This window comes from Legionella sp., assembly GCF_965140895.1.
Classification (GTDB): domain Bacteria; phylum Pseudomonadota; class Gammaproteobacteria; order Legionellales; family Legionellaceae; genus Legionella.
This window is the reverse complement of record NZ_CBCSKT010000095.1, coordinates 1-57,671: the sequence shown is the minus strand read 5'-3', so window position 1 is coordinate 57,671 and position 57,671 is coordinate 1. Positions and strand designations below refer to the sequence as shown.

Here is a 57,671-nt window from a genome sequence, read left to right as displayed (position 1 = left end):
TTGACCAATGGTATACAGTCTCTTTTCCGGGTAAATTAACTTTGTTTTGTCATGATGACTGATTTTAAATTGCGCCTGTGTTCCTTTATAGTTAGGGCCATCTAAAGGCTTTTGGTTTACAAATTCAATAGAGTAACCAACCAAATCAATTTTTTCCCCAGGTTGCATTTGTACGTCATCTTGCACACCGTAAGCAGTGGAAATCGCAATACCAATCACTGAGGCAGCAACGCCAAAATGCGCCAATACCATGCCCCAATAAGCTTGGCCAACATGAGTTAAACCACCACGCTCTTTAATGCGTTTAAGTACAGCTTTACTGGTACTTAACACAATCCAAGTTGCTAAAACCAATCCCAAAAAGGCTGAAGCATCAAACTCATGATGAGTCAGTAACAATAAAGAGCAAGGTAGGAGAATACTCAGTACCGCCACACTCCATAATTTCTTGAAGACACCTCCCCAGCTATCGGAGTGCCATTTTAAGTGAATGCCCAAACCCATCAGCAACAACATGGGAATCATTAAGGGAACAAACACAGCATTGAAATATGGCGCCCCTACCGATAATTTACCTAGGCCCAAACCTTCAACCAATAAGGGATAGACGGTCCCCATGAGCACGGTGAGCATAATCACTACTAAAAACACATTATTTAAAAGTAAGGCGCTTTCACGAGATAGAGGGCTAGGGTTATTCGTTGCATGCAATGTTTGCGCACGAAACAGGAACAGCAACAAAGAGCCACCAATAACTAATAATAAAAAGCCTAAAATGAATAAACCTCGTTGCGGATCCACAGCAAAGGCATGCACTGAAGTAAGCACCCCTGAGCGCACTAAAAACGTACCGATTAGGCTTAAAGAAAAAGCCGCAATTGCCAAGAGCATAGTCCATGCTTTAAATTGCTGGCGCTGTTCGGTCACTGCCAAAGAATGCAGTAAAGCAGTCCCTATTAACCAAGGCATAAATGAAGCATTTTCAACAGGGTCCCAGAACCACCAGCCTCCCCAGCCTAGCTCGCGGTATGCCCACCAACTACCCAAAGTAATTCCAGCAGTCAAGCAACACCAAGCAGCTAAAGTCCAAGGTCTGGTCCATTTAGACCAACTGCTTTCAACTTTTCCAGCCCATAACGCGGCAAGAGCAAAAGCAAAAGCGACCGAAAAACCTACATAGCCCATGTACAACATGGGGGGATGGAATAAAAATCCAGGGTCTTGTAATAAAGGATTTAAATCACGCCCTTGAGTATTTAATACTTGGAATTGGCGTAAAAAAGGATTTGAGGTCGTTAATAAAAAAAGAATAAAACCGATGCTTAACCACCCTAAAACAACGAGTACACGCGTGCGCATTTCTTTATCTAAGCCTGAGCTAAAACAGGCTACCATCAAGGTCCAAAAACTCAGAATCGCAACCCAAAGCAGCATCGAACCTTCATGCCCCCCCCAAACCGCGCACAACTTATAAAACCAGGGTAATGCAACACTGGAATTACTCATCACATAAATAACAGAGAAGTCATCTTTTAAAAAACAAATCGTAAGCAAAATGTAGGTCAGTGCAATAAATAAAAACTGAGCCACAACATAAGATTTTGCGGCATCCATCCATTCAGGCCGTTTTAATTGCAAGCCGATTAATGGGATTACGGCTAAAGCCAGAGAGGCCATTAATGCCAGAATAAGAGAAAAAAGTCCTAGCTCTGCAATCATGAGTTCTCCTTTGGCGCTAATGCCGCTTTTACTTCAGGAGGCATGTACTTTTCATCATGTTTTGCCAGTATGCGAGTTGCCTGCACATGCTGGTTATCAATCAGATGTCCTTCCACAACAACCCCCTGCCCTTCACGGAATAAATCAGGCAAAATACCGGTATGAACTACAGTCACGGTTTTCCTCAAATCAGTGACCCTAAATTCAACCCTTAAGCCTTCTTTAGCTCGTACCAATGAGCCTTTTTCAACCATTCCCCCCACGCGAATGGCTTGTTTTGCTGGCGCTTGGCCCTCTGCAATTTGTGTCGGAGTATAAAATAAACTGATATTTTGTCTTAAGGCATATAAAACCAAACCCGAAGCTATAGATAAGACAATAAAAGCAGACAATAAAATCAAAAGCTTACGTTTACGAGCTGGATTCATAATTAGCGTTTAAACCATTGTTGTAATTTTTGACGTGTTTGTTTCTTTTTCCATTTCATCCCTAAAAGGTTCATCACTAAGACTACCGAAACTAAACTATAAGCAGGCCAAACATAGATGGAATAGCCACCCATTGTTAACCATTCAAAAAACTGACTCACTTAACTTCCCCTTCAAATTGAACCTTAACCCACGCTTGTCTTTTTTCCCTAAGCAACAGCTCTTGACGTGCTTTTTCCAAAATAATCCACAATGCATATAAGAAAAATCCGATAATGCTTAACAGAAGTGGATACAACATGCTGCCGTCAATTTTGGGTTTTGCAAACACCGATAAAGTAGAACCTTGATGAAGTGTGTTCCACCAATAGACTGAGTAATGGATAATAGGCAAATCAATCAAACCAACTAAAGTTAAAATAGCAATGATGCGATCAGAGTCTTCTTTGTTTTTTACCGATTGATGGGTCGCTAAAATCGCAGCATAGAGTAATAAAAGAATCAGTTCAGAGGTTAGTCGAGCATCCCAAACCCACCAGGCACCCCACATCGGTTTACCCCAAATGCTGCCAGTAACCAAAGCGAGAAAAGCCATGCATGCGCCAAATTGAGCCACTTGATTAATCAGCAAACCGGCGATTTTAATCCGCCAAACCAAGAGTAAAACAGCCAAAAAACCCATCCATCCGTAAAGTGCCATAGATAAAAAAGCACTGGGAACATGAACGTAAATAATACGAAATGCATCACCCTGTTGGTAGTCAGGAGGAGTAAAAGCCAGCCCCCAAACAATTCCTACGATTAAGGTCAGTACTGCACTGAAAGAAAGCCAGGGAAGCAAGCGCCCTGTATATTCATAGAATGATTTTGGCGAAGCCAATTGATATAATATTTTCCACATAGGAATAAAGGAAACCAAAAAAAGACAGATTTTATCATGTAACTGTACTTTCGCAAAATAGGCAATATGTAATCACTCTGCATGACTGATTCGGATCACCCCAGTAATGGCATAAGGCAGAAAGCCTACCGCAATCACCGACATCGCCAGTAATAAGGCTAAATAACCATTTACCGGTAAAGATTGCATAGCAACATGCAAAGTACCACTACCAAAAATAAGCAAGGGTAAGGTTAGAGGTAATAGTATTAATGCCATCAATACCCCCCGCTGATTACTCCCAGCACCGAACGCTGCGACCAAAGCACATAAAAATAATAAAGCTGGCGTACCACATAGAATGGTCAGGGCCAAAATCCAGGTTTCCCAGGTGGTTAGCGAAAATAATAGTGCGACTAAAGGACATAAAATTAACAAAGGCAGTAAGAGAAACAACCAATGAGCAATCACCTTAGCACAAACCATTAAGGGTAATGATTGCCCTGAAACCAACCATTGTTCAATCACCCCCTGCTCATAGTCTTGCTGAAATAAGCGCTCCGCAGACAATAACATGGATAAGAGGATTGCCATCCACACTAAGCCTGGGGCAATAGTTCTTAATAACTCCACTTCCGGTTTTAGGGTTAAAGGAAACATAAATAAGAAAATCAGTAGAAAAAGGCAGGAGTTAACCAAAAAACGAATCTGCCTTACTTGAATTAATAATTCGCGTTTACATTGATTTTTGAATAAGGCAATAGCGGAGCTCATAATCTATGCTCCTGGTAAGTAGCTGGATTCATGGGTAATTTTTGATGGGAGGTCAATAGAATAGCCCCCCCTTCTTTTCGATGCTCTTCCACTTTAGTGATAATAATTTCTAAAGCTGTATCATCTAAGGCAACCAGCGGTTCATCGAGCAGCCACAATTTAGCATTGGTCATCCACAAGCGTAATAAACCGACCTGTCTGCGCTGTCCAGCAGATAATAATGCACATGGGTAATCTAAATGAGCTTGTAACTTGAATATTGTGGCTAATTCATCAATCGGCTGTTTTTTATAGTGCAAGTCAAACAAACAGTTTTCCCTTAAAGTTAAACTAGGATTTATCCCTGTTTTATGTCCCACAAAACATATTTTCCGTTGATATTCTCCCAGATCCTGATGAATGTCTTTCTGAGCAAAACGTATTTCTCCCTCAGCAGGACGGTATAAACCAGCGATTAATTTAAGTAAGGTGGTCTTTCCCGCACCGTTTGCCCCTTGAAGATGGAGTAATCCTCCTGCGGGCAAATGAAAAGCAACATTATTAAGTAAAGGTTGCTCTTGATAATCAAAGCCGAGATTAATTACATCAAGCATGAACATATGAGCCATTATGAGAAAGCATGCATGGTACTAAAACCATTGTCTGTTGACAATTCGCAACGTGAATCATCAATCGCTGCGTAACAAAAATGGCTCCTGTGAAAATAAGGAAAAAGCCCTAAATATCAGCACTATTGCGATTCCGCTGGTTTTTTTAGGATTCAAGCTGTTTGCACTTGCACATATCCCCATTGCCCGCCATAATCCGGCTTTATTTATTTGAAAGGACTGCAATGGAATTCTTGAGTCAATATGGTTTATTCCTTTTAAAATCCATCACTGTGGTTGTTGCCTTTTTGGTGGTTTTTGCCGGCTTTTTCTCAATGAGCAGAAAACCCAAAGCTAAATTAGAAGTCACCTCCTTAAATGAGCATTATGAGCATTTGCATTCACTGATGAGCAAGGAAATTCTGGGAAAGAAATTACCCAGACAGAAAGGTAAAAAGAAAAAAGACCCCAAACGTCCTTCACTTTATGTGATTGACTTTCAAGGGGATATAAAAGCATCACAAGTGGATCAGCTCCGCGATGAAATCACCGCTGTTATCTCAATTGCTACCGCGGAAGATGAAGTCTTAATCCGCTTGGATAGCCCTGGAGGGGTAGTTAATAGCTATGGTTTAGCAGCGTCTCAATTGCAACGTATTCGCGACAGAAAAATCCCGCTTACCGTGAGTATTGATAAAATTGCTGCAAGTGGTGGTTATTTAATGGCCTGTGTTGCTAATCACATCATTGCCGCGCCTTTTGCAATTATTGGCTCTATTGGTGTTGTGGCACAAATACCTAATTTCCATCGTTGGCTTAAAAACCATGATGTTGATGTAGAACTGTTAACTGCTGGAGAATATAAGCGCACATTAACCATGTTTGGGGAAAATACCGAAAAAGGCCGCAAGAAATTCCAGGAAGATTTGGAAAAAATACATGCTGCATTTAGAAAGTATGTTGCTGCTAATCGCGAACAGTTGAATATGGATGAAATTGCTACCGGGGAACATTGGTTAGCTACGGATGCTTTAGACTTAAAACTTGTTGATAAATTAGCTACGAGTGATGATTACCTTATCGACAAGCTAGCAAGCTATAAGGTATTCAAATTATCCATTCCACCGAAAACTTCTTTAGTAAATAAATTGCTTAAACCGGCCATGAGATTTATGCATCCTTGGGCCTAATCCTAATGCGGAACTATCCGTGCATCAACTTCCCGTATTACGAATTCGTCTAATACGGGCTACACCTTTTTTATGTAATTTAAAACTCATTTAACGCAGCGTCATACCACTATTTATGCCCCAACTTCTTTTACTGGAATTATTGACTCACCAGCAAATTTGTATTTATTAGTATATACTTAAATCACATTACCTAAACCGATGTTAGCAAATGGAGTGACAAGCGATGAGCGAGCCAAAATCAAAAATGCCTGATCTCAAAGAGCTGGCTTCAATGACAAGTAAATTGTTCGGGGATATTAAAACGAGTGTTACCCAGATTATCCACGATTATAAAGAACAGCGTGCACAATCTGATTCAAACGAAGAAGCTAAACCCACAGAAACGAAAGCCGCTGACCAATCAAAGTCTGAAGAAGAAAAAAAATAGTTAAGCCACTACTAAGAATTAAAAAACACCTGGTTGCTTGCAACCAGGACTTCTGTGTTAGTAATTGGACAGTGGAGCTTCAAAAACTACGTACTAATCTATGAGTTAGTTTACGAATATCGACAAACCACCAGCAGAATCCCCACGGTGTCGTAAGATCGATGGCATCCACGGTCAAACTGCGGGAATTCTAGAAATTTCGAGGAGTATCAAGGATCTCGAGAATGAAGGCTGGGCTGAAAAATCCAGCCTACTCGTTACAATCGGTACTTAACATTATCAAGAATAACTCACCGATAACAAACAATCAGCTTAAACGCCTCACATTGATTACCAAAACACAGTTCTTGGCTACCTATAGTCTTCGTTGCCGCAACTTGCGTTTCTTTAGCAAAATGCTTCGCCTGCATATATCCCATACGTCGGCAAAAAGAATTAGCGGCACGTGAACCACATTCTTTTTTCGTATCGTAACACCAATCTACACGATAATGATCAAAACGTGGGACAACATAACGCTTCTCACGGTAATGGTAGGATTTAGATGATGTATGTGACATATGAGTGACACAGCCGATGGTCATAAAACCATTACAACGCCAGCCTTTGCATTGTGCCTTGCTGGATATAAAATTAGTTAAGCCAATATTATATGCAATAACGCTTTGATTGGCCGATTCGTAGCCCATCATTTTACAATAGCGATTAGCTACTGCTTTACCGCACTCTTTCCCATCAACTGTGCAATAGTTTAAACGCTCGCCTTGGTATGTAGGATGCCAGAAACTGCGAAAAGCTTTATTCTGTGCTTCTGCGCCTGCATGCGTCAGGAAGGAACAAAATAAAAAAACAGAAAGTATTATGTACCGGAAATTGCTCATTAAAACAGCCCATTAGCGATTATGAGCACATGGTAGCTTATGCGGCTAAGTGGTACAAGTGTAGAATGAGAAAAGGTAGGGTTAATGAGATTCTTGGATAATTCGAGATGAATTAAAATAGTTCAGACCGGATTCGCGCTATCAAAAAACACATATTCTAAATCAAAATAAGAACTTAAATAGTCACCTAAAGCCTGGATGCCATAACGTTCCGTAGCATGATGCCCACAAGCATAGTAATTAATACCTAATTCTTGCGCCTCATAATAGGTACGTTCCGATACTTCCCCACTCAAATAAGCATCCACACCTAAACGACTTACCTCTGCAATATAATCTTGAGCCGCGCCACTACACCAAGCAATGCGGCTGACCTTGCGGTTATGGCCTTCAATCATCAAAGGCTGTCGCCCTAATTTAACCGCTAAAAATTTGCTAAGCTCGTTACTAGTCATCGTTGTTGCTAATTGGCCTGACCATAGCAAATTATCAGTACCGCCGATGCGATGCATTTGTATTGAATTCACTTCAAATAATTTTGCCAAACAGGCATTGTTGCCTAATTCAAGATGGCAATCAAGCGGTAAATGGTAAGCCATGAGATTAATCTCATGGCTTAATAATTTTTGCAGTCGTTGACGCTTCATGCCCGTAATGACGGGGGATTCGCCACGCCAAAAATAACCATGATGAACTAATAAAGCATCTGCATTCCAATCAATTGCTTGAGAAATTACATCCTCAGAAGCAGTTACTGCAGTACAGATGCGTTTAATCTGTTCTTTACCCTCTACCTGCATGCCATTAGGCGCATAATCATTAAAACGATCACAGCTTAATAACTGTTGCAGGTGTGAGGTTAATTCTTTTTGGGTTATCACCGATCAGAAACTCTCTTGATGTCCGCACCTAATAGAGAGAGCTTTTCTTCGATACGCTCATAGCCTCTATCCACATGATAAATGCGTTCTACAGTAGTTTCCCCATCAGCAACAAGACCGGCTAGAATCAAACTGGCAGACGCACGTAAATCTGTTGCCATTACTGGTGCACCAGTTAGTTTTTCAACTCCGTTAATGATCGCCGTATTTCCATTTAACTGGATTTGAGCACCCATACGTTGTAATTCTTGAACATGCATAAAACGGTTTTCAAAAATTGTTTCCACAATTGTTGAAGAACCTTCAGCTACGGAGTTCATAGCCATAAACTGAGCTTGCATGTCTGTTGCAAAAGCAGGATAAGGTGCTGTAGAAATATTCACCGCTTGAGGACGCAAATTGTTCATATTGAGGCTAACCCAATCTTCGCCAATCGTTAATTCCGCGCCTGCTTCTTCAAATTTGCATAATTGTGATAATAAGGTATCAGGACGTACACGTTTTACAGTCACATGCCCGCGAGTCAAGGCAGCAGCAGCTAAATAAGTACCGGCCTCAATACGATCTGACATTACAGAGTAAGTACCACCTGACAGTGCCTCAACCCCTTCAATTTCAATAATTGAAGTTCCAGCACCGGAAATTTTAGCACCCATTTGGATTAGGAAATTCGCTAAATCAACTACCTCTGGCTCACGAGCAGCATTTTTAATTACCGTAGTACCTTCAGCAAGAGCCGCAGCCATAAGAATGTTTTCAGTACCCGTTACGGTTACGGTATCAAACATAATACGCTTACCTTGTAAACGACCACGCTTACAACGTGCGTTGATATAGCCATTCTTAACGGTAATGTCTGCACCCATAGATTTTAATGCTTTTAGGTGTAAATCAACTGGGCGTGTACCAATCGCACATCCACCAGGTAAGGACACATCGGCTTTACCGAAACGTGCTAACATGGGGCCCAATACTAAAATAGAAGCACGCATGGTTTTAACTAACTCGTAAGGTGCAACAAATTCATTCACTTGACCGGAATCAACCTGAACATTCATTTTTTCATCTACAATCAAGTGAGCGCCCAATTGTCCTAACAATTCCATCATGGTAGTGATGTCTTTAAGATGGGGAACATTCGAAATCGTAACATGGTCACTGGCAAGTAAGCTGGCTGCCATAATAGGTAAAGCCGCATTTTTTGCACCGGAAATAACCACTTCACCATGTAATGCCTTACCGCCGTTAATTAATAATTTATCCATGTTGTCTCCCCCATTCTTCTTGTGTCCACGTATCCATGCTTATCGCATGAAGTTTGCCAGTGGTAATTAATTCTTTTAGCTGCGCGTATACCCATTGCTGCCGAGCAACTTTTGATTTATTTAAAAATACGTCACTGACTACAGTTACCTTATATTGATAACCGTCCCCGTCCACTTTAACGAGAAAAACCTCGTTAGTAGATCTAAGTTTTTGTTCTATTTCTTCATTACTTACCATTAAAATTAGCTCACAAATTAGAATAAATACAGTTTTCTACCGATTAAATCTACAGTGCCGTTAAATTAGCATAACCGGGTCTACTCAGCCTATTTTACGTCCCGCAAATAAAAGCCTCGGGGCCTAGGCGAATATGGTTCCTTGCAACCAGGTTACACTGGCTGAAGTCGCAGGCATTCGGTGGTGGCTTCCTATGTCTACTCGGGGATGCTAAATTAATAACAATGAGTAGGTTCTAAACGACTTCCAAAATATCTTTCACACCACAAAAGTCCGCTAGAGACTCAGTCTCTGCAGACATACCGATAATCTCGAAAGTCTTATTATTTTTTTTGCACAACTTTCTGGCTTCGATAAGCAACGCCATCCCTGCGCTATCGCAATGAGTTACCTCACTTAGATTAAGAACTAAGTGAGTACTCGCACCATCCATCAAAGTCTTATAAAGTTGAGCTCGTACCTCAACTACTGATTTGAAGCTAAGTTCAATAGGCTTAAAATGAACTGTTTTCACTTAAGAAGCCCTTTTTAATTGTTTGTGCTGCATTTGCTTGATCACTTCATCCATACTGGAGTTTTGCAGTACTTGAGCAAATTGGGATCTAAAGCTTTGCAATAGGCTAACCCCTTCAACACTAATGTCATAAATTTTCCATTGGCCATTTTTATCAACCAGGCTATATGTTAAAGGAATATTTTGGCCTTCACTGCGCACAATCACACTATTAACGCGAAGGAAACGAGTATTCGTTGCCGCTCTAAGTGGCAAAAACTGCACTGATTCATCAGAATATTGAGTCAAAGGACTGGAATACGTACGAATAACTAAGCGGGTAAACTCTTTAGAGAATTGCTCTCTTTGCGCCACAGAAGCGTTCATCCAAGCCTGTCTGCCCAAAACAGAACGAGACATACCCGCGACATCAACAATAGGTAATAAATGCTTTTCAACCGCAGCATAAATAATGCCCGGATTATTTTTTAAGCTTGTTTTATTTTCTTTTAAGGTCGCAATAATTTCATTTGCAGTTTGTTCCAACATGGGCACCGGTGAATTTTGGGCCATGATTACAGGTGATAAAATCACGCCAACAACAAATAAAATATTTTTTAATATTCTCATGTCCGTACCTTAATTTTATTGTAATTACTTTTTATTAATATTAAATAAAAGCTGACCGATTAGATTTTCAAGAATCACCGCTTCTTGAGTCTTAGCAATTACATCCCCATTGCGCAAATAAGGATGCTCGCGATTTGCATCATCGTCAAAACCGGGAACAATACTAATATAATTGGAACCAAGCAAGCCTTGCGTTAAAATTCGTGCTGAAGAATCTTCATAGGGTATTTTTTTATCGCTCTGTAGACGCATCGTAACCTTGGCATTAAGTTCGCCTGGTTGTAATTCAATATGCGTTACTTCACCAATTTTAACCCCAGCAACCGTAACTGGTGCACGCACTTTTAAGCCACCAATATCAGTAAAATCCGCAGTAACATTGTAACTCTTATCAGACATAAAATCAGAAATATTACTAACCTTCATTGCCATGACCAGCAGGGCCAACAAACCAAGCAACATAAATAGGCCAACACTCACATCTACGTAACGTTGCTTACTCATTTACCAATCTCCAATCATCATTGCAGTCAACAAAAAATCCAGACCTAACACAGCAAGCGACGCATAAACAACCGTTTTGGTCGTCGCCTGACTAATACCTTCTGCTGTAGGCACACACTCAAACCCCTGAAATACCGCAATCCAAGTTACAACAAAAGCAAACACCAAACTTTTAATGATACCACTGAGTACATCAATACGAAAATTTACTGCCGCCTGCATATTGGACCAAAAGCTTCCAGAATCTACACCTAACCAATGCACCCCAATAAAGTAGCCACCAAAGATCGCTACCGCAGAGAAAATTAATGCCAAGACAGGCAAAGTAATAAAGCCCGCCATAAAGCGAGGATAAATAACTCGCCCTAAGGGGTCTACCCCCATCATATCCATGCTGGATAACTGTTCTGTAGCCTTCATCAAGCCAATTTCTGCAGTTAATGCTGAACCTGCACGACCAGCAAATAATAAAGCACTAATTACCGGCCCAAGTTCTCTGGCAATACTTAATGCCAACAGTTGGCCTAATTGGGTTGCCGCACCAAATTTTTGCAGCGTATTATAACCTTGCAATCCCACAACCATGCCAATAAACAAAGCGGAGACAACAATAATCAAACAGGATAAGACGCCAACGAAATGTATTTGATAACGCAATAAAGGCCATAATTTGCTGATACTGGGCTTGCGAAATAACATCAAAAACAAAAACAAACCAGAGCTACCCAGATTTTGTAAAGCGCGAGTGCTACGATTTCCCAAGCGCATAATCAAATCAAGCATCTAATAGCTCCTCTGTATAAGGACGGGCTGGATAATGGAATGGCACCACACCATCAGCTTCTCCATGCATAAACTGCTTGACCTGAGGCTCAGGTGAGCGGACTAACTCTTCAGGAGTGCCCTCCCCTATTATTTTTCCCCCAGCAATCAGATAAATATAATCTGCAATAGAACAGGTCTCTTCAACATCATGAGAGACAATGATGGTTGTCGTATTTAATAGTTGGTTTAAACGCTTAATTAAACGTACTAGAACACCTAATGAAATTGGGTCTTGGCCAGTAAATGGCTCGTCGTACATCATGAGCTCGGGATCCAGAGCGATAGTACGTGCTAAAGCAACCCGGCGCGCCATCCCACCGGATAATTGTGCTGGCATTAATTCTGCGGCACCGCGTAAGCCTACGGCTTGCAGTTTCATCAAAACAATGTCACGCACCATAGAGTCATTAAGTTGTGTATGTTCTCTTAAGGGGAACGCGACGTTATCAAATACATTAAGATGAGTAAATAAAGCAGAACTTTGAAAAAGTAAACCCATATCACGACGTGCATCATATAATGCTTTGCGCGGTAATTGATGGATATCTTGACCATTAACCTGAATGGTACCGCCATGAGGCGTTAATTGTGCACCAATTAGTTGCAATAAGGTTGTTTTTCCAGAACCACTCGGCCCCATAATAGCCGTGATTTTACCTCGTTTCACGGTCATATTAATGCCATTGAAGATGCGTCGACTCTCTCGAGTAAAGATCAGATCATTAATTTCAACCCAATTTTCAGGCATGCTTTCAAGTTCCGGTTATGGCCAAAAGTACAAGTATATACTGGTTCCTGGAAAAATGAGTCTCTTAAATTTAAAAAAAAAATAAATACCTACCCAAATAAAATCACATTGCCCCAATAAAATACACATTGAGCATGGATGAACGGTCTATCTCTGCGTCTTTTTCTTAACTAACTGCAAGAACTTGCCAGGAAACATCGCTACATAACAAATAAAATTTGATCTTAATTACCCACTTACAATAGCCTTTCAGGCTAAGAATGCCTAAAGCCATTCATAAATGAATTGTACATCGATAATGCTTTACTGTGGCGAGATAGCCCCATAAAAATGTCACGGTTTTGCAACGACGAGTCATTATGTTAGAATGAAAACTAAACAAAAAGGAAACAAATAGTAGCCTATGAATTTTTGCACACTTGGACTTGCCGTCATCGAAACTGAGGCACAAGCGGTCTTCGAACTAACCCAACGTATTGATGAACGCTTTGCCAAAGCCTGTGAATTACTGCTTGCCTGCCAAGGGCGAATTGTTGTTACAGGAATGGGAAAGTCAGGGCATATTGCCAATAAAATTGCCGCAACATTAGCAAGTACAGGCAGCCCTTCGTTTTTTATGCACCCAGGTGAAGCCAGTCATGGCGACTTAGGAATGATTACCCGCCAAGATGCGGTGATTGCTATTTCTAACTCAGGCAATACCTCAGAACTCGTTACCCTGCTTCCTTTATTAAAGCGGATGGAAATCCCTTTAATTACATTAACAGGTAATAGCGAATCGGTTCTTGCCCGTACCGCAGATGTCAATTTGGATGTGAGCATCAAACAAGAAGCTTGTCCTTTAGGCCTTGCCCCAACCACCAGCACTACAGTTGCTTTAGTTATGGGTGATGCCCTAGCCATTTCCCTACTGCAAGCCCGCGGATTTAGCGAAGAGGATTTTGCTTTATCGCATCCAGGAGGTTCTTTAGGCAAGCGTCTGTTACTACGCATTGACGATGTTGCGCATCAAGGCAATGAATTGCCATTAATTAATGAAAATGCAACGATCAGCGAAGCATTAATTGAAGTAACGAATAAAAAACTCGGGATGACTTGCGTTACAGATTCCAAAGGTTATCTGGTTGGTGTCTATACCGATGGTGACATTCGCCGCACCTTAACCCGACAATGTGATATAAATACTACACAGCTAAAAGATGTAATGACCCAAAATGCACGTACTATTCGTCCAGGGGTTCTTGCAGCTGAAGCATTAGCAGTAATGCAAAAGCACAGCATTACATCATTAATTGTAGCGGATGAGCATAACCGCCCTGTTGCGGTAGTTCACCTTCATGATTTATTAAAAGCAGGTGTTTTTTAAATGAATAAATTAATTGAAAAAGCACAACAAATTAAATGCCTTATTTGTGATATGGATGGCGTACTCACAGACGGCCTATTATACATTGATAATCATTTTAATGAGCTTAAGACCTTCCACATCCATGATGGCCTAGGTTTAAAATTACTGATGGCTGTAGGAATTGATGTGGCAGTGATTACTGGTTCCCGCAATGCGGTCGTGGATCATCGAATGCAACAATTAGGTATCAAGCATTACTACAAAGATCAGTTAAATAAACAAGATACTTATGAGCAATTGAAAAAAACATTAAGTCTTGAAGACGAACAATTCGCTTATATTGGCGATGATCTTCCAGATATGCCGCTGATACAAAAAGTAGGCTTAGGTGTCGCTGTAGCAAATGCCGTACCTGCAGTTAAAGAAATTTCCGTTTGGCAAACTGAACATCCTGGAGGTCGCGGTGCTGTCCGTGAACTATGCGACCTGATTCTTAACGCGCAAAACAAAATGGATTTGGCGATAAAAGGTTATCTAAAATAATGAATGCAGCAAAACAAGGTATTTGGCTTTTTCTAACACTCATTGCTCTAGCAGGTTCAGGCTGGTATTACAGTCATTCTTCCGGCATCATGCGCTTGGACAGTGAAACCTTAGCTAATTCCGTTGATACGACCATTTCTCGTGTGAAAGTACGCCAATTTGATGAAAAAGGCACGCTAACAACGCTTTTAGCCACGCCAAAGATGCGACACATTCAAAAAGGTGATGTGTATTTTTTTCAAAAACCGCGTATTTTAGTGAGCCAAGAACAGCAGCCGCCTTGGGATATCCGCTCCAATAACGCCAAATCTTTTGAAGGTGGTCAGCGAATCGTTTTCATAGGTGATGTGGTTGTCCACCAAACCAAAGGGGATAATGTTCAAGGGAGTACCTTAAGAACTGAAGAGGTAACTTATTATCCAAATGAGAAAAAAGCATCTACCGATCTGCTTGTAACCTACGAGCAACCAGGTAATATTATTCAATCCAAAGGCATGAATGCTTATCTGGATGAAAAAAGAGTAGAATTACTTCATCAAGCACGAGGAAGCTATGTTCCAGCAAATGGTTAAAGGTATTCTGTACAGTGCTGTATGCATTTTGGCATGTCCTGGCTATGCCCTGTCCACTGATAGAGAGCAAGTCATGCACGTGCAAGCGGATTCAGCGGATTTGAATCAGCAAAATCATAAAGGCGTTTATATTGGTAATGTGGAATTAATACAAGGCACAACCAAGCTACAGGCAGCAAAAGCAATTACTAAGGGTAACGAGAAAAACCAGCTGGTTTTAGCCATCGCCAAAGGCAGTGATGGCAAGCAAGCACATTATTGGACAACGACCGATCCTAAGAAGCCTCAAATGCATGCCTATGCCGATACCATACGCTATTACCCATTAACTCACATCATTGAGCTCATTGGGAATGCCCGGGTAGAACAAGGAAATGACTCATTTTCAGCAGCTAGAATACGCTATGACACCATCAAACAGCACGTTCTGTCTAATGGCGATAAAAAACGAAGAATAACTATAATTTATCATCCTGAAAAGAAATCTCTATGAATTTATTAGAAGCGCGAAACCTAAAAAAATCATTTAAATCGCGAACAGTGGTCAATGGAGTAAGCATCCACATCAAAAAAGGTGAATGTGTAGGCTTATTAGGCCCTAATGGTGCGGGAAAAACCACCTGCTTTTATATGATCGTGGGTTTACAGTCTTGTGATGAGGGGCAAATTATCATCGACAATCAAGACATTACCTCGAATGCCATGCACCAACGTGCCCGTTTGGGAATTAGCTACTTGCCTCAAGAGGCTTCCGTGTTTCGTAAGCTTACGGTCGCCGAAAATATTATGGCTATTTTAGAGCTTAGACCGGATTTAAATGAGCAGGCTCGAGAAGAAAAACTCGATCTACTACTGCAAGAATTTCATATTGCGCATATTAGTAATAGCATGGGTATGGCGTTATCTGGAGGAGAACGCCGACGTGTAGAAATTGCCCGCGCCTTGGCAATTGAACCCTCATTCATCCTTCTTGATGAACCCTTTGCTGGGGTCGATCCAATTTCCGTAATTGATATTAAAAAAATTATTCAGCATTTATGCAATAAAGGCATTGGAGTTTTAATTACCGATCACAATGTCCGAGAAACACTAGATATTTGTGAGCGAGCTTATATCGTCAGTCAGGGGAAAATATTATGCGAAGGAACCCCAGAAACCATCCTTGCAAATCAACAAGTTAGAGCAGTTTATTTGGGTGAAGACTTTACTTTATAGACCATCATCATGCTACTTATTATTGATAATTATGATTCATTTACTTATAACCTGGTGCAATATTTTCAATGCTTAAATCAGGAAGTACGTGTTTCAACGCATGATCAAATAAGCATCCAAGAAATACGTAAGTTAACCCCTGAGTATCTGGTTATTTCTCCAGGACCTAAAGGTCCTGATGATGCAGGTATTTCTCTGGCCGCCATTCATGAGTTCCATCAAGAAATTCCCATTTTAGGCGTTTGTTTAGGACATCAATGTATTGCACAAGCATTTGGTGGCCAGATTATCTCTGCTCCTGAAATCATGCATGGAAAAACCTCGCAAATTCAGCATCGCCAACGAGGCCTTTTTCATAATATCCCTGTAGGGTTTCAAGCAACTCGTTACCACTCTCTTGCCGTTGAAGCATCCAGCTTGCCAGATTGTTTTTCTATAGATGCTTGGGTGGATAATACAATTATGGCAATTTCGCATCGTCAATATCCTGTTTTTGGGCTACAATTTCACCCTGAAGCAATTTTAAGTCAATATGGTCAGCAATTATTAGAGAATTTTTTAAGCTATGAAACCCAATCATCTATTTGAACAGTTAATCGCAAAGCAGGAATTAAATGCAGAGCAAATGCATGACGTAATTCATGCCTGCATGTCTGGCCAATATAATGACCTGCAAATCGCTACCTTTTTAGCATTAATGCGCACTAAGGGAGAAACTGCAAGCGAACTCACCGCTGCAGCAAAGGTGATGCAAGAGTTAGCTCATACAATTGAGTTAGGGGCTAATTTAATTGATATTGTGGGTACTGGCGGTGATGGTAAAAATACGTTTAACGTATCCACAGCGTGCAGTTTTGTGGTTGCTGCTGCCGGATTTTCCGTAGCCAAACATGGCAATCGCTCTGTTTCCAGTCGCAGTGGTAGTGCTGATTTGCTCGAGCAAGCAGGATTTGTACTCAACCTTTCTGACCAACATATGAAAGCGTGCATGCAGGAATGCAATCTTGCATTTTTATTTGCTCCCAGTTACCACCCTGCTATGCAACACGCCCGTACTGCACGCCAACAATTAGGTATTCGTACCTTATTTAATCTATTAGGACCATTAATCAATCCCGCTCGCGTAAAAAGACAAGTTGTTGGCGTTTTTTCAACAAGCTGGCAGAAACCTTTAGCTACCGTTCTTGCGAACTTAGGAAGTGAACGCGCTTTAGTGATTAGCTCGCAAGATGGTTTGGATGAAATTAGTATTGTCGCACCTACCCAGGTGATTGAATATTATCAAGGATCATTTAAGGAGTGGTCGATTATCCCTGCTGAGCATGACATCCACCACAGTTCACTGGATGAAATTATTGTTGATTCGCCAAGCCAAAGTTTAACAATTATCCAATCCGTATTCTCAGGCGCGAAAGGTGCCGCACGCGATATGGTATTGCTAAACTCTGCGGCAGCAATTTACTGCGCCAAAGAAGAACGTTCATTTGCCCAAGCTCTAGAACTAGCTGAAGAAGCTTTGGATAGTGGTAGAGCCGCACAATGTTTTCAACAACTTTGCCAATTAACTCAAACTTTAAATGAAGAATCGCATCATGAATAGTGTTTTAGAACGCATTGCCCAGCATAAATTAAATGAAGTCGCCCAAGCAAAAAAACTACATCCATTAAGCTCGCTTGAACAAGCCCAATGGGAACGCCGTGATTTTGTTGCTGCCTTAAAAGACAATACAACTCCAGCCATTATTGCCGAAATTAAACGTGCTTCACCGAGTAAAGGTTTGATAAGAGAAGACTTTGATGTAGCGCAAATTGCTGAAATCTATGCGCAACATGGTGCTCGTTGTTTGTCAGTACTTACGGATATTGAATTCTTCCAAGGCCATCCAGATTACTTAGCCCTTGCAAAATCGCATTGTAACTTACCGGTATTACGCAAAGATTTTATCCTCGATGAATACCAAATTTATGAAAGCCAATCACTAGGTGCAGATTGTATTTTATTAATTGTTGCCCTGCTCGATGATGCACAACTTGCTGATTATTGTCGGTTAGCGCAGGAATTAAATATGGCAGTACTCGTGGAAAGCCATACTCGAAAAGAGTTAGACCGCGCATTGCATTTGCCTACACCGCTTATGGGAATAAATAACCGTAGCCTACATACATTTAAAACCGATATTCAGTTAAGCATTAATTTAAAAGACCTGGTTCCTCAGGATAGAATCGTTATTACTGAAAGTGGGATTAATACTCACATGGACGTTGCTTTAATGCAAGCTAATGGAATTAATACGTTTTTAATTGGGGAAAGTTTAATGCGGGCACAAGATATTGGTTCAGCTTTGCAGTATTTGATTACTGGGAAATAAACGACCGTATAAAAAGCTTTGGCCTCTTCATCATTAATGAATCAAATACTAGTATTGGTCATACTTTCAATACGTATGATTATTGGCGTATACTTATGAGAATTTTAAGTATAATAAGAACAATTGCCATGTTTTTAGTGGGCGGAAGTATTATTACTCATGAAATACCAGCCCTCCACCATTACACACAAAATCTATCCTCAATTATGTCGATGAGTGCTGGAGTCTTCACGGGGTTTGTTTTAGGCGCTATTTAGACTATTGCGTATTTCGCCTGTAATAAAATTAAATCAAAGCTTATATAGCTACAAGGGAAATTGATGAACGAGAAAAGACAAGATATATATTTATTTATAGGGGTATTTTGTTTCTTCTTATTTGGCTGCCTTATCTTTGCTATCTGTCAACACGCCTCTTTTTTGTCAATTAATAATGATATTTTTATTCTAAGTCAAAAAATAAAAAATTCGTATACAGACTTTTTCAGTACACTAATATCTTTATTCGGAAACAAATTTATAATCCTCCCTGCGTTCATGAGCGCGGGAGTAATATTGTTATTAAAAAAGGAAACAAATTTAGCAATGCATTTAATAGGAATTATTGCCTTTGCTGCATTTCTTGCTTATTTTTTCAAACTTTTCATTGCCATTCCCCGGCCAGAGGTCCCTTTTACGAAAGCATCTGAGAGCTATGCGTTTCCAAGTAGACATGTAACATTATGCGCCACCTATACAATATTCATTACAGCATTAATTTGTAATCAAATAAAATCCAAATGGCCTGTAATTGCCTTCGCCTGCTTGTATATTTTGCTACAAGCGATTTCACGAGTATTACTGCAAGTTCACTGGTTCGTAGATGTAATTGGCGGAACACTTTTGGGTTCTTCTTGTGGTTTTTTAGGCGCTTACTCCTTCTTTTTAACCAACAAAAATCCAGAAAGAGCAAAAAAATGCCTTGGCGTTTTATGGATAACCTTTCTATTTTTTATAATAATTTATTTGTTCATTAATTTAGGTTGGACACTTAGCCCAACCTATGCGTCAATGTAAAATTTCTTGACTTATCACGCCCCTTTTAATCCGCAAATGGCTCCAGCGGTTCTAATGGCTCCGGTTCAGGAAGATTTGGATCCTCTGGCTCAATAGGTTCTGGATTTGATGGATATTCATCAGGAGAGTCAGGAATCTCATTAGGTTCAGGTATTTCACCACTGTTTTTCAAAATAGCTCCTTATTATTTGCACTTCATAGCTAAAGTATAGCAAAATTGGGTTTTACCTAAAAAGGTGTTTTATACATGAAAGTAGCTGTAATTACCGGTGCTGCTAATGGTATAGGCTTAGCATTAACCCAAGTTCACTTAGAACAAGACAATATTGTGGTTATGGTTGATAAAGACAGCACTAAGCTCTATCAGGAAGCAGAACGTCTCCAAGCTAAATTCCAGAGAAAAATTATTGCCATTGCTTGCGATGTGACTCAGGCAGATGAGGTAAAAGCTCTGGCTCAACAAACGCAACGCGAGTTAGGTCGTATTGATTGGCTCTATAATAATGCAGGCATTATTGGCGAACTAGCCCCTGTTTGGGACTTAAATGCGGAGCAAGTCAAACAGGTTATGAATGTTAACCTGCATGGAATGATTCATGTAATCCAAGCCTTTACCCCCTTTTTATTCCAGCAAAATTTTCGCTCACACATCATTAACATGGCAAGCTTATACGCTCTATGCGCAGGCTCACAAACAGCCCCCTACTCCATGTCCAAACATGCGGCTTTGGCTTTATCGGAGTCTTTATATTTTGATTTGAATCGTTTAGACAAACCGGTTGATGTCTCTGTAATATTTCCATCATTCACTGATACGGGATTGTTATCCTATCCTGCGGACAGCCAATCTAGCTTACATGGCGCATTAAAATCCTTATTAGCTCACTCACGGCCCCCAATGGATATAGCGCAGCATATAGTGTACGAAGTAGCTCAAAAGAAATTTTATATCTTTCCAGATAAAGAAGTAAAAGGATATTGTGAAGAGCGTACACAAGCTATTCTAGATCAAAAAAATCCTCATACGACCAATATTGAAAAACTAATGACCGCTTTAATCAAGCGCCAGGAATCACGTAAAATATCTTAATACTGCTCTTAATATACGAACGAAATCCATTGGTTTCGTTCGTGTTATTCAAGATCTATCAAGCTTTTCAGTTACTGTTATAATACCTCGCACTTGGAATGAATAAATGGTCGTTTATTGAGCAATAATCTGTGGAAAAGTCCAATCCCCATGAAAAAGTAGGAAAAAATCACTAGGTTAAGAGAAATTCGATAAAGAAGCACATAAGCCCCTCACATCCTCTCGTCAGGCTTGAAACGCAGCTAGAGCACTTATCTCTTGAAAGGACTTATTAATGAGACCTGCCTGTTGCTGGCGCTTGGTTTCCATAAAAAAGGTACTGCCAGTGAGAAAGAATTTTGCTGCAATGAATAGGATACCGACACCTGTAGCGGCAATTAACAGGTTAGCAAAAATAGCCATGAGAAACTCTTTATCGGTTTGTAACTCCTTATAAGCATTCTCCATTTTCTCTTTAAATTGAGTTTGTACTGACACTATTTTCTCAGGTTTTGAATTAATTTTAGCATCGACAAATTTTTCGACTAAATCGCTTAAGCTATTCGCTAGCTCAACAATATCATGCTCTGGATTCTTAATGCCTGCTGCTTGCATACCAAAGCTTTTTAATTGATTAATTCGCACATGCAAAGTCAACAACTGTTGTAAAGTTTTCTCATTATTTAAACAGGGAGTCAAATGTTTCTGATGAGTGCATAATTGCCAGTTTTTTGTCTCTGGAAAGCATTGTAATATCGCTAATAGTCTGGGTGTATTGTTCATCGCTCTAGCTAAAAGAGTCTTTCCGTGCACATCAGTTCTTGTAATAAAGTACAAACATTGCTCTTCAGTAAAAAACGATAATATGGTTTGTAGGGCTTGTGGAGTCGTTGCCCAGTGCAATAGATCATACCTATATTTCCCCCCCTCAGTTACTGCATAGGCCTGATGTTCAGGTAATAGCCAGTTAAAAATAACTGTTATTGCTTCTGGGTAATTTAAGGCAAGCAATAAGATCGTAGCTCTATCATTGTTTCTCAAGTTAAGAACCGCTTTTTGCTCTTTCTGATGAATTAAAGCGAAAAGAAGGATTAAGGAATCAGTATAAGGAACCGCACTATGGAGCACTGTATCACCACTTTTATTTTTTTCTTGCAGTGCTTTTCGTTTTTGTTCTATATCAGGGTAAAAAGATAATAGTTTACTTAAAGCCGGCGCGTTGGCTGTTATGCAATGTAAGACCGTGTTACCCGATTTATCCTTTTCTCGTGCCGTAGTAAACAGTTCATTTGAAGAAAAATAAGAAGAAAGAAGTTGCAATGATTGCTCATTTCTTGCCGCTAAATGCAAAACGGTTTCACCATTGTGGTTAATTTCTCGCAAAGCGGTGAGTAATTCATCCTGAGGATATAGCTCCAGGACTATTTTTAATGACTGTGGATTTCCTGCAGCTTTGTGTAATACGCTATTACCCGCGTGATCTTTAGTTTTTACCGATGCCAGCCCTTTATCAGCTAATGATTCTAGATTTTGAGCTAAGACCTCAGGATAATCTGCAACGGCATGTAGTAAGGTAGGGCCAAATTGATGAATAGAAACTGCTTGATAGATTCGTGTATTATTTTCTCGAAGCATTCCTAAAATTAGTTTCCTGTTTACTGGCATCCTATTATTCCTTACTTGTAATGAATAAGATGTGCGTATTGTACAAGAAAATACTTAAGTAAATATTAATGGTTCAGGCTTCGATCCAGTATTACGCCACGATAATAAAGGCCACCGTTCTTGGGGATGATTTGCATTTTTTCGCAATCGCAAACATTCATGTAGATGAACGCGCGATTGCGTGAACGTATATTTAACCTAACATTTCCAATAATTCGCGGCGAAACATATGGTAATCCACCTCTAGAGCGTGACGCATGTGTGACTTAAATCGGTAATGGGGTTTATTCATTTCCTGCTCAATTTTCTGGTGTAATTGTTCAGGACGTTTCAATGTGCCCGTAATGATACGCGCGACAATCTTTGCTTGATGATCTGCTAATGGCCAGATGCAGCCTTGTGGTTGGCATAAACCAATAAAATAAAGGTTATCCAAATCGGCATGCATCATTTTACGATACAAAGGCACCTTCGTTGAAGCACTAAAATCAATCAATTCCTTATCAATAAAGGGAAAGCTTATTTTATAACCGGTAGCAAAAATTACCGTATCAAACTCAAGCTGCACACCATTAGTAAAATGTACCTTTTTACCTTCAAAATGAGTAATCCCTGGTTGCGGGCGTACTTTTCCATGACGAATAAAATACAATAACTCAGAGTTAATCGTTGGATGAATTTCCAAAGGTCCGCAATCAGGACTCAACAGCTTATACTTAGCATAACGTCCCTGAACTACTCGAATAACCAGTTTAAACAGCTTTTGGCGCATCCCCCCGGGCATCCATCGAGTTTTCGCAACGGCGACATCCGTAGGCTTACCAAACACAAATTTTGGAAAAATATTATAGCCACGACGCATACTAATATGCGTTTCAGGAGATACCCTTGATATTTCTACAGCAACATCACAAGCAGAATTTCCCCCACCAATAACCAAAACACGCTTACCAGAAAAAACAGAGGCTTTCTTATATTGATGAGAATGAATGAACTCACCCGTGAAATGGCCAGGATATTCTGGCATAAACGGATCCCAGTGATGCCCATTAGCGACCAAAAGGTAATCAAAAGTCTCATCATGAGTCCCCTGCTCATCTTGATAGGTAACCTGCCATTGTTTTTGGCTGTTTTGCATAATTTTTAATACAGTAGTATTAAAAATTATGTATTTCTCTAAATCGAAATGGCGTGCATAATTCTGAAAATAAGCCAAAACCTGCCTATGCGAAGGATAGTCAGGATAGGATGCAGGCATTGGGAAATCTTCAAATTCGGACCAACGCTTGGAACTAATAATGTGCGTCGTTTCATACACACTGGAATGATCGTTATCTTCATCATAAACCCAGTTACCACCAATTTGATTATTTTTTTCAAATACAGTGATCTGAGAAACCCCTTGCTCTTGCAAGTTTTTAATTGCAGCAAGCCCACTAGGACCTGCACCAATAACACAGACTCGCTGCTGACAAATATCCTTAGGCTTTTGCTCTATTTGCATTACTTGTTACCTTTTTAACTTCTTCCATTATCATTGCTTGTACCACGGGATGTTTATCAATTGTGAAATGATTAACATTTACCCCTTTGATTCTTGTAACATCAATATTGTCAATTTGTGTTTTGCCAGGATCAACAGCTCGAAGTCTTAAACCACTAAACATGGGTACATAGCCTGTTTTGTAAAAATTCATTGCATGCTTCACATTCGGCGGTACAACGGTTTGAGACACCGCATCAACCGTAACAAGCAAATCCACAGGAACTCCTGCTTTATTTAAATTACGTGCTACTTTGATTTGTTCATTAGCCCCTAAAGAATGCCCAACAAGAACGATCGGTTTAGGATTTTTATCTTTGTAGTGATTACTAATAAGAGTACGAGATACAAGACCTGCATTATACCACATGCCGCTTGGAGCTGGAATGTGATAAGTCGCCTCAACAGAGTCACTTAGCTCTTGCATGCCAGTACTGAAAACCCCTAATCCTCCAAGCATGGTATGAACTTCACCACGATAGAGTTGAGCGTTTTTAGTATGCGCTACTTTTTTTCCCGTGGCATTAGTTTGCATCGGATGCTTTTTCTTGGCAGGATGATATTTAGCTCCCGACAAATCAACACAGCCTGCCACAGAAAATGCAGCAAACAGGCAAAAAGATGCTTTGATGAAATTAGTTTTGCTACTGTTCATTTTTATTTTTATTCAGGTTTTATCGAATCCCTTGATGATAACGTATATGGTGGCGATTGCCAATATTTGTACGGTATTAACCCACACCTACAAAGGATCATCACAACTAATTTTCCCCGCGCTAACCAGTAATTCTGTTTGGGATGCAAATAATAGTTTGCTAAGATACGCATTCCTTTTTTAGATCGTGAACAATTTTTATGGATACACAGGTTTCAGTACTTACTGTCAGCCAACTCAACCGACAAGTGAAAAGTTACCTTGAAAATGAGCTGGGAATTGTTCATGTAGAAGGCGAAATTTCTAATTTAAGTAAGCCTGCATCAGGACATTTTTACTTTACCCTAAAAGACAGCGGTGCCCAAGTCCGTTGTGTGTTTTTTAAAAATCGCCACGTTGGCTCTTCCGCCTCGAAACTATGCGATGGCCAATATCTGGTTGCAAGTGGCCGCTTAAGCCTTTATGAGGCACGTGGAGATTATCAATTAATCGTTGAACAAATCACTGAAGCTGGCCTAGGTGCTTTGTACCAACGTTTTGAAGAGTTAAAAAATAAACTCGCGAGCGAAGGACTTTTTCATCCTGATAAGAAAAAGGCTCTTCCTCGTATGCCGAAAACCATAGGAGTGATTACCTCAACAACAGGAGCTGCGATTCGGGATATTTTATCCACTTTAGCGCGACGCTATCCCTTAGCCCAAGTATTCATTTATCCAAGTGAAGTCCAAGGAACTGGAGCGGTGCCGCAACTGATCAAAGCACTCCAGCGCGCCAATACAGAAAAGCGCTGTGATGTCCTCATCCTTGCGCGTGGTGGTGGAAGCATTGAAGATTTATGGGCATTTAATGATGAACAATTAGCCCGACAAATTGCCCATAGTAGCATTCCCCTGGTATCCGGAGTAGGACACGAAACTGATTTTACCATCGCTGATTTCGTTGCCGATTACCGTGCTGAAACCCCAACTGCTGCAGCAACTGTCGTAACCCCAGATTCTATTGAACTATCAAGAGCATTAAATCATTCAATGTTACGTTTGCAGGAAGCCATCCATAGACAGCTACAAAAAAACCAAATTAAGCTGCGTCATTTGATGGATAAAATTTCTTCGCCACAAAAAGCCATTTCAAGCTATTGGCAAACCACCGACTATTTGGAACGACAGTTAATTTCAAGCATGAGCCAAATCGTCAAACAGAAAACCCATCAATTGCATTTGTGCACTCATCAACTAAACACACACAATCCGAAGACGCAAATTCAGCACGCACAAAATCAATTACAACAGAAGACCCAGCAACTGACGCAACAAATGCAAAACAAACTGAGTCAGCTCAAGTTTCACATGAGAACACTAATGTCCACCTTGCACGCAGTGAGTCCCTTAGCTACACTGGATAGGGGTTATGCCATTGCTACACTAAAAGATAAAGTGCTTTTTTCAGCTGAGCAAACTCAGATTGGCGATACGATTGAGGTGCGTTTAGCCCAAGGTAAACTTGCATGTGAAATAAAAAATATTAAAGGATTAGGGCAAGACCATGCTTGATGAATTAATTGATAGTCTTAATTTAATTATTAACCAAACAAAAATGAATAGTTCCATCTTGGCTACTATTGTCATTACTCTATGGGTCATCTTTTTTATTACACGACTGGATCGCCGTTTATTGTTATTATTGGGAATTATACCAAGGTGCCTCAAAGGCTTACCGGGAATACTTTTTTCGCCCGTATTACATTTGAATTTCAATCATCTGTTTTTTAACTGCATCCCATTAATTGTACTGAGTAATTTTATTTTAATTAATGGCCTGTATTATTACATTACCGTAACGCTGATCATTACCCTGGTTACAGGGGTTTGTGTATGGTGTTTTGCCAAACCTGGCGTGCATGTTGGAGCAAGCGGTGTTATAACTGGTTATTGGGGGTTTTTGGTTCTTAATTTGTATCAAACCGGTACGGTGACCACGATTATTTTAGGCCTACTCAGTGTTTATTATTTTACTGGTATTTTCTTCGGCATTTTTCCAGGAAAAAAAGGCGTATCTTGGGAGTCTCACTTTTTTGGTTTATTGGCGGGACTGGCTACGAGTTATTTGTTTATCTATTACCCGAATTACGTACAAATGCTATCTCAGCCACAGTAGTCATAGACAGAGCTGTCAAGCCCAACCTGGTGATAACGAACTGGATATAACACTCAAATATTTTCAGCCACTCTCGCTGTCATTATCATGTTCATTTCTAATAATTAATTTTTAAAAAATCAACTATGGCTCAAAACACACTAAATCGACCCATTTAAAAAGGACGATTTTCCTTGTTAAGCCAGGCTACACTTGCTCTAAAGTCTATGCTATTCTAGGATTAATAAATCATCAGAGAAATCAAGATGCTATCATTTAAAAGACTATTTCTCGTAGGCGCATTAAGTCTACTGGTTACCCCTGTATTTGCAAAACAAAATCCAAGCGCCTGTTGTGGTGGAATGGGAGGCATTAGCTACTGTGACTCATCTGCTGGGCGTATGGTATGTAATAATGGCTTTTACTCTACCTGCTTTTGTACCCCACATGCAGTAATGGACTTACAATTGATTCGTGGTTGTTGCTTATGGAAAGGTGGTGTTGTAAATTCGCTTACAGCCCCTAATGGCCTAGTTGTTTGTAATGACGGTTCTGTTTCTGAAGAATGTTCACTACAAAATCCAACAGAGAGAGTTGCGGCCTGGTAGCCTAGGTTGTATCCGGGAGATGTATACCCATGATCAATGAGATCCAATCAACCCTTAGCCAGTTAAGACAAGTACAACCATTAGTCCTGTGTTTAACAAATTATGTCACTATGGACTTTATGGCCAATGCGCTTTTAGCCTTAGGTGCAGCACCATTAATGTCTGAGTCACATGAAGAAATTGAAGAGCTTGTTAGCATAAGCCATGCACTTTATATCAACATTGGCACGCTTAACGATGCCTTCGTGGCACGTGCTCTTTTCGCTGCTAAAATCGCCAACTATTTAAATAAACCTATCGTTCTCGATCCAGTAGGAGCGGGAGCTAGCAAACTCAGAACCGCTGCAGCATTGGAAATACTTCCCTTAGCCCAAATGATTAGAGGAAATGCGAGTGAAATTATTTCATTAGCAGGAGAAAATGGTGCAACAAAAGGTGTTGAATCTTCTGACCCTGTGTTTAACGCCATGAGCAGTGCACGCACCCTCGCTCAAGAGCATCATAAGATAGTCATTGTTAGTGGCCCTGAGGATTTCATTACTAATGGCAAACAAGAGCAAATGCTTACCTTTGGCTCTGAGTTGATGCCACGAATAACTGGTATGGGATGCACCATGACTGCGGTCCTTAGTGCTTTTGTTGCCTCTAATCCTGATATGTATCAGGCTTCAATCCATGCTACTGCCTACTTTAGCTTATGCGGTCAGCAAACACATCAGCAAACCCAAGTCCCAGGTTCATTCAGACAATTATTTATTGATAATTTATATCAGCCCGACTGGGATTTTTTTAATCAAGTGGTTAAAGGATGCTAGCATGCAGTACAAAGCTTTATCTATAGCTGGATTTGATGGTTCCGGTGGAGCCGGCATTCAAGCAGATTTAAAAACTTTTTCAGCTTTTGGTTGTTATGGAATGACCGTACTCACGGCATTGCCAGTGCAAAATACCTGTGGCGTGAGAAGTTGCTATGAAATCCCCTTACAAGCGATTGAAGAGCAGCTGCATGCTATTTTTGATGACATTAGGCCCGATGCTATTAAAATTGGTATGTTGTTTAATAGCGATATTATCAGGTTAGTTGCTGCGTTTCTTAAGCAGCATGCTCAGGGTATTCCTATCGTCGTTGATCCGGTTACTATTGCCAAAAGCGGCGATCCACTGTTATTACCAAATGCGGTGGATACGCTAATTTCAGAGCTCATGCCCTTGGCTACTCTGATTACTCCAAACCTTCCCGAAGCACATACGTTTACAGGTATTGATGCGCAATCTGCAGAAGAAATGTTACTTGTAGGACAAAAGTTATTGGCATTAGGCCCTCAGTATATTTTACTTAAAGGAGGCCATTTAACCTCCTCCACGTCGAATGACTTATTGATGAGCAACAAGGGTGAGTGTCATTGGTTTGAAAGTTCACGAATTAATTCTAAAAATACCCATGGCACAGGATGTACCCTTTCAGCGGCCATTACTTCTTGTTTGGCACAAAATATTCCCATGCAAAAGGCCTGTGCAATAGCAAAGAACTACCTCTTTGAGGCAATTAAAGCGGCTAAAGATAACAGTGTTGGGCAAGGGCATGGGCCAGTGCATCACTTCCATCATTTGTGGCCAATTTCACTTGATGAGTTTTAACGCTTTAATTTCTCGATAATACGTCCCCAGGATCCCGTATTAGGCAGCGCTAATACGGGCTAGATTATCGTTTAAACAGCTAATTCAGCAGTATGATGGGATGGATATGCGTTTTTCTTTATAGCGGCTCTAGCAGTCGCTTTCTTCTCTAATAGCTCAGCAAATCCCATAGCGCAAACTACAACCAAGATGGTTCCTACCGGTGAATAGCAGAAGATACTATCAGAAAAGGAACCAAAGCATACCGCAATCAGTGGGCCAAGTATCATAAGCCGCATTGTTTTACTTTGTTTAAATGCCAAAATAAGCAAGGAGCCTATAAACGCCAGGTAAAACATTAGTCCAACAACGCCTCCTTCAACTAAGGCAAGCCAATATTGACTATGTGGCTCATTAAGCTTCTCTTCCCAACCCGGGACTGGCTTATCACGATGGAAACTATATTTAAAATATCCAGTACCGATGCCAAAAACAGGGTGTTCCTCAAACAAGGAACGGGCATATTTATGAAATTGCATTCTATAACCTAAAGAAGTATTTTCTTCATGCTTTTTCAAAAACTTAATATCACTAATAAGAATACCTGTACGTAACTGCATTAATGGGCTTGCCAAATAAACCAGTCCAATAGATGCAACCAGTAAGGTCACGCCCAAAGCCGCTTTCTTTAAAGAGAACTTTTGTACAATTAAGAAAAGCATCAAAAATGAATAAATGAAATAACCAGTCCTTCCGGTATTTAGGAAAAATATTTGGTAACTTCCAACGGCGATCATCAACCAACAGTACATCCGCTGCCACTTACTAACTTGAGGCTCTAAAGAGATAATCGCTGCAAAATAAACCGCTAAAGCAACCATAAATCCTGTAACGATATGATTATGGAACACTTCACCAGTATCTACTGGATTATTGATGACAAATAAACTTTTATGCTTTAAGTAGGAAATGACGCAGGTTATCAACATCGTGGCAAAATAAGCATTAAAAGCCCAACGTCTGGTTTTTGGATTAATAAATCCTACAGCCAGTATTGGTAGATAAAGCGCCTTAGAGTACTTATCAACTACCGTATAACGTAAATGATAGGGTGCTTCAGACCATAAACAACCAATAAGCACATAAGCAAATAAAGCAATACCAGCCCAGCCCCATAAACTATTGTAAGCACCCAGTAATTGATTTCTATAATATGGTGTCAAGAGCAACGCAGCTAGCCCGATACCTGCCATAATTGATTTTAAACTGGAACTAATAGGCACAAAAAAGACAAATAAAACAATAAAAAAAGGTGCTATTAATATGCTTTTTTCTTCCGAAAAGAGTTGTTTCACACTAAGTCCTCGTTAGCTGTGGTCAGGTTGGGTAATTGTTCGATGTTGCTATCCTGGTATAGTTGCTTGATACCTCGATAAAAGGTACCTTGAGCATTGAACACCGCAAACAAAAAACCAATTCTACCATCCAAAAAACCCCGTTGTAATACATAGCACCTAAAAAACATCCATGAAGTGCTGGCCAAGGTTTTTGGGAAACTAGCTTTTCTTTGTTTAACTATGTAGGTTTTTGCACTATAAGAAGAATATTTATTCATTTTGTAAATTACGTGGCTCACGTCTTTAAATGAATGATGCATAATGCAATTTTTAAGTTTTCCGATCCGCGCCCCTTGAGGAAGAACAATTTTTTCGTGGACAATGTCCGCACTAAAATGTGCTCCTTGACGCTTATATAAACGTGCATGACGTTTAGGGCTGGAAGAGTATTTTAAGGGTTGATTGTAGAAATACATTTGAATTGCGACACGGTAGGCATCCGCTTCATCCAATACCATTGCCTGCATTATTTCCTGCTTCAGCTTCTCACTTACTGCCTCATCGGCATCTAAATTTAAGACCCAATCGCCGGTGGCTTTTGCTAAAGCCCTCTGTTTTTGGGCCCCATAACCAGGCCAGTCTGTTGAGTAAACATGTTCTGTATATTCTTTAGCGATTGCAACGGTATTGTCCGTGCTACCCGAGTCCAGAACTATTATTTCATCAGCAAACTGTACTGATTCCAGGCATCTCCTAATATTTCGTTCTTCATTTTTAGCAATTACGGTTACAGTCAATGCCATTTAAACAACGCCCTCTCTATGATCATGGCTATCGAAATGTAATTTGCCATCTTTAACTTTTAATGTCACATGGCCACCATGTATTAATTTACCAAACAAAAGCTCATCGGCAAGTGGTTTCTTCACATTTTCTTGAATCAACCGAGCCATAGGTCTTGCTCCCATTACCTTGTCATATCCATGCTCAATCAGCCATTCGCGGGCTGCTTTGTCTACATCAAAGGTAACGCCTTTATGACTTAACTGTTCATCTAGTTCCATAATAAACTTATCAACAACTAAGCCTATAGTCACAGCATCTAACGGAGCAAAATTAATAATGGCATCCAATCTGTTTCTAAACTCAGGGCTAAATTGTTTCTTAATTACTTCCAATCCATCGTTGCTATTATCCTGAGTTGAGAATCCGATTGAATTACGAACCAACTCACTAGCACCCGCATTAGACGTCATTACTAGAATAACATGTCTAAAATCGGCTTGACGACCATTAGTATCAGTTAAAGTTCCATGGTCCATGATTTGCAGCAACAGATTAAAAACATCAGGATGCGCTTTCTCTATTTCATCAAGCAGTAAGACTGAATGAGGGTTCTTAGTTACTGCTTCAGTCAGTAAGCCACCTTGATCGTAACCTACATATCCGGGAGGAGCCCCGATTAAGCGTGAAACAGTATGTTTCTCCATATATTCAGACATATCGAAGCGTAACAATTCGATACCTAAGACATTCGCCAATTGGCGTGTAACCTCGGTTTTACCTACACCAGTTGGGCCTGCAAATAAGAAGCATCCCACTGGTTTTTGTGGCTCTCTAAGGCCTGAGCGTCCCAATTTAATTGCAGAAGATAGAGCAACAATCGCCTGATCTTGTCCATAAACCAAGAGTTTTAAATCACGCTCTAAATTACGCAAAGTATCTTTATCGCGTGCAGACACTTTCTTAATTGGGATCCGTGCAATTTTCGCAACCACACTCTCAATTTCAGTGACACTAATAATTTTTTTACGTTTACTTGCAGTAAGTAAGTTTTGATAAGCTCCGGCTTCATCAACTACGTCAATCGCTTTATCTGGTAAGAAACGGTCGTTAATGTATTTAGCAGATAATTCAGCTGCTGCCTTAAGCGCAGGAATTGTGAATTTTACGCCATGATGCTCTTCCAGACGACCTTTTAAACCTTTTAAAATTTCAAAAGTTTCATCAATTGAAGGCTCAGGAATATCTATTTTTTGGAAGCGTCGAGCTAAAGCACGGTCTTTTTCAAAAATACCACGGTATTCTTGATAGGTTGTTGACCCAATGCATTTTAACTCGCCATTTGCCAACAAAGGCTTGATAAGGTTAGATGCATCCATCACGCCACCTGAAGCAGCCCCTGCGCCAATAATCGTGTGAATTTCATCGATGAATAAAACGGCACCCTCTTGTTGGCTTAATTGTTTGAGCACCGCTTTCAAGCGTTTCTCAAAATCCCCACGGTACTTGGTACCTGCGAGCAAAGCTCCCAAATCAAGTGAGTACACAATGCAATCACGGATGGCATCAGGTATTTCCCCATCAACAATGCGACGAGCCAGACCTTCTGCAATAGCAGTTTTACCAACGCCAGCCTCACCAACCAACAATGGGTTGTTTTTCCTACGGCGGCAAAGTACTTGAATTGTACGTTGAACTTCTTCATGACGCCCAATGAGGGGGTCAATCTTACCTTGTTTTGCACGTTTGTTAAGGTTCGTGCAATAGCTCTCTAGAGGAGACTCATTACCTTCTGCAGCGCCCATATCTTCATCCATTGATGAATTCATATTCTCGTGCATATCATTGTTTTGGTACTTAGATACACCATGAGAAATGTAGTTAATCACATCAAGACGTGTAATATTTTCACGACGCAAGAAATATACAGCTTGACTTTCTTGTTCACTAAAAATAGCAGCGAGGACGTTTGCGCCAGTTACCTCAGTTTTACCTGCTGACTGTACATGGAATACCGCACGTTGCAATACGCGCTGAAACCCTAAAGTAGGTTGTGTTTCTCGATCTAATTCATCGTCGGGAATTCTGGGAGTGGTTTCATCAATAAATTCAACTAAGTCACGTCGTAACGCGTCTATGTTCGCATCACAAGCCTGTAACACATTTCCAGCGGCAGGATTATCAAGCAATGACAACAATAAGTGCTCAACGGTCATAAATTCATGACGTTTTTCTTTTGCTTCCTTGAAGGCAAGATTCAAGGTGAATTCAAGTTCTTTGTTTAACATTGCCGTTGCTCCTCTTCAGCCCACAACAAATTATTCCGGTTCCATGCTAGATAGCAATGGGTGCTGATTTACTCTGGCATATTCATTTACCAGAGCGACTTTAGTTTCTGCGATGTCTCGTGTGAATACACCACACACGCCCTTTCCTTGGATGTGAACCTGTAACATCACCTGAACAGCTGTTTCCTCGTTTAGATGAAAAAAATGTTTCAGTACATCAACAACAAAATCCATTGGCGTATAATCATCGTTGAGCAACACTACTTTGTACTTTCTTGGCAGTTTATTTTCTGTCCGTAACTCCGGCTCAGCAACCTTATGCCTTACAATTTCCTCGATATTTTGCCCGCTCATAACATACAACCTCTTACTATTTTTATAGACTCCCCACAGGCATTTGGCCAGTAAAAACAGCTAATTTTAATGAAAAAATTGGCCTTTGGGATAATCAAAAACATATTGGTTAGATAGCTTCCATGAAAATGGACAACCTTTGTCCTATTCGCTTGCATCAGGTATAGGTTAAACTTCACCCCATAATCATCGGGTTAGGAAGTTGATAAAAGACTACCTCCATGCCACTCTAAGATCTATTAAAGCTTTCGAATTCCCGCGGGTTGCGCGTGAATTCGAAAGAGGTCGTATTTCATTAACTGAATAAAGTGAAAGAGTGATTTATTCTTCAGACTCAGATACAACTACAATCACATGTGCTGGATGATCGCATCCGCAAATCCAGAACTACTTACTAAAGTAGCCCCTTCCATCGTGCGTTGGAAATCATAAGTCACTGTTTTAGCTTCAATTGCACCCTCAGTGCCCTGGATGATTAGATCAGCCGCTTCATTCCATCCCATATGACGTAACATCATTTCAGCAGAAAGAATAATTGAACCTGGGTTCACTTTATCTTGACCAGCATACTTTGGTGCAGTTCCATGAGTTGCTTCAAATACCGCGATTTGATCACTTAAGTTAGCGCCTGGAGCAATACCAATACCACCAACCTGAGCAGCTAAAGCATCAGAAATATAATCGCCATTCAAATTCAACGTAGCAATAACGCTGTACTCTTCAGGTCTTAAAAGAATTTGTTGTAAGAAGGCATCAGCAATTACATCATTAATGATAATTTGGCTTCCAGTCTTAGGATTTTTGAACTCCATCCATGGGCCACCTTGATATTCTTTAGCACCAAACACATCACGAGCAACTTGGTAAGCCCAATCTTTAAAGGCCCCTTCAGTAAACTTCATAATGTTGCCTTTGTGAACAAAAGTTACCACTTTACGATCATTATCAATAGCATATTGAATTGCTGCTTTAATTAAGCGTGTTGTTCCTTCTTTAGAAACTGGCTTAATACCAATCCCACAATGTTCTGGGAAACGGATTTTTTTAACATCCATTTCTTTTCTTAAAAATTCAATTATTTTTTTAGCTTCTGGAGTATCTGCTTGCCACTCAATACCTGCGTAAATGTCTTCTGAGTTTTCGCGGAAAATAATCATATCCGTTTTCCAAGGCTCTTTTACAGGACTTGGTACACCAGCAAAATAGCGAATAGGACGCAAGCAAGTGAACAGGTCTAACTGTTGGCGAATTGCTACGTTTAATGAACGAATTCCACCACCAACTGGAGTAGTTAAAGGACCTTTAATGGAAACGACGTATTTTTTTAATGCATCTAACGTCTCTTCTGGTAACCATTCATTTGCACCATACACTTTAGTTGCTTTTTCGCCGGCATAAACTTCCATCCAGGAAATTTTTCTTTGAGAGCCGTAAGCTTTTTCAACCGCAGCGTCAACAACTTTCATCATAGGGGGTGTTACGTCTACACCAATACCATCACCTTCAATAAAAGGAATAATTGGGTTATTCGGCACATTAAGAGAATGATCCGCGTTAACTGTAATCATTTCACCTTGTGCAGGCACTTTGATTTTATCGTACGTCATTGACAACTCCGTAAATTTTTAGAGGTAATAATGATAGCACGCTAGAACTTGGAATCCCAAGTCCATTTGCGTGAAATTAGCGAGGATAATACGAAAAAATGCAATCGATTTTCTTAAAGACAAGTATTAGTGTTTGAAGTTTATGCGTGCTGCAACATTTTAATCTGTTCTATTAATTGATCATAACCTGCCTCTACGTTTATATAGTCATTTTTGGCCAAATAAATAGACAAGGAGCCATCGTCCGTTGCCGTAGATTTTTGTAATATTCCATTATAACCTTTGCTTTTTAACCGTAAAAAATCGCTAATCTTGGTTACCAAGTAAAAATTTCGGTAATAATTTCGCGGCAACATATGAATTGCCTGCGCATCATGTTGCAGTGAATTTCCAGGTAGATAATCTTTAAGTGAGTATGATGCATTATTATGTACGGCAACAACCTTACCTTTAGGTAAGATTTGTTTTATTTTATCTGCTAATTTTTTAACTTCTCGATGTGCTTCTGGACTGTATTGACTCAGGCCAGTTAATGTTTTCTTAATGCCGTTATCGGTATAAATTCGATTAGGGTCAAATTCATAACGCTTATTGCGCAAATTAAATACAATGTTGCGACCACCAGAATGCACTAAAGTAATAAGGCTTCCACCTTCTTTCTTAACTACTGCTTGAGCGGCTTTTAGTGCTGTCTGTTCATTGTGGTGTACATGAATGAATGTTTTACCTCTACCAACAGTATGCTTAATCTCAACCTTTTCATCACCAACCATCACAAGGTGATTCATCGCATAGGTAAATTGAGGAAAAAATAATGAAACGAGTAAAAAATATCGCATAGATTCAGTTCACTTTAATATTAAAACTGGTCGCCATTGTATAATAATTGCCCTAAAAATACAAATCATGCAGAGATTGGCTTCACAAAGCGTGGCAATCCCTCTACCATTGAGGCTTTTAAATTTGGGCCAGTCGATTTTATGCCAGAACTTATTTTATTCAACAAACCTTATGGGGTTGTCTGCCAATTTACAGGCGAGGAACATGATCATACTTTGTCGAAATTCATTGATATACCTAAAGTTTATGCCGCAGGACGATTGGATAAAAATAGTGAAGGATTATTGTTATTAACTAATGACGGCGCGTTACAACATCGCTTAACGCACCCTAAGTTTAATAAGAAGAAGTATTATTGGGTACAGGTTGAAGGAATACCAACTGATGCGCAATTGGAGCCATTAAGAAAAGGCTTGGCACTTAACGATGTTCGCTTTTTACCTGCAGATGTAAGAGTGATTGAAGAGCCATCCCTTTGGCCTCGGAATCCTCCTATTCGCTTTAGAAAAAATATTCCTACGTGTTGGCTGGAAATTGTTTTATGTGAGGGAAAAAACCATCAGGTGCGGCGCATGACTGCGGCCATTGGGTTTCCTACCTTGAGGTTGGTACGTCATCGAATTTGGGATTGGGAGCTTGGTGGGTTAAATCCAGGTGAGTTTAAGATTATTCAGGTGTAGGTTCGGCCCATGACCAACAACAATGCATCAAACCACACTTTTTTAACGGTAGGCAAAACGCGGTAAAAGCGTATCTTCGCCGAGTAAACGAATCCATGGCCATAAGAACATACCTACGAACGCGCTTGCTACCGGCATGAACAGGCTGTATTTGAAGCCAAGTAGTGCGGTAATTAACGCGATAATTGCTTGATATAGCAGGCAGAAAAAGCCAATTAAAAAGATTTGCTGCATCATTGAGAAAAATTGAAAACGTCTGGATTTACTGGAAGCAATCCACGTCACCAACAATAAGGCAAAAGAATGTTCACCAATCACGGTAGCTAACAACACATCAAGCATCAATCCTACAAATAATAGAGTCGACTGATTAAAATTCCCTGGGAGAAAATATTCAATATACAGCACAAATAATAAAACCCAAGGAGGTCTAAAGTCAGTAACTAATTCAGGCATAGGCAGTATTGATAAAATCAATGTAATCATAAATCCTACGGCTAAGCGTAAACGAAGATTCATTACATGGTCTCCTTAGCATTTAGACGCTCATTAATTTGTGCGGTTAATTGCTCCTGCTCTTTATCTGGCCAAATTAATAAAACAAGGCGATTGCGGTTAAGAAGGGCTACTGGTCTTACTTTGACCTTCACGAAATCCTCACCTGGAAGACTATTAACTTCATCCACACGTCCAACAGGATAACCTTCAGGGTATCGTCTGTCCAAACCTGAAGTAACCAATACATCACCAGGATGAATGGATGAGGTTTTCGGCAAGTTAATTAAAAAGAGGGTTTCAATATCATTAGTACCAACCAGAATAGCCCGCTCCCCTGTGCGATTATTTCTGACAGGAACGGCACTTTTAGAATCTGAAATCAATAACACAGTACTGGTTAAAGGACCTACATCAATAATCTGCCCCATCACCCCTTTAGCATCTAATATGGGCTGCCCAACATAAACACCATCACGTTCGCCTTTGTTTAATACGACAATTTGTCGTGAATTGCTGGTATCTACAGCAAGAATTTGCGCAGCCATTGCACGCATGTCTGCTTGTGAAGAGGTTAGTAATAATTCTTTAAGTTGAAAATTCTCTTTTTGCGTAGCTAATAGTTTTTGTAACTCAGATTCTAACATTGCTTGTTGATAACGTAGTCGCATGTTTTCATCAATTAACGCCTTTTTCGCGCTAACTAGCGACTGGATCCAGCCAAATACACGCACAGGATAATCTACGGCGTATTGCAATGGAGCTACAATTAAAGAAAAGCCACTACGAACACTATTCAAATAACGATAATGGTAGTCAGAAAACATGAGGAAAACAGAAATAAGCAAAGCAAGCACGAATCCTATTGAATTGTGCCCGCCTCGGCTAAATAATCTGTTTCGATTATTATTCTGTTGAGAGGAAATCACCGCCACGTAAGTCCATGGTTTCTAAAGCCTTACCACCACCACGAGCAACGCAAGTTAGCGGATCTTCAGCGATTAATACGGGTAGACCAGTTTCTTCCATCAGCAAGAGATCAATATTTTTCAATAATGCTCCGCCTCCAGTTAAAATCATACCACGTTCCGCAATATCAGCAGCTAATTCAGGTGGAGCCAATTCTAAAGCAGCTCTTACAGCACCTACGATTCCTGATAAAGGCTCTTGTAGCGCTTCTAAGATTTCTGCACTGGTTAAAACAAAACTACGGGGCACACCTTCTGCAAGATTTCTTCCACGTACTTCAATTTCAAACAAATCACGGCTTGGGAATGCAGAGCCAATTTCATGCTTAATGCGTTCAGCCGTTGTTTCACCGATAAGCGTACCGTAATTACGACGCACGTAAGATACGATTGCATCGTCAAATTTATCCCCACCAATACGTACTGATTGATGGTAAACAATACCACTTAAAGAAATAATCGCGACTTCAGTAGTACCACCACCGATATCGACAACCATCGAACCACTAGCATCTTCTACTGGCATTCCTGAACCTAAGGCAGCAGCCATTGGTTCTTCAATCAAGAATACTTCACGAGCACCCGCACCCATAGCTGATTCACGAATTGCGCGACGCTCAACTTGGGTAGAACCACAAGGAACACAAACCAGCACGCGTGGGCTAGGACGCAAAAATTTATTTTCGTGAACTTTATGAATGAAATGCTGTAGCATTTTTTCAGTAACAAAAAAGTCAGCAATTACCCCATCTTTCATTGGCCTAATCGCATTAATGTTGCCTGGAGTTCTTCCAAGCATACGCTTTGCCTCTAGACCTACTGCTGCAACGCGTTTTTGACCTGATTCATTTCGCAATGCAACAACAGACGGCTCGTTAAGGACAATTCCTTTATCCCGTACATATATCAATGTGTTAGCGGTTCCCAAGTCAATCGATAAATCATTGGAGAACACGCCCCTTAATTTCCTGAACATAAGCAGCACTATCCCATTCTTTTTTAGTGCGATACTTTATACTAATTTTGCATAAAGATCGACTACTCTGGCGCAACAATTTCAAATAAAAAAGTAAATTTTTTGTTCAAACAAATTTTCATCTTTCGCTTTTACTGCCGCATCAAACACTTAAATGGAGTGGTGTTTAAGTTTTAACCAGACGATGGTATTGGCTATATTTTTATGAGGTTTGTAAATTTTGCTCGTTAGACCGTAAGCTGGGCTGTTAAGCCCAGCAAATCTATCCCCATGCTGGACTTAACAGCCCAGCCTGCACGATGAGTGCAGAAACAATGCTCCACAATTAATTAATAACAAATACTTCGTTTAATTTCTCTTTATTTGCGGTCACAAAACGTTGGCCTATGCCTTTAACTTCCGCAAGCTCTTCAATTGATTTAAAACCTTTATGACTGGTGCGATAAGCAATAATAGCCTCTGCACGTTTCTTACCTATGCCTTTAAAAGAACCAATCAAAGAAGATACATCCGCTTTATTGAGATCAATCTTTTGGGAAACAACAGTAGTTTGTTTTTCGGGATGAGCGCTTTGAGCTTTGCCCGCATGCGCTGAGAAGTTTACTGCCAGTAATGATAATGCAGCAGCAAGTATTTGTGCTTTCATAAATTTCTCCTAATTGTTGGACTAAAAGACCCGTTCCAGGGCCAATTGCAGTATCCCAATAATTAGATAGACTGTCTATATTTTTTTGGACCATTTTAATTGATTAATCAATTGTGTAGCAATAGACCAAATTACCGCGGTTAAGCCTTAATATATCCCCTCAAATTAAGGGCGGAATTCTAATGATTTTTAGTCAAACTGCAAGTTCATGTGCGTAACATGAGTAATTTAGACAACGACCAGGTTCTAATGTAATGAACCATCCCACCTACAAAGTTAGTACATTTTTCTAGCTCCCTTATAGATCTGGATGGGAAATATAATCATGAATATTAATTTATTAGAGATATTAATAACTCATGTTACGCACATGAGTTAAATAATAGAATCTATAGGAGTAATGAACCGAAGAAGTTAGTCTAAATAAACGCTTAATATAATTTAAAAGCGTTTTTTAAACTTTTATTCATTTGGTGGATGGTGTCCTAAGGGTAGGATAGATGAGCTTGGGATAATTCCTAATAAATATGACCAATTAGCCGAACATCAAATCGACATTAGTAATGACAAAGAAAATTATGATGCCAGAACAAAACTGAATATTCGTGATTCTGATGGCACTTTAATTATTCTCCCCACCCTCCCATTACCAGAAAAAATTAAAGATGGAACCCTGTTAACTATTAAGTATGTTGCATCTCAAAAGAAGCCATACCTTATTATTAACTTGCCATATTCAATTAAAAATAATATCTCTAAGTCGATTGATTGGGCTAAAGAAAATAAGATTCGTATACTTAATGTTGCTGGCCCACAGGAATCAAGCTGTGAGGGTATCTATGAAGCAAGCTTCGATCCCGTATTACGCTACGCTAATACGGGCTACTGTTCTTATGCAATCGACTTATACAAAACATAAGCCACACACGCAGTTAGCTTTTCCACCATATCTAAATGTAAAAACTCATTAGGGCCATGGGCATTAGAATGTGGGCCTAGTACTCCGGTAATCATAAACTGAGCATCAGGGAATTTTTCACCCAACATCCCCATGAACGGAATAGTACCACCCTCTCCCATATAGGCCGCAGGTTTGCCGTAGTAAGTTTGTGAGGCATCATCTGCTGCTGTCTCCAACCAAGGGGATAGTTTAGGTGCATTCCAGCCTTGAGAGCCATCATCTATGGAAAAATGAATCTTCGCATTGTATGGAGGATCTTGGGTTAATGTTTCGTGAATTGTTGTGGCTGCAATTTTGGGATTCACTAAAGGTGGTAGGCGCATTGATAATTTTAATGCGGTTAATGGACGCATCACATTGCCTGCATTGGCAATGGCTGGAAAACCATCTGCTCCAGTGACGGTTAATGCCGGGCGCCAGGTACGATTTAAAATCAGTTCCTGTCTATCTGGAACAACAGGCTCTACCCCATCATGCCAAGGAAACTGATCATAAACATGATTGCCTAAAGCCTCTGCACAATGATGTGCTTGTTTTACGCGCTCCTCGGGAATATCACAATGCAGTTGTGACAACTTAATCGCACCCGTTGTTTCATCTTCCAGACGATTAATTAATTGGCGAGCAACTCTAAAACTATCGGCTACAATACCACTGGCACTACCTGAGTGAACACCTTCACTGATTAACTCGACAGATAACTCCCCTACGACATTTCCACGTAGAGAAGTAGTCATCCATAACTGCTCGTAGTTACCTGCTCCAGAATCAAGGCAAATCACTAATTTGGGCTGACCAATGCGTTCCTTCAATAATTCGATGTAATAAGGCAAATCATAACTGCCACTTTCTTCACAAGCCTCGATAATCAAAACGCAACGAGGGAACGGAAGACCCTGCTTCTCCAAAGCACGAATTGCGGTTAAAGAAGCATAAGCGGAATAGCCATCATCAGCCGCACCCCGACCATACAGACGCCCATCTTTGAGCACCGGCTTCCACGGATGTAAATCTTCATGCCATCCCGCCATTTCTGGTTGTTTATCTAAATGACCGTACATTAATACGGTTTCATTGATTTGCCCGGGAATTTCCATAAAAATCAGTGGCGTACGCCCTTCTAAGCGCAGAACCTCTAATTGCATACCTTGGGGAGCATGTGCCTTACACCAGTCAGCAATATGGTCTACTGCCTGATCCATCAATCCATGTTCTTTCCATTTCGCATCAAAATGGGGTGACTTGTTTGGAATTTTTATGTACTCACATAAACTGGGAATAATCTCTTCCTGCCATTGCTGACGAATAAAATCATACAGCGCTTGGGGATTGAACATGTATTTGCTCCTCAATAATAACCACAATCTGTTCCGTAGCTGATTTGATTTTTAATGCGTTAATTTTATTAAAAATCTCATCCTTGTTTTTTTCGAGATCACGCAGAGCGAGTACTAAGGTCTCTGCATTCAAGGAGCGGTCATCAATGACAAAACTAATACCCAATCCTTGAAAATACTTGGCATTTTGAATTTGGTCACCGCGACTGACCTGCGCTGATAAAGGAATTAAAATATGGGGCTTGCCTAAAGCCAATAATTCATACAGTGAGTTTGCGCCAGCTCGGGAAACAACCACTGATGCGGCAGCAAATAAATCGGCTAATTCCTCATTTGCATATTCAAATTGTTTGTAGGCGACAACATCCTTCAACGCAGCATCCATTTTTCCTTTACCGCAAAGATGAATTACTTGATAGTGCGGGGTTAACTGGGACAAGGCCTCACGGATACTACGATTGATAGAGCCTGCGCCTAGACTGCCACCAATAGCTAAAAGGCAGGGCTTTTCCGTATTAAATCCACATAATGCCAACCCTGAAGCAGCATTTCCAGAAAATAATTGCTCACGAATGGGTGTTCCCGTTACTTCTATTTTGTCCTGGTTTTTAAAATGCTTTTTGCCAGCATCAAAGGTAAGACAGATTTTATTCACAAAAGGGAAACATAAGCGATTCGCAAGCCCTGGACTCATATCCGATTCATGAGCAACTACAGGAATACGGTTTAACCAGGCCCCTACTACCACTGGAAAAGCAACAAAACCACCTTTTGAAAATACCACATCGGGCTTTAACTTAGCGAGTAATGAAAATGCTTGAAAAATACCTAAAACGATTTTAAATGGATCCAATAAGTTCTTAACGCTTAAGTAACGTCGCAATTTACCGCTTTTCACTGAATAAAATGGAATACCAAGCGGCTTGATCATTTCATTCTCAATTCCCTCAGCAGAACCAACATAAGCGATATCCCACCCCCTATGACGAAACTCTTGAATCAATGCAATATTAGGCGCTACATGGCCTGCAGTTCCGCCCCCGGTAAAAACGATACTTGGCATCATAATATTTCCCTAATCAACAAGCTTAAATCAATCGCCTGGATGGATTTAGTAATTGCTCCAACAGAAATGAAATCTACTCCTGAAGCTGCTATTTTGGCAATATTTTCAAGAGTAACTCCTCCAGAGGCCTCTAGAGTACATTGGTTAGATTGATTGATACGTACAGCCTCAGCCAGCATTTCCAAACTGAAATTATCGAGCAATATTCGGTCCGGTTTTGCATCCAGCGCCTCTCGTAATTCATCTAAAGTTTCAACCTCGGTCTCTACTAGAATATTATTTTGAGTCTGTCTTGCCAAGGCAATTGCTTTAGCTACTGAACCACATGCCTTGATATGATTCTCCTTAATCAAAAAAGCATCATAAAGCCCCATACGGTGATTTACCCCACCCCCGCAAGTCACCGCATATTTTTGCGCCACGCGTAATCCGGGTAAGGTCTTGCGCGTATCCAATAAATGCGTCTGAGTCCCTTTTAGCTGTTCCACATAATGGTATGTTTGCGTAGCAGTGGCGGATAGAGTTTGTAAGAAATTCAACGCAGTACGCTCCGCAGTTAACATGCTGCGTGCTGGTCCAGAAATACGACATAAGATAGTCGGCTTTGCTAACCAGGTTCCTTCAGTGACCTGCCAATCAAGCTTAATGTTCTTATCAATCTGGCTAAATACTTCATTAACCCAAGGTTGGCCGCAAATTAACATTGGCTCTCGCGAAATAATTTCGGCTTCGGCCATTAAGTGTTCTGGTAATAAGGCCGCAGTAACATCCCCAGTTCCAACATCCTCTTGCAACGCATGAGTTACATCAATCTGTACTTGTAACAAGTGTTTATTCATTTACAGTGCCTTTTTTTTCCTGCATTACAAAACGTGCTTTTAATAATGGAGGAGCAATAAAAGTAGTGATCATAACCATTAAAACAACCGCTGAAAACAAATCATCAGAAATTACCCCTAAAGTTCGTCCAATCGAAGCAAAAACCAATCCTACCTCACCTCGTGGCAGCATCCCAATACCAATTAGTAATCGATCGCCTTTAGCATTAGCACCAAAGCCACTCACCAATTTGCCAATAACTGCGGCAATAATTAAGCCGAAAGCGAGAATAATCACATTCCAATGGAAAAAGCTTTCCAATTTGACCTGAATACCAATCAAGATGAAAAACATCGGGGCTAATATGGTTTCTAAGGGGGATAATAAATGATAAATGGTACGATGAACCATCTCTTTAGTATTCGTTTCCAGCGATTTAAAATAATCATCATGCAAGATAACACCCGCCGTAAAGGCACCAATAATCGTTGCCAACTGGATAAATGAAGCAAACCAAGAAAGCAGCATGATGAATAAAAATGAAATAAATAACTTAGCTTCCCATGGCTCTAAAAAACGGAAAAAATGAATGGACCTGCGTAGAATGAAAGGCCCTAAAAGTATGGCGCTGATAAAAAAGACAATGGAAGCCATAACAATACGTAGCACCACCATAAAATCAACAGCCCCGCCAATTACTACTGAGCTAACTACCGCTAAAATGATTAACCCCAAAACGTCATCCAGCATCGCTGCGCCAAGAATGGTTCGTGCTTCTCGGGTGCGTAATTTTTTCATCTCAGCCAGAACTCGAGCGGTAATCCCAACGCTGGTGGCACTTAAGGTGGCCCCAATAAATAAATCAGCTTGAAAAGAAGCTTCCGGCATTAATAAATAAGCAACTCCAAATCCAAGAATCATTGGCACAATCACACCAATAAGAGCAACAAGTAATGAATCACGTCCCGTATGCTTTAATTCTTGAATAGAACTTTCCAAACCCACCATGAATAAGAGGAAAATAACGCCATAGCGTGAAAAAATATCCACGACATAGGCAATTTTAAGGTAATCAGTGCCGCGAGGACTAGCTAACGCAGTAATGATTTGTTGAGCATGTTCAGGATCAGAAATAATCTGTGTTACCGCGGTATTTAAGGGAACGCCTTTTAAGAACTCGCGGACAATATCAAAAGTCGCAGCCCCTTCCCGTAATAAAATAATTAATTGAACGCCATAAAAGTAAAACAGGTTACCAATCAACACCCCCATGAGTAGTTCGCCCAGCACACTAGGCTGATTTAAGCGTCTGGCGATATATCGTCCAAGAATGGCAAAAAAAAATATTGTGGTGACGCCAAGTAATACAAAGGTTATGGGATCGGCTTGTTCTGCTGGAGATGCGGATGCAAAGGCCACAATGGGACTTAATCCAGCTAAGAGTAACCACCATTTACGATGCTGCATTAAACTAAACCTCTCTGATAAATATAGGCATGGTGCTAATTGATGTTGTCTATGTTGCGACTTGGACGTTGTGTTCGTCAAGCTGAACGCTTAATCCCTCTCTCGCACCGTCAATGAGCCATATTTCCACTTGGCTTATTGGAAGGGCGAATTACCGCGGCCAAGCCGCAGTAATTCGAAAGAAGTGTTTATCAGGAGAAAACGGGAAGAAAGCCCCGCCACATGATCTGATATCTATTTCTGCTTAGCTAAAAACAAGCAAGTTTCCAATACAGAATCAGGATTTAATGAAACACTTTCAATCCCTTCATTCATCAGCCATTGAGCAAAATCCTGATGATCTGAAGGACCCTGACCACAGATACCAATATACTTACCTGCTGCTTTACAGGTTGAAATCGCCATATGTAACAAAGCTTTAACCGCATCATTGCGCTCATCAAATTGAGCAGCGACCAATCCAGAATCTCTATCTAAGCCCAAAGTTAACTGTGTCAAATCATTAGAGCCGATTGAAAAACCATCAAAATACTCTAAAAACTCTTTAGCTAACAAGGCATTGGAAGGAACCTCACACATCATGATCACTCTTAATCCATGCTTGCCCCGCTCTAAGCCATTTTGCTTTAATACGTCAATAACATTAGCGGCTTCAAACACAGTTCTCACAAATGGAATCATCACTTCAACGTTAGTTAAGCCCATTTCCTCACGTACACGGCGCACAGCTTTACATTCTAAAGCAAAACAATCCGCAAACTCTGGAGAAACATAGCGTGATGCACCTCTAAAACCTAGCATTGGATTTTCTTCATGAGGTTCGTACAATGAGCCACCGGTAAGGTTTGCATACTCATTGGATTTAAAATCAGACAAGCGAACAATTACTGGTTTGGGATAAAAAGCCGATGCAATGGTTGCAATACCCTCTTTTAAACGCTCAATATAATATTCAACCGGAGAGCCATAAGCTGCTGTTTTTTCACTAATAAACTGCTTCAACTCGTTATCTTGCAAACGGTCAAAGTCCAGCAATGCGCGTGGATGAATGCCAATGGTATTGGAAATCAAAAACTCTAACCGCGCTAAACCAACCCCCGAATTAGGAATCGATTGGAACGTAAATGCACGCTCAGGATTACCTACGTTTAACATCACCTTCATAGGTAATTCAGGCATAGTTTCTACATCAAGCTGTATTCGCTCAAACGGTAGTATGCCTTCATAAACAAACCCTGTATCGCCTTCAGCACAACTTACAGTGACTTCATCCCCATCGCGAATTGTTTTGGTTGCATCACCACAACCAACAACGGCAGGAATACCTAGCTCACGCGCAATAATTGCGGCATGACAGGTTCTCCCCCCACGATTAGTAACAATCGCTGAGGCTCGTTTCATTACGGGTTCCCAATCGGGATCGGTCATATCAGAAACAAGAACATCACCTGGTTGTACGCGATCCATTTCACTAACATCGCGAATAATACGTGCCTTACCTTGGCCAATACGCTGTCCAATACTGCGCCCTTCCGTTAATACCTCGCCCTGCTTTTGCAGTGTATAACGTTCGAGTATTTGCTTATTGTCACGACTTTTAACTGTTTCCGGGCGTGCTTGTAAAATATAGAGCTTGCCATTGGTTCCATCTTTTGCCCATTCAATATCCATGGGACGCCCGTAATGTTTCTCAATAATCATGGCCTGACGTGCCAAACTTTCTATTTCCGCAGGCGTTAAAGAGAATAACAGGTGCTCTTTAGCATCAACATCAACGATTTTAACGCGGCGAGCTTGGCTTGGGTCATCGCAGTAAACCATTTTCAGTGCTTTACTGCCTAGATTTTTACGAATAATGGCAGGTTTACCTGCTTGTAAACCTGGTTTATGAACATAAAACTCATCTGGGTTTACCGCACCCTGGACGACCATTTCACCTAATCCATAAGATGAAGTGATGAATACGACTTGATCAAAACCAGATTCCGTATCTATAGTAAACATCACACCACTCACCGCTAAATCGCTGCGCACCATTTGCTGAATACCAGCAGATAAAGCAACATCATGGTGTTCAAACTCATGGTGGGTTCGATAGGCTATAGCCCTATCATTAAACAGTGAAGCAAAAACAAGCTTGATGGATTGCAAAATAGCATCAATGCCTTTAACGTTTAAATAAGTTTCTTGCTGACCCGCAAATGAAGCATCAGGTAAATCTTCTGCTGTAGCTGAAGAGCGAACGGCAACGCTAAAATCATCATGGCCAATCGCTTGCGACATCTTTTGATAAGCAGTATGTACTTCCTTTTCAAACTCGGGGGTAAATGGCGTGTTAATCACCATTTCTCTAATTTCTCGACCAACAGTAGCTAATTGATGTACGTCATCCGTATTGAGTGTGGATAATTTTTCATAAATTTTCTTATCCAGTCCATCTTGGGATAAGAATTCTTTAAATGAATCGGCTGTAGTTGCAAACCCACCCGGAACCGCAACGCCAACTGAAGACAAATGGCTAATCATTTCACCAAGTGACGCATTTTTACCACCAACCTGCTCTAAATCACGCATGCCAAGCTGGGCTAAATCGATAATGTGTGTTTTGACTGCCATATAACTACCCCATATCCATAAAGTGAAAACCATTCTACTGAAATTATGACGCTATTGGAATGAGAACTTTCTGGCAATTAGGTAAAGCCTAATCGCCATCAATTTCACAACATTTTCGTTAGTGCTCTAACTTACAACATGCAGTAATCGCATCAGAAAATTCCCGATAAAAATTAGTTTCGCCAATTAAGTCAATGATCCCGCCATGGCGTAATTTTCCTTCAACTCGATCATTAGCACCACTTAAAATCACTTGTACTTTGCGTTGATGTAAATCTTTAATAATTTCTTCTAAAGTCTGCAATCCAGTGCTATCCATGAAAGGAACCCAACGCAGCCGAATAATTAAAACCTTCGGATCGGTATGAGTCACCGCCATGGAATGTTGGAACATTTCGGCGGCAGCAAAGAAAAATGGCCCATCTACCGCATAAACCAATACACCTTGAGGCAAATTATCGATATTCCGCTGCGCTAATTCAGTGACCAAGTCATTATCGGTCATTTGTTGCACTTCTACACTGGAAGCCATTCGTCGAATAAAGTGTAATACAGCGATAATCACACCTATGTTTACAGCAACGACTAAATCCACAAATACAGTAAGGAAAAAAGTCACCAATAAAATGACAATATCAGCACTAGGCGCACGCTGAACTATTTTAATAAAATGCTTCACTTCACTCATATTCCATGCCACTACAAATAATACAGCAGCGAGCGCAGTGAGGGGGATATTCACCGCTAAAGGCGCTAAAAAGAGTACGATTAAAATCAAGGTAAAGACATGAACAATTCCTGCTAAGGGACTATTCGCACCATTACGAATGTTTGTTGCCGTACGGGCAATGGCTCCCGTTGCAGCAAAACCACCAAATAATGGAGCAAAAATATTCGCGATTCCTTGCCCAATCAATTCACGGTTTGAATTATGTTTTGTTCCTGCCATGCCATCAGCAACTACAGCTGATAGCAAGGACTCAATAGCACCAAGCATTGCAATAGTAAATGCTGGCCCAATCAGCTCAATAACGCGGTCAACCGTAATCTCTGGTATTTCAAAACTAGGTAGGCCTTGAGGAATTCCACCAAACATGGAACCAATGGTTGCCACCCCCTGAAAATGAAATATTGACTGCAAGGCAGTAACCACTAAAAGAGCAATTAAAGGCCCGGGAATACGTTTTAAGCCTGGCGTTTTATTGGAAAAAATAACCAGGAATAAAGCAAGAAACCCTAGTGCTGTGGTAGTGAGATGCAATTGTGGAAATGAATGCAGCAGGTGCCACAATTTTTCATGAAAATGCCCGCTTCCTCCAGAAGAAAAACCAAAAAAATAATGCCACTGCCCTACCCAAATCACCACAGCAATACCTGCGGTAAAGCCGACGATTACCGGATGGGGTATAAATTTAATGACCCCCCCTAAGCGAGCCAGGCCAAAAAATAACAAAATAAAACCAGCAATCAAAGTTGAAATCTGTAAACCAGAAATTCCATATTTTGCGGTAATTCCTGAGAGAACAACAATAAAGGCTCCTGTAGGTCCTGCAATCTGTAAACGGCTACCGCCCATGATGGAAACAATTAACCCAGCAACAATTGCGGTATATAACCCTTGCTCCGGTTTTGCGCCAGATGCAATTGCGAATGCCATAGCTAGAGGTAAAGCCACAACCCCAACAATCAAACCTGAAATTATGTTTTGTAGCCAATACTTCCGATGAAATAAGCCTTCCTGATAAGATTCAATAATAGTTTTCATAACAATGAGATAAGTCTAAGTTAAAATTGCCGACATTATAATCACACAAGTAAGAAAAATGGCAGATTATCCCCAAGATTTCTGTCTAAAACAGACTATTTCAATGCCTAAGAAAAAAGAAAATATGATCTAAGTATATATAAATAATCTTTATGCGCAATTTTTAAACACAAAAACATTTTATATAGATAATTTGAGCCTCTAGAATTCACATATTGCCTCGCATCTAATATCATATGTGCTTTCTTATCAGGGGCAAGCTACTTATGACTCTAACTCCTTTAAACGCCATCTCCCCTATAGACGGCCGCTACCTTAACAAAACCAGGGCTTTGAGTCCCTATTTTAGCGAGTTTGCCTTAATCTATTACCGATTAATGGTTGAAATTCGCTGGTTTGAATCTTTAGCAGCCAATGACTCGATTCCTGAAGTACCCAAGTTGAATCCAGAAACTAAGGATTACCTCAATCAAATCATTGCTAATTTTGATGAAGCCGAAGCACAAAAAGTCAAAGACTTTGAACGTCAAACAAACCATGATGTGAAGGCTGTTGAATATTACCTCAAAGAAAAATTCCTGAATAATGAGCATTTGAAAAACATAACCGCGTTTATTCATTTTGCCAGCACCTCAGAAGACATCAACAACCTGGCTTATGCCTTAATGGTAAAACAGGCGATCGCTCAAGTGATCCAACCCACCCTGGCAGAAATCATGGGCGGTATTACGCTGCTGGGCAAACAACATGGTGATATTCCCATGTTGGCAAGAACACATGGTCAACCAGCTACGCCAACAACGATGGGTAAAGAGTTGGTAAATTTTGTAGCCCGTCTGAAAAGACCTCAACAGCAATTAGCTGAAGTGTTAATTCCAGGTAAATTCAATGGTGCAGTGGGTAACTACAATGCCCATATCGTGGCCTATCCAGAAGTAGACTGGCGCAAGCATTGCTCTAATTTTGTGACGTCATTAGGTCTGTCGTTCAATGCCTATACCACCCAGATTGAACCTCACGATGGTTTAGCTGAAGTATCACAAATTATGGTACGCATTAATAACATCCTTCTGGATTACACCCAAGACATATGGAGTTATATTTCTTTAGGCTATTTTAAGCAAAAAACCGTAGCTGAAGAAGTTGGCTCATCAACCATGCCTCATAAAGTAAATCCAATTGATTTTGAAAATGCTGAAGGCAACTTAGGTTTAGCTAATGCGCTATTAATACACTTTGCGAACAAACTAACCCAATCTCGATTACAGCGCGATTTGTCAGACTCTACTGTGCTGCGTAATATTGGGATGGCATTTTCTTACAGTTTAATTGCTTATATTTCCGTTGTTAAAGGTAACGATAAACTGCAAATTAATAAACGCGCACTGCAAGATGATTTAAAAACAAACTGGGAAGTCTTGGCAGAACCCATCCAAACCATGATGCGTCGTTATAATGTTCCAGATGCCTATGAGCAACTAAAAGCATTAACTCGCGGCCAAGGAATTGATGGGGATAGTTTGCAGCAATTTATCCAAACCTTATCAATACCCGAAGAAGCTAAAGAACAACTAGCGAAGCTAACTCCTGAAAATTATATTGGTTTAGCAGCACAACTTGTTAAGGCGTTTTCATGACAAGAACTTTATCGCAACAAGGGCAAATGTTTGAATTCGATGTTCTTGTTATCGGTACAGGATTAGCGGGGTTACAATACTGCCTGCAATTACTAAGTATGCAACCTCGTGTAAAGATTGCACTGATTAGTAAAGCTGAAGCAATTGAGTGTAACAGCCGCTATGCTCAGGGAGGGATTGCCGCTGCTTTTTCAGCAGAAGACTCTTTGGAATCACATATTTCAGATACCTTAATTGCTGGTGATGGTTTATGTTACCCGCCAGCAGTAGAGTTTATTATTCGCCAGGGTCCAGAAACAATTAACCAACTGAATCAGTATTCAGTGCATTTTAAAAAAGATGCGAATGGCCAATTTAACCTTGCCCAAGAAGGCGGACACTCCCATCGTCGTATTTTCAATTGCGGTGATCAAACGGGTTTATCAATTACCCAAAAGATGAATCAGTTAGCGCGTCAGCATGAGCAAATTCACTTCTTTGAACATCATGTCGCAGTGAACTTAATTACTCAGTACCATCCGCATCGGACAGATACTCAAGGTGAAGTGCTTGGCGCCTACATTTTAGATTGTAACAATAATCTCATTCATACCTTTTTAGCCAATAGCGTGATTTTAGCTACTGGTGGCGCGGGTAAAACCTATCGATATACAACAAACCCCATGGTAGCAACGGGTGATGGCGTTGCCATGGCATACCGAGCTGGTGCTCGGATTGGCAATATGGAATTTTATCAATTCCACCCAACCCTTTTACACCATCATTCACTGAATAACTTTTTGATTTCTGAGGCCGTGCGTGGCGAAGGCGCCATTCTTAAAAATGCGGAAACCGGCGCACGCTTTATGCAAAACTATGCGCCACAACAAATGGAACTGGCAACCCGCGATGTAGTCGCTCGCGCTATTTTTAGTGAAATTGAACGCAGCCAAAGCGGTTATGTTTATTTGGATATTACTCATCAACCTAAAAGTTTCCTGGAAAAACGTTTTCCCCAGATTTATACCACACTCATGTCTATTGGCATTGATATGAGTCAGGACATGATCCCAGTAGTACCTGCAGCGCATTATCAATGTGGCGGCGTGCTTACGGACATTGATGGGCGGACCGACTTAAAACGATTATATGCTATTGGTGAAGTTGCTTTCACCGGCTTGCATGGAGCCAATCGCCTGGCAAGCAATTCCTTATTGGAAGCCTTGGTTATGGGTTCTAATGCGGCACGTTGCACGCTAAAAGATATTTCCTCTCCTTGGAAATATACTGCTCACATCCCTAATTGGAATTCACCTGGCGAGGTAAATACCCGACGCGCAAGCCAAATCAATGCTCAATGGCGCGGTTTGCGTGGGGAAATGACATCCTATGCTGGCATAGTGCGTACTGAAGCAGGCCTGCAAGATGTACTACAATTAATAATGAATCGTAAAAAAGTAATCGAAGAATATTACTGGAAGCATTGCATTACCCGAGATTTTATTGAACTAAGAAACATTATTCTCAATGCCGAATTAATTGTTCGCGCAGCCTTATCACGCAGAGAGTCACGTGGCGGCCATTACCGAGAAGATTATCCAGATAAAAAAACTCAGGCACAAGAAAGCATTGCTAAAATGGGATTGATGGATATTGCAGAATAAGCGGTAGCTTGAATAGAGGTATTGAGAGTCCTCTACTTTTTCTCAATGAACAGGCTACATACACAACCCAACAAAATAATAGCAAGAGTCGATAGAGGCAAAATAAAGATGTTTAAGAATTCAACTGTTTATACTCCTGAAACTACCTTAATGCGTATCAGCAATGACATGAGTATTTGCCAAAGTGATTACCCTATAGATTGGTACCAGGAAGAATTTATTCCCTATGCTGAAGAATATCAGGCACTCCCCGACCGTAAGCTAACCACGGTACTGGAGTGGATGACTCCTTACATGAAAAAAGCCCAAGATCATTTTGGCGATAAATTACTATTGCTCGCGCACTACTACATGGGTGGTGATATTGTTCGCTTGGTAGAACAATTTGGTGGGGTTATCGGTGATTCATATCAACTTGCCTTAATGGCTGCCCAACGCCCAGAAAAATCCGTAATTATTGAATCAGCCGTACACTTCATGGCGGAATCAATCAGCATTCTCGCCAACAGCCACCAACAGGTTTATATTACCAACCCAAAATCAGGCTGTACCATGGAAATGCTTGCGAAAGACTTTATGGTTGAACCGGCATTTCTTGATTTAAATGAACGCTATGGCGCAGAAAATATTTTGCCTGTTTGCTACATGAATACATCTGGGCGTGTTAAGGCAATGACGGGTGCTCAAGGTGGCGCGGTATGCACCAGCTCCAACGTGAAAAAAATATTCCAATGGGCACAAAAACAAAATAAGAAAATACTCTTTATTCCCGATCAGCACATGGGTGAAAACGTTGCCTATTGGCTTGGCATCAAAAACCTGGCCTACTGGCCTGGGGGAACAGCCGGAGCACAGTACTCATTGGCCGCCCAAGACAGCAAAACCTTAAAACAATTTGATGATTCAGAATTAATTCTGTTTGCCAGCCAATGCGCGGTACATACCCACTACCAACCAGAAATGTGTGAGTATTGGCACAGCAAATCCTACACCACTATTGTGCATCCCGAGTGCCGCAACTCCGTAATCCGCGTAGCCCAACACTCAGGGTCTACTGCATTTATTTGGGATTATGTAGTGAATGATCGCGCCAAGACTAAACGCTATGCCATTGGCACTGAAAACCACATGGTAGAAAATCTAAAACAGCATTGCAAAGATTTAGGGATTGAAGTAGTCAATTTAGCCGAAGCACCAAAAGCTGATGATGAAAAAGGAATAGGCTGTGGTTGTGCCACTATGTCACGCAATGACCCACCGCATTTAATCGCCTTAGTCGATTTACTAAGACAAGGAAAAACAATGTCGTACAATGAAGTAAACGCAGGTGATGTTGTAAATGAATTTACCGGCACCCGCAACCGTTTGCCAGTAAATGATCAACAATGGGTTATTGATAATGCGAAAAAATCATTACAAATGATGATCGATATTACCGAGGACAGAATTTAATCCTTTGACCTTCCCGTATTACGACTCCGTCGAATACGGGCTACAATACTAGTGGGTGTTTTGGAGAAGGAATGCTGTAACAGCTTGATGGGTTTCGTCTCGCCAACTAACTATTGGCTCAATGATTTTTTTCGCCAGCTTCCCTTCTCGCTGTAAAAATTGAAAGGTATCAATAAAAGCCAGGGCAGCTTGATCGTTTACCTGCACATTAATTTCCACTAAATTTTTCCCATGTACTTTTAATGCTTCAGCCGCAGTAATCGCAAAAGAACTTTTGAAATTAACTTCATCAATGGATGCCTTAATGGATAAAGAGCGAACGCTCTCTCCTTCTGGCGCATCGAGTCGTTTAATAAAACGGGGGACTAACTCTTGATATTTTAAGCTTGTATTCGCGGGGCCTAAGGTCAATTGTAACGCATGCAAACGCTTTTCCTTGGCAACTTCCAAAACCTCTGTAATCGCGTTATCTGTCAATTGAGAACTAAGCGTTTTACTATCCAAGAGTTTGACCTTCAAGGTATTATCAACAGAGCCAAGTAAATCTTCCAACATCAACCAATCAAACTTTTTATACTTATCCATCTGTAAAAAATGCTGTAATGCGGTGTCAACTCGTTGTTTTTCAATGAGCTGCGCAGTCCGTTGTTCCGCAATATATTCATTTTGCAATTGTTGCACGGTAAGTAAATGCTCTGGATAATCCCAATAAAGTCCCGTGCCATTGGTAATCACCAGTTTATTTGAATAACCATAGGCAAAATTAGTTTCAGCGCTCAAATAAGTACTATCTGGATTCAGTAAATGAGGCAAGGTGCGATTAAATCCATAAACACCATCAGCCTCAGCCACAACAGCTAATTGCTGCAGGTTATTCGGATAAAGTGCCTTAATCTGTTGAAAGATATCACGCTGAATCACCTGATCATTAATAGAAACCGAAAAGGCTTTAATAAATAAAGTTTGAAATTGAAAGTTTTGTGCTACCAACCATTGATACGCATTTGAGTCATGGCCAAGCTGATGTTGCACGTAATAGATTGTTTTGAGAGTGCCCCCACAACGCCCTGCAATTTGATAGACGCCATCATTTAGTTTGGAAATTTGCAACAATTCCATACCACACAAAGTTCGTAAGCGAACTAATAATAAAGCCCCTATTCTGTTTTGAAAACGATCGGAATTAAAAGAGATATCCAGCCGATTAAAGGTTTGTAATATATCGGTGTAATCATAGCCATACCCCCAAAAGCCCATTCCCTGAGACAAATTAGGGATTTTTCCTAACTGCGATAAGTCGGCGAAATTTAGTTCTTCATTTGCAGAAAATAATGGATGTTCATCAATTAAAATAAATTCATTAACTTTGGGAAAAAGTAATATCGGGTGCACTACATCTGAACCGGAGCAAGGATATAAAAGCGGCCCCTGAGCATCAATTTTTGCCTCAGTTAACAATTGTTCCATCCCTGAATTGGCAAGTTGCTCATCTTTGCCTACGGTTAACTGATTGATATGTTGAATCAACAAAAGCCCTTCATCAGGGGTAGATGGCATAAATAAAACTCCCAAATAGCTTTTTAGAACTTTTTATAGTGGCTCTAAAAAATTTTAGCTGGGCACATTATATGACAGATCTGATCAAAAATAAATCTATTTGTTTATTTTAACACACACCGTTAAAACTCCGCGACAGAAAAATGACATTCATCAACGCTCAGGGTGCAAACGTATCCACCTAATGTTCTAATCCAACTATAATCCCCCAGAGCAGGAATTTTGGTAAGCGCCTGCAGCCAAATTGAATAATCGCCAAGAGAGTTTCTATAGGTACAAACGACACCCAGCCCATACTGAGCCACTAAAATATTCGCCCGCACAAAACGAGTCCCCTCTTCTCCTTGGGGAGGATGCTGCGAATAAGGATTAACAACCCAAGGAGCCGGCGGCTCCCCCCACTGCAATGAACTTGTTTCCGGATCAGGACAAGTCATCGCGCAACCAATCGAACTCCACATCATAAGTGCTAGTCCCGCAAAGAAATAATTGCTTTTCATCCTATACCTTAATTTATCTAATATTTTTTAGAATTATATACCAAAACCCATTGTGAGAATCTATTTCTTTGTTATAATGGCCGCTACAGTGCCTGGGTGGCGGAATTGGTAGACGCGCCGGATTCAAAATCCGGTGGTGGTGACACCGTGTGGGTTCGAGTCCCACCCTAGGTACCATATCTTTTTTTCCTTACATCTTTTTTCACAGGATAATCGAACGGAACTATCCCTATGGGTCACCGCCATCTTCGCCAATTCTCTTCCCCGTGACGGTGTTACCACTTGTTTTCAATAGCCTCTTTGAGGATTTCTGCTTTTAAGCGCTCTTCTGCATACCTCTTTTTAAGACGGTTATTTTCCGCTTCCAGTTCTTTGAAACGAGATATACGATGAGGTAAATCGCCTCTAAAGGCCTGGATTGCCACTCTATAACCCGCTCAGTAACAGCGTCAGTCACTTTGGATATGAGTGTGGAGGAAACATCTGCGTCATACATCTCTTTGAATAGTGATACAATTTCGCGTGTTGTCATTCCCTTGGCATAAAAACTCAGAATCTTGTCATCCATTGAGGTAAGACGGGTCTGATGTTTTTTGACTAGCTGAGGTTCAAAAGTCCCGTTTCGATCTCTTGGGGTTAATAGTTCAAATTCCCCATCTTCTGTTTTAAGCGTTTTAGAAGTATATCCGTTGCGACTATTAGTTGAATCATGCTTTTCATATCGGCTATATCCCAAATGCTCTTCGAGTTCAGCATTCAATGCTGCTTCAACTGTTATTTTGGATAGCATCCGGCCGAAATCATTTATACCCATCGCCATTGAAAGTACTGGAAATTTTTTCTGAAATGAATTAAAAGTATCGGCATTATGAGATTTCATCCACTGAATGCAGAGCAAAAAGAATATTTAGAGTTACGCCATCGTTATGAAGGTGATAAACGAGTTGCGGATCGCATAAAGGCCGTCTTATTGAAAAATGAGGGCTGGAAAAATAAAGCGATAGCGCAGGCT

General features: G+C 40.5%; 59 protein-coding genes, 1 tRNA gene and 3 pseudogenes (1 of these 63 running past the window's edge). 24 read left to right on the top strand and 39 right to left on the bottom strand.

Annotated elements, in window-relative coordinates:
* The 6 genes from ACQY7T_RS10565 to ccmA form a co-directional block, all read right to left on the bottom strand.
* A protein-coding gene (locus ACQY7T_RS10565) for a heme lyase CcmF/NrfE family subunit (RefSeq protein WP_428413221.1) crosses the window boundary here: on the bottom strand, positions 1–1,719 show its 5' portion. 222 nt of this gene lie to the left of the window's left edge; only the first 1,719 of its 1,941 coding nucleotides appear in the window; its start codon is at positions 1,717–1,719; its stop codon lies beyond the left edge, outside the window.
* Positions 1,716–2,147 carry a cytochrome c maturation protein CcmE gene (ccmE, locus tag ACQY7T_RS10560; protein ID WP_428413220.1) on the bottom strand — a complete coding sequence of 144 codons (432 nt, stop codon included), beginning with the start codon at positions 2,145–2,147 and terminating at the stop codon, positions 1,716–1,718. The genes ACQY7T_RS10565 and ccmE overlap by 4 nt, the downstream gene beginning before the upstream one ends.
* A gap of 2 nt (positions 2,148–2,149) precedes the next feature.
* On the bottom strand, positions 2,150–2,308 hold the full coding sequence (gene ccmD, locus ACQY7T_RS10555) for a heme exporter protein CcmD (protein WP_400186945.1): 159 nt from the start codon (positions 2,306–2,308) through the stop codon (positions 2,150–2,152).
* Positions 2,305–3,048, bottom strand: coding sequence for a heme ABC transporter permease CcmC (gene ccmC / locus ACQY7T_RS10550; RefSeq protein ID WP_428413219.1), 744 nt, complete (start codon positions 3,046–3,048; stop codon positions 2,305–2,307). The genes ccmD and ccmC overlap by 4 nt, the downstream gene beginning before the upstream one ends.
* Positions 3,049–3,120: 72 nt before the next feature.
* Positions 3,121–3,801, bottom strand: coding sequence for a heme exporter protein CcmB (ccmB, locus tag ACQY7T_RS10545; protein WP_428413218.1), 681 nt, complete (start codon positions 3,799–3,801; stop codon positions 3,121–3,123).
* A complete protein-coding gene (gene ccmA / locus ACQY7T_RS10540) occupies positions 3,798–4,394 on the bottom strand; it encodes a heme ABC exporter ATP-binding protein CcmA (RefSeq protein WP_428413217.1) in 597 nt (198 codons plus the stop codon). Before ccmA ends, ccmB begins: the two co-directional genes overlap by 4 nt.
* Before the next feature lie 239 nt (positions 4,395–4,633).
* Between ccmA and sohB the strand changes: the two genes are divergently transcribed.
* A complete protein-coding gene (sohB, locus tag ACQY7T_RS10535; RefSeq protein ID WP_428413216.1) occupies positions 4,634–5,578 on the top strand; it encodes a protease SohB in 945 nt (314 codons plus the stop codon).
* A gap of 226 nt (positions 5,579–5,804) precedes the next feature.
* The gene (locus tag ACQY7T_RS10530; protein ID WP_428413215.1) at positions 5,805–6,008 is read left to right on the top strand and encodes a hypothetical protein; all 204 of its coding nucleotides are present in this window, start codon (positions 5,805–5,807) and stop codon (positions 6,006–6,008) included.
* Positions 6,009–6,298: 290 nt separating this feature from the next.
* On the opposite strand, the gene ACQY7T_RS10525 is transcribed toward ACQY7T_RS10530, so the two are convergent.
* The 9 genes from ACQY7T_RS10525 to ACQY7T_RS10485 form a co-directional block, all read right to left on the bottom strand.
* Positions 6,299–6,889, bottom strand: a complete 591-nt coding sequence (locus tag ACQY7T_RS10525) for a hypothetical protein (RefSeq protein WP_428413213.1) — start codon at positions 6,887–6,889, stop codon at positions 6,299–6,301.
* A gap of 122 nt (positions 6,890–7,011) precedes the next feature.
* Positions 7,012–7,770 carry a Nif3-like dinuclear metal center hexameric protein gene (locus tag ACQY7T_RS10520; protein ID WP_428413211.1) on the bottom strand — a complete coding sequence of 253 codons (759 nt, stop codon included), beginning with the start codon at positions 7,768–7,770 and terminating at the stop codon, positions 7,012–7,014.
* A complete protein-coding gene (murA, locus tag ACQY7T_RS10515; protein WP_428413209.1) occupies positions 7,767–9,035 on the bottom strand; it encodes a UDP-N-acetylglucosamine 1-carboxyvinyltransferase in 1,269 nt (422 codons plus the stop codon). Before murA ends, ACQY7T_RS10520 begins: the two co-directional genes overlap by 4 nt.
* Entirely contained in the window at positions 9,028–9,273 is a 246-nt protein-coding gene (locus tag ACQY7T_RS10510; protein ID WP_428413207.1) for a BolA family protein, read from the bottom strand. The genes murA and ACQY7T_RS10510 overlap by 8 nt, the downstream gene beginning before the upstream one ends.
* Positions 9,274–9,508: 235 nt before the next feature.
* On the bottom strand, positions 9,509–9,787 hold the full coding sequence (locus ACQY7T_RS10505) for an STAS domain-containing protein (RefSeq protein ID WP_428413205.1): 279 nt from the start codon (positions 9,785–9,787) through the stop codon (positions 9,509–9,511).
* Entirely contained in the window at positions 9,788–10,396 is a 609-nt protein-coding gene (locus ACQY7T_RS10500) for an MlaC/ttg2D family ABC transporter substrate-binding protein (RefSeq protein ID WP_428413204.1), read from the bottom strand.
* A gap of 24 nt (positions 10,397–10,420) precedes the next feature.
* Positions 10,421–10,900 (bottom strand): outer membrane lipid asymmetry maintenance protein MlaD, encoded by a 480-nt coding sequence (gene mlaD, locus ACQY7T_RS10495; RefSeq protein WP_428413203.1) that lies wholly within the window; start codon positions 10,898–10,900, stop codon positions 10,421–10,423.
* Positions 10,901–11,683, bottom strand: coding sequence for a lipid asymmetry maintenance ABC transporter permease subunit MlaE (gene mlaE, locus ACQY7T_RS10490; RefSeq protein ID WP_428413202.1), 783 nt, complete (start codon positions 11,681–11,683; stop codon positions 10,901–10,903). It lies immediately after the preceding gene.
* Positions 11,676–12,473 (bottom strand): ATP-binding cassette domain-containing protein, encoded by a 798-nt coding sequence (locus tag ACQY7T_RS10485; protein ID WP_428413201.1) that lies wholly within the window; start codon positions 12,471–12,473, stop codon positions 11,676–11,678. Before ACQY7T_RS10485 ends, mlaE begins: the two co-directional genes overlap by 8 nt.
* A gap of 403 nt (positions 12,474–12,876) precedes the next feature.
* Here ACQY7T_RS10485 and ACQY7T_RS10480 point away from each other — a divergent pair, with 403 nt between their 5' ends.
* The 10 genes from ACQY7T_RS10480 (at position 12,877) to ACQY7T_RS10435 (ending at position 19,575) form a co-directional block, all read left to right on the top strand.
* The gene (locus ACQY7T_RS10480) at positions 12,877–13,839 is read left to right on the top strand and encodes a KpsF/GutQ family sugar-phosphate isomerase (protein ID WP_428413200.1); all 963 of its coding nucleotides are present in this window, start codon (positions 12,877–12,879) and stop codon (positions 13,837–13,839) included.
* Positions 13,840–14,364, top strand: a complete 525-nt coding sequence (locus ACQY7T_RS10475) for a KdsC family phosphatase (RefSeq protein WP_428413199.1) — start codon at positions 13,840–13,842, stop codon at positions 14,362–14,364. It abuts the gene before it with no gap.
* Entirely contained in the window at positions 14,364–14,936 is a 573-nt protein-coding gene (lptC, locus tag ACQY7T_RS10470) for an LPS export ABC transporter periplasmic protein LptC (RefSeq protein ID WP_428413198.1), read from the top strand. Before ACQY7T_RS10475 ends, lptC begins: the two co-directional genes overlap by 1 nt.
* Complete coding sequence (lptA, locus tag ACQY7T_RS10465; RefSeq protein WP_428413197.1) at positions 14,917–15,429, top strand: lipopolysaccharide transport periplasmic protein LptA; 513 nt, start codon at positions 14,917–14,919, stop codon at positions 15,427–15,429. Before lptC ends, lptA begins: the two co-directional genes overlap by 20 nt.
* A complete protein-coding gene (lptB, locus tag ACQY7T_RS10460; protein WP_428413196.1) occupies positions 15,426–16,151 on the top strand; it encodes an LPS export ABC transporter ATP-binding protein in 726 nt (241 codons plus the stop codon). Before lptA ends, lptB begins: the two co-directional genes overlap by 4 nt.
* Before the next feature lie 9 nt (positions 16,152–16,160).
* Complete coding sequence (locus ACQY7T_RS10455; protein ID WP_428413195.1) at positions 16,161–16,739, top strand: anthranilate synthase component II; 579 nt, start codon at positions 16,161–16,163, stop codon at positions 16,737–16,739.
* The gene (trpD, locus tag ACQY7T_RS10450; protein WP_428413194.1) at positions 16,717–17,751 is read left to right on the top strand and encodes an anthranilate phosphoribosyltransferase; all 1,035 of its coding nucleotides are present in this window, start codon (positions 16,717–16,719) and stop codon (positions 17,749–17,751) included. The genes ACQY7T_RS10455 and trpD overlap by 23 nt, the downstream gene beginning before the upstream one ends.
* Positions 17,744–18,520 carry an indole-3-glycerol phosphate synthase TrpC gene (gene trpC / locus ACQY7T_RS10445; RefSeq protein WP_428413193.1) on the top strand — a complete coding sequence of 259 codons (777 nt, stop codon included), beginning with the start codon at positions 17,744–17,746 and terminating at the stop codon, positions 18,518–18,520. Before trpD ends, trpC begins: the two co-directional genes overlap by 8 nt.
* Positions 18,517–18,777, top strand: a complete 261-nt coding sequence (locus tag ACQY7T_RS10440) for a DUF808 family protein (protein WP_428413335.1) — start codon at positions 18,517–18,519, stop codon at positions 18,775–18,777. The genes trpC and ACQY7T_RS10440 overlap by 4 nt, the downstream gene beginning before the upstream one ends.
* Positions 18,778–18,840: 63 nt before the next feature.
* Positions 18,841–19,575, top strand: a complete 735-nt coding sequence (locus ACQY7T_RS10435) for a phosphatase PAP2 family protein (protein WP_428413192.1) — start codon at positions 18,841–18,843, stop codon at positions 19,573–19,575.
* Positions 19,576–19,600: 25 nt separating this feature from the next.
* Here the strand turns inward: ACQY7T_RS10435 and ACQY7T_RS10430 are convergent, their stop codons facing one another.
* Positions 19,601–19,747 (bottom strand): hypothetical protein, encoded by a 147-nt coding sequence (locus ACQY7T_RS10430; protein WP_428413191.1) that lies wholly within the window; start codon positions 19,745–19,747, stop codon positions 19,601–19,603.
* 75 nt (positions 19,748–19,822) lie between these two features.
* On the opposite strand from ACQY7T_RS10430, the gene ACQY7T_RS10425 reads away from it, so the two are divergent.
* The gene (locus ACQY7T_RS10425) at positions 19,823–20,665 is read left to right on the top strand and encodes an SDR family NAD(P)-dependent oxidoreductase (protein WP_428413190.1); all 843 of its coding nucleotides are present in this window, start codon (positions 19,823–19,825) and stop codon (positions 20,663–20,665) included.
* A 225-nt stretch (positions 20,666–20,890) separates the two neighbouring features.
* Here ACQY7T_RS10425 and ACQY7T_RS10420 read toward each other — a convergent pair whose 3' ends face one another.
* From ACQY7T_RS10420 to ACQY7T_RS10410, 3 genes are all read right to left on the bottom strand, one after another.
* Complete coding sequence (locus ACQY7T_RS10420; protein ID WP_428413189.1) at positions 20,891–22,309, bottom strand: hypothetical protein; 1,419 nt, start codon at positions 22,307–22,309, stop codon at positions 20,891–20,893.
* Positions 22,310–22,502: 193 nt separating this feature from the next.
* Entirely contained in the window at positions 22,503–23,813 is a 1,311-nt protein-coding gene (locus tag ACQY7T_RS10415; protein ID WP_428413188.1) for a flavin-containing monooxygenase, read from the bottom strand.
* Positions 23,791–24,507 (bottom strand): hypothetical protein, encoded by a 717-nt coding sequence (locus ACQY7T_RS10410; RefSeq protein ID WP_428413187.1) that lies wholly within the window; start codon positions 24,505–24,507, stop codon positions 23,791–23,793. The genes ACQY7T_RS10415 and ACQY7T_RS10410 overlap by 23 nt, the downstream gene beginning before the upstream one ends.
* Positions 24,508–24,707: 200 nt before the next feature.
* Between ACQY7T_RS10410 and xseA the strand changes: the two genes are divergently transcribed.
* From xseA to thiD, 5 genes are all read left to right on the top strand, one after another.
* Entirely contained in the window at positions 24,708–26,057 is a 1,350-nt protein-coding gene (gene xseA, locus ACQY7T_RS10405; RefSeq protein ID WP_428413186.1) for an exodeoxyribonuclease VII large subunit, read from the top strand.
* Positions 26,050–26,661, top strand: a complete 612-nt coding sequence (locus ACQY7T_RS10400) for a rhomboid family intramembrane serine protease (RefSeq protein ID WP_428413185.1) — start codon at positions 26,050–26,052, stop codon at positions 26,659–26,661. Before xseA ends, ACQY7T_RS10400 begins: the two co-directional genes overlap by 8 nt.
* Before the next feature lie 245 nt (positions 26,662–26,906).
* A complete protein-coding gene (locus ACQY7T_RS10395) occupies positions 26,907–27,248 on the top strand; it encodes a neurogenic locus notch (protein WP_428413184.1) in 342 nt (113 codons plus the stop codon).
* A 29-nt stretch (positions 27,249–27,277) separates the two neighbouring features.
* Entirely contained in the window at positions 27,278–28,063 is a 786-nt protein-coding gene (thiM, locus tag ACQY7T_RS10390) for a hydroxyethylthiazole kinase (RefSeq protein WP_428413183.1), read from the top strand.
* Position 28,064: 1 nt separating this feature from the next.
* Positions 28,065–28,886 carry a bifunctional hydroxymethylpyrimidine kinase/phosphomethylpyrimidine kinase gene (gene thiD, locus ACQY7T_RS10385; protein ID WP_428413182.1) on the top strand — a complete coding sequence of 274 codons (822 nt, stop codon included), beginning with the start codon at positions 28,065–28,067 and terminating at the stop codon, positions 28,884–28,886.
* 71 nt (positions 28,887–28,957) lie between these two features.
* Here thiD and ACQY7T_RS10380 read toward each other — a convergent pair whose 3' ends face one another.
* From ACQY7T_RS10380 to ACQY7T_RS10355, 6 genes are all read right to left on the bottom strand, one after another.
* A complete protein-coding gene (locus ACQY7T_RS10380) occupies positions 28,958–30,220 on the bottom strand; it encodes an O-antigen ligase family protein (RefSeq protein ID WP_428413181.1) in 1,263 nt (420 codons plus the stop codon).
* Positions 30,217–31,005 (bottom strand): glycosyltransferase family 2 protein, encoded by a 789-nt coding sequence (locus ACQY7T_RS10375; RefSeq protein WP_428413180.1) that lies wholly within the window; start codon positions 31,003–31,005, stop codon positions 30,217–30,219. Before ACQY7T_RS10375 ends, ACQY7T_RS10380 begins: the two co-directional genes overlap by 4 nt.
* The gene (gene clpA / locus ACQY7T_RS10370; RefSeq protein WP_428413179.1) at positions 31,006–33,273 is read right to left on the bottom strand and encodes an ATP-dependent Clp protease ATP-binding subunit ClpA; all 2,268 of its coding nucleotides are present in this window, start codon (positions 33,271–33,273) and stop codon (positions 31,006–31,008) included.
* A gap of 30 nt (positions 33,274–33,303) precedes the next feature.
* Positions 33,304–33,627: an ATP-dependent Clp protease adapter ClpS gene (gene clpS, locus ACQY7T_RS10365; protein ID WP_428413178.1), complete on the bottom strand. Its 324-nt coding sequence runs from the start codon at positions 33,625–33,627 to the stop codon at positions 33,304–33,306.
* A gap of 350 nt (positions 33,628–33,977) precedes the next feature.
* Entirely contained in the window at positions 33,978–35,234 is a 1,257-nt protein-coding gene (gene icd / locus ACQY7T_RS10360; RefSeq protein ID WP_428413177.1) for an NADP-dependent isocitrate dehydrogenase, read from the bottom strand.
* Positions 35,235–35,374: 140 nt separating this feature from the next.
* The gene (locus ACQY7T_RS10355; protein WP_428413176.1) at positions 35,375–36,073 is read right to left on the bottom strand and encodes a protein tyrosine phosphatase; all 699 of its coding nucleotides are present in this window, start codon (positions 36,071–36,073) and stop codon (positions 35,375–35,377) included.
* 141 nt (positions 36,074–36,214) lie between these two features.
* Here ACQY7T_RS10355 and ACQY7T_RS10350 point away from each other — a divergent pair, with 141 nt between their 5' ends.
* Positions 36,215–36,754, top strand: coding sequence for a pseudouridine synthase (locus ACQY7T_RS10350; RefSeq protein WP_428413175.1), 540 nt, complete (start codon positions 36,215–36,217; stop codon positions 36,752–36,754).
* Between the two features lie 42 nt (positions 36,755–36,796).
* On the opposite strand, the gene mreD is transcribed toward ACQY7T_RS10350, so the two are convergent.
* The 4 genes from mreD to ACQY7T_RS10330 form a co-directional block, all read right to left on the bottom strand.
* Positions 36,797–37,273 carry a rod shape-determining protein MreD gene (mreD, locus tag ACQY7T_RS10345; RefSeq protein ID WP_428413174.1) on the bottom strand — a complete coding sequence of 159 codons (477 nt, stop codon included), beginning with the start codon at positions 37,271–37,273 and terminating at the stop codon, positions 36,797–36,799.
* Positions 37,273–38,178 (bottom strand): rod shape-determining protein MreC, encoded by a 906-nt coding sequence (mreC, locus tag ACQY7T_RS10340; RefSeq protein ID WP_428413333.1) that lies wholly within the window; start codon positions 38,176–38,178, stop codon positions 37,273–37,275. Before mreC ends, mreD begins: the two co-directional genes overlap by 1 nt.
* Positions 38,156–39,193: a rod shape-determining protein gene (locus ACQY7T_RS10335; RefSeq protein ID WP_058535650.1), complete on the bottom strand. Its 1,038-nt coding sequence runs from the start codon at positions 39,191–39,193 to the stop codon at positions 38,156–38,158. Before ACQY7T_RS10335 ends, mreC begins: the two co-directional genes overlap by 23 nt.
* Positions 39,194–39,518: 325 nt before the next feature.
* Positions 39,519–39,839, bottom strand: a complete 321-nt coding sequence (locus tag ACQY7T_RS10330; RefSeq protein ID WP_428413173.1) for a ComEA family DNA-binding protein — start codon at positions 39,837–39,839, stop codon at positions 39,519–39,521.
* 478 nt (positions 39,840–40,317) lie between these two features.
* Here ACQY7T_RS10330 and ACQY7T_RS10325 point away from each other — a divergent pair.
* Positions 40,318–40,758: pseudogene (locus ACQY7T_RS10325) on the top strand (YpsA SLOG family protein); the annotation flags it as partial.
* Here ACQY7T_RS10325 and ACQY7T_RS10320 read toward each other — a convergent pair.
* From ACQY7T_RS10320 to ACQY7T_RS10295, 6 genes are all read right to left on the bottom strand, one after another.
* The gene (locus ACQY7T_RS10320; RefSeq protein WP_428413171.1) at positions 40,731–42,137 is read right to left on the bottom strand and encodes a M20 family metallopeptidase; all 1,407 of its coding nucleotides are present in this window, start codon (positions 42,135–42,137) and stop codon (positions 40,731–40,733) included. The pseudogene ACQY7T_RS10325 and the gene ACQY7T_RS10320 overlap by 28 nt on opposite strands.
* Entirely contained in the window at positions 42,112–43,203 is a 1,092-nt protein-coding gene (locus ACQY7T_RS10315; protein ID WP_428413170.1) for an undecaprenyldiphospho-muramoylpentapeptide beta-N-acetylglucosaminyltransferase, read from the bottom strand. The genes ACQY7T_RS10320 and ACQY7T_RS10315 overlap by 26 nt, the downstream gene beginning before the upstream one ends.
* Positions 43,200–44,042: a carboxylating nicotinate-nucleotide diphosphorylase gene (gene nadC / locus ACQY7T_RS10310; RefSeq protein WP_428413169.1), complete on the bottom strand. Its 843-nt coding sequence runs from the start codon at positions 44,040–44,042 to the stop codon at positions 43,200–43,202. Before nadC ends, ACQY7T_RS10315 begins: the two co-directional genes overlap by 4 nt.
* Entirely contained in the window at positions 44,035–45,489 is a 1,455-nt protein-coding gene (locus tag ACQY7T_RS10305) for a cation:proton antiporter (RefSeq protein WP_428413168.1), read from the bottom strand. The genes nadC and ACQY7T_RS10305 overlap by 8 nt, the downstream gene beginning before the upstream one ends.
* A gap of 234 nt (positions 45,490–45,723) precedes the next feature.
* Positions 45,724–48,105: a phosphoenolpyruvate synthase gene (ppsA, locus tag ACQY7T_RS10300; protein ID WP_428413167.1), complete on the bottom strand. Its 2,382-nt coding sequence runs from the start codon at positions 48,103–48,105 to the stop codon at positions 45,724–45,726.
* 118 nt (positions 48,106–48,223) lie between these two features.
* Positions 48,224–49,870: a SulP family inorganic anion transporter gene (locus tag ACQY7T_RS10295; RefSeq protein WP_428413166.1), complete on the bottom strand. Its 1,647-nt coding sequence runs from the start codon at positions 49,868–49,870 to the stop codon at positions 48,224–48,226.
* Between the two features lie 266 nt (positions 49,871–50,136).
* On the opposite strand from ACQY7T_RS10295, the gene purB reads away from it, so the two are divergent.
* The 3 genes from purB to nadA all read left to right on the top strand — a co-directional run bounded on the left by purB (position 50,137) and on the right by nadA (position 54,602).
* A complete protein-coding gene (purB, locus tag ACQY7T_RS10290) occupies positions 50,137–51,507 on the top strand; it encodes an adenylosuccinate lyase (RefSeq protein WP_428413165.1) in 1,371 nt (456 codons plus the stop codon).
* A complete protein-coding gene (nadB, locus tag ACQY7T_RS10285) occupies positions 51,504–53,150 on the top strand; it encodes an L-aspartate oxidase (RefSeq protein ID WP_428413164.1) in 1,647 nt (548 codons plus the stop codon). Before purB ends, nadB begins: the two co-directional genes overlap by 4 nt.
* 108 nt (positions 53,151–53,258) lie before the next feature.
* The gene (nadA, locus tag ACQY7T_RS10280) at positions 53,259–54,602 is read left to right on the top strand and encodes a quinolinate synthase NadA (RefSeq protein ID WP_428413163.1); all 1,344 of its coding nucleotides are present in this window, start codon (positions 53,259–53,261) and stop codon (positions 54,600–54,602) included.
* A gap of 48 nt (positions 54,603–54,650) precedes the next feature.
* Here the strand turns inward: nadA and ACQY7T_RS10275 are convergent, their stop codons facing one another.
* Together ACQY7T_RS10275 and ACQY7T_RS10270 are read right to left on the bottom strand one after the other, a co-directional pair.
* Complete coding sequence (locus ACQY7T_RS10275; protein ID WP_428413162.1) at positions 54,651–56,159, bottom strand: hypothetical protein; 1,509 nt, start codon at positions 56,157–56,159, stop codon at positions 54,651–54,653.
* 122 nt (positions 56,160–56,281) lie between these two features.
* Positions 56,282–56,659 carry a DUF3757 domain-containing protein gene (locus ACQY7T_RS10270; protein WP_428413161.1) on the bottom strand — a complete coding sequence of 126 codons (378 nt, stop codon included), beginning with the start codon at positions 56,657–56,659 and terminating at the stop codon, positions 56,282–56,284.
* Between the two features lie 90 nt (positions 56,660–56,749).
* Between ACQY7T_RS10270 and ACQY7T_RS10265 the strand changes: the two genes are divergently transcribed.
* Positions 56,750–56,836, top strand: a tRNA-Leu gene (locus ACQY7T_RS10265).
* 27 nt (positions 56,837–56,863) lie between these two features.
* Here ACQY7T_RS10265 and ACQY7T_RS10260 read toward each other — a convergent pair.
* A pseudogene (locus tag ACQY7T_RS10260) lies at positions 56,864–57,045 on the bottom strand (IS3 family transposase); the annotation flags it as partial.
* Positions 57,039–57,458, bottom strand: a pseudogene (locus tag ACQY7T_RS10255) (transposase); the annotation flags it as partial. The pseudogenes ACQY7T_RS10255 and ACQY7T_RS10260, both read right to left, overlap by 7 nt.
* Between the last annotated feature and the right edge of the window lie 213 nt (positions 57,459–57,671).

Bases quoted from the DNA above. Each gene is read 5' to 3' on its own strand.
- ACQY7T_RS10415 (WP_428413188.1), bottom strand. From the start codon at position 23,813: ATGCAAATAGAGCAAAAGCCTAAGGATATTTGTCAGCAGCGAGTCTGT.
- ACQY7T_RS10375 (WP_428413180.1), bottom strand. From the start codon at position 31,005: ATGGCATTGACTGTAACCGTAATTGCTAAAAATGAAGAACGAAATATT.
- ACQY7T_RS10305 (WP_428413168.1), bottom strand. From the start codon at position 45,489: ATGCAGCATCGTAAATGGTGGTTACTCTTAGCTGGATTAAGTCCCATT.
- ACQY7T_RS10350 (WP_428413175.1), top strand. From the start codon at position 36,215: ATGCCAGAACTTATTTTATTCAACAAACCTTATGGGGTTGTCTGCCAA.
- ccmC (WP_428413219.1), bottom strand. From the start codon at position 3,048: ATGTGGAAAATATTATATCAATTGGCTTCGCCAAAATCATTCTATGAA.
- thiM (WP_428413183.1), top strand. From the start codon at position 27,278: ATGATCAATGAGATCCAATCAACCCTTAGCCAGTTAAGACAAGTACAA.
- thiD (WP_428413182.1), top strand. From the start codon at position 28,065: ATGCAGTACAAAGCTTTATCTATAGCTGGATTTGATGGTTCCGGTGGA.
- ACQY7T_RS10500 (WP_428413204.1), bottom strand. From the start codon at position 10,396: ATGAGAATATTAAAAAATATTTTATTTGTTGTTGGCGTGATTTTATCA.
- trpC (WP_428413193.1), top strand. From the start codon at position 17,744: ATGAATAGTGTTTTAGAACGCATTGCCCAGCATAAATTAAATGAAGTC.
- mreD (WP_428413174.1), bottom strand. From the start codon at position 37,273: ATGAATCTTCGTTTACGCTTAGCCGTAGGATTTATGATTACATTGATT.
- ACQY7T_RS10435 (WP_428413192.1), top strand. From the start codon at position 18,841: ATGAACGAGAAAAGACAAGATATATATTTATTTATAGGGGTATTTTGT.
- ACQY7T_RS10355 (WP_428413176.1), bottom strand. From the start codon at position 36,073: ATGCGATATTTTTTACTCGTTTCATTATTTTTTCCTCAATTTACCTAT.
- ACQY7T_RS10455 (WP_428413195.1), top strand. From the start codon at position 16,161: ATGCTACTTATTATTGATAATTATGATTCATTTACTTATAACCTGGTG.
- ACQY7T_RS10275 (WP_428413162.1), bottom strand. From the start codon at position 56,159: ATGCCATCTACCCCTGATGAAGGGCTTTTGTTGATTCAACATATCAAT.
- ACQY7T_RS10400 (WP_428413185.1), top strand. From the start codon at position 26,050: ATGCTTGATGAATTAATTGATAGTCTTAATTTAATTATTAACCAAACA.
- ACQY7T_RS10480 (WP_428413200.1), top strand. From the start codon at position 12,877: ATGAATTTTTGCACACTTGGACTTGCCGTCATCGAAACTGAGGCACAA.
- ACQY7T_RS10320 (WP_428413171.1), bottom strand. From the start codon at position 42,137: ATGTTCAATCCCCAAGCGCTGTATGATTTTATTCGTCAGCAATGGCAG.
- purB (WP_428413165.1), top strand. From the start codon at position 50,137: ATGACTCTAACTCCTTTAAACGCCATCTCCCCTATAGACGGCCGCTAC.
- ACQY7T_RS10335 (WP_058535650.1), bottom strand. From the start codon at position 39,193: ATGTTCAGGAAATTAAGGGGCGTGTTCTCCAATGATTTATCGATTGAC.
- ACQY7T_RS10525 (WP_428413213.1), bottom strand. From the start codon at position 6,889: ATGAGCAATTTCCGGTACATAATACTTTCTGTTTTTTTATTTTGTTCC.
- nadB (WP_428413164.1), top strand. From the start codon at position 51,504: ATGACAAGAACTTTATCGCAACAAGGGCAAATGTTTGAATTCGATGTT.
- ACQY7T_RS10315 (WP_428413170.1), bottom strand. From the start codon at position 43,203: ATGATGCCAAGTATCGTTTTTACCGGGGGCGGAACTGCAGGCCATGTA.
- ppsA (WP_428413167.1), bottom strand. From the start codon at position 48,105: ATGGCAGTCAAAACACACATTATCGATTTAGCCCAGCTTGGCATGCGT.
- ACQY7T_RS10475 (WP_428413199.1), top strand. From the start codon at position 13,840: ATGAATAAATTAATTGAAAAAGCACAACAAATTAAATGCCTTATTTGT.
- xseA (WP_428413186.1), top strand. From the start codon at position 24,708: ATGGATACACAGGTTTCAGTACTTACTGTCAGCCAACTCAACCGACAA.
- clpA (WP_428413179.1), bottom strand. From the start codon at position 33,273: ATGTTAAACAAAGAACTTGAATTCACCTTGAATCTTGCCTTCAAGGAA.
- ACQY7T_RS10530 (WP_428413215.1), top strand. From the start codon at position 5,805: ATGAGCGAGCCAAAATCAAAAATGCCTGATCTCAAAGAGCTGGCTTCA.
- ccmB (WP_428413218.1), bottom strand. From the start codon at position 3,801: ATGAGCTCCGCTATTGCCTTATTCAAAAATCAATGTAAACGCGAATTA.
- trpD (WP_428413194.1), top strand. From the start codon at position 16,717: ATGAAACCCAATCATCTATTTGAACAGTTAATCGCAAAGCAGGAATTA.
- ACQY7T_RS10425 (WP_428413190.1), top strand. From the start codon at position 19,823: ATGAAAGTAGCTGTAATTACCGGTGCTGCTAATGGTATAGGCTTAGCA.
- lptC (WP_428413198.1), top strand. From the start codon at position 14,364: ATGAATGCAGCAAAACAAGGTATTTGGCTTTTTCTAACACTCATTGCT.
- lptB (WP_428413196.1), top strand. From the start codon at position 15,426: ATGAATTTATTAGAAGCGCGAAACCTAAAAAAATCATTTAAATCGCGA.
- nadC (WP_428413169.1), bottom strand. From the start codon at position 44,042: ATGAATAAACACTTGTTACAAGTACAGATTGATGTAACTCATGCGTTG.
- lptA (WP_428413197.1), top strand. From the start codon at position 14,917: ATGTTCCAGCAAATGGTTAAAGGTATTCTGTACAGTGCTGTATGCATT.
- ACQY7T_RS10270 (WP_428413161.1), bottom strand. From the start codon at position 56,659: ATGAAAAGCAATTATTTCTTTGCGGGACTAGCACTTATGATGTGGAGT.
- ACQY7T_RS10410 (WP_428413187.1), bottom strand. From the start codon at position 24,507: ATGAACAGTAGCAAAACTAATTTCATCAAAGCATCTTTTTGCCTGTTT.
- ACQY7T_RS10295 (WP_428413166.1), bottom strand. From the start codon at position 49,870: ATGAAAACTATTATTGAATCTTATCAGGAAGGCTTATTTCATCGGAAG.
- ccmA (WP_428413217.1), bottom strand. From the start codon at position 4,394: ATGCTTGATGTAATTAATCTCGGCTTTGATTATCAAGAGCAACCTTTA.
- murA (WP_428413209.1), bottom strand. From the start codon at position 9,035: ATGGATAAATTATTAATTAACGGCGGTAAGGCATTACATGGTGAAGTG.
- mlaE (WP_428413202.1), bottom strand. From the start codon at position 11,683: ATGCTTGATTTGATTATGCGCTTGGGAAATCGTAGCACTCGCGCTTTA.
- clpS (WP_428413178.1), bottom strand. From the start codon at position 33,627: ATGAGCGGGCAAAATATCGAGGAAATTGTAAGGCATAAGGTTGCTGAG.
- icd (WP_428413177.1), bottom strand. From the start codon at position 35,234: ATGACGTACGATAAAATCAAAGTGCCTGCACAAGGTGAAATGATTACA.
- ACQY7T_RS10485 (WP_428413201.1), bottom strand. From the start codon at position 12,473: ATGCCTGAAAATTGGGTTGAAATTAATGATCTGATCTTTACTCGAGAG.
- ccmE (WP_428413220.1), bottom strand. From the start codon at position 2,147: ATGAATCCAGCTCGTAAACGTAAGCTTTTGATTTTATTGTCTGCTTTT.
- ACQY7T_RS10330 (WP_428413173.1), bottom strand. From the start codon at position 39,839: ATGAAAGCACAAATACTTGCTGCTGCATTATCATTACTGGCAGTAAAC.
- ACQY7T_RS10510 (WP_428413207.1), bottom strand. From the start codon at position 9,273: ATGGTAAGTAATGAAGAAATAGAACAAAAACTTAGATCTACTAACGAG.
- mlaD (WP_428413203.1), bottom strand. From the start codon at position 10,900: ATGAGTAAGCAACGTTACGTAGATGTGAGTGTTGGCCTATTTATGTTG.
- ACQY7T_RS10420 (WP_428413189.1), bottom strand. From the start codon at position 22,309: ATGCCAGTAAACAGGAAACTAATTTTAGGAATGCTTCGAGAAAATAAT.
- nadA (WP_428413163.1), top strand. From the start codon at position 53,259: ATGTTTAAGAATTCAACTGTTTATACTCCTGAAACTACCTTAATGCGT.
- ACQY7T_RS10395 (WP_428413184.1), top strand. From the start codon at position 26,907: ATGCTATCATTTAAAAGACTATTTCTCGTAGGCGCATTAAGTCTACTG.
- sohB (WP_428413216.1), top strand. From the start codon at position 4,634: ATGGAATTCTTGAGTCAATATGGTTTATTCCTTTTAAAATCCATCACT.